Source organism: Nonomuraea guangzhouensis, assembly GCF_019396345.1.
Lineage (GTDB): Bacteria > Actinomycetota > Actinomycetes > Streptosporangiales > Streptosporangiaceae > Nonomuraea > Nonomuraea guangzhouensis.
Genome location: NZ_JAHKRM010000036.1, coordinates 1 through 56,275, shown reverse-complemented (window position 1 = coordinate 56,275; position 56,275 = coordinate 1). Strand labels below are relative to the sequence as shown.

At 68.3% G+C, this 56,275-nt stretch carries 59 protein-coding genes and 2 pseudogenes (1 of these 61 cut by a window edge); 43 read left to right on the top strand and 18 right to left on the bottom strand.

The annotated features are described in order from the left end of the window. From KME78_RS51085 to KME78_RS51065, 5 genes are all read left to right on the top strand, one after another. On the top strand, window positions 1-61 hold the final stretch of the coding sequence (locus KME78_RS51085; protein ID WP_219537272.1) for a helix-turn-helix domain-containing protein. Its footprint begins 1,019 nt before the window's first position; only the last 61 of its 1,080 coding nucleotides appear in the window; the start codon falls outside the window, past its left edge; the stop codon is at window positions 59-61. A gap of 19 nt (window positions 62-80) precedes the next feature. Beyond that, window positions 81-1,088: a BadF/BadG/BcrA/BcrD ATPase family protein gene (locus tag KME78_RS51080; RefSeq protein ID WP_219537271.1), complete on the top strand. Its 1,008-nt coding sequence runs from the start codon at window positions 81-83 to the stop codon at window positions 1,086-1,088. Then, window positions 1,085-2,383, top strand: a complete 1,299-nt coding sequence (locus KME78_RS51075) for a hypothetical protein (RefSeq protein WP_219537270.1) — start codon at window positions 1,085-1,087, stop codon at window positions 2,381-2,383. The genes KME78_RS51080 and KME78_RS51075 overlap by 4 nt, the downstream gene beginning before the upstream one ends. Window positions 2,384-2,402: 19 nt before the next feature. Beyond that, complete coding sequence (locus tag KME78_RS51070; RefSeq protein WP_219537269.1) at window positions 2,403-3,185, top strand: sugar isomerase domain-containing protein; 783 nt, start codon at window positions 2,403-2,405, stop codon at window positions 3,183-3,185. A 586-nt stretch (window positions 3,186-3,771) separates the two neighbouring features. After that, window positions 3,772-4,470, top strand: coding sequence for a 3'-5' exonuclease (locus KME78_RS51065; RefSeq protein WP_219537268.1), 699 nt, complete (start codon window positions 3,772-3,774; stop codon window positions 4,468-4,470). 45 nt (window positions 4,471-4,515) lie between these two features. Here the strand turns inward: KME78_RS51065 and KME78_RS51060 are convergent, their stop codons facing one another. Beyond that, entirely contained in the window at window positions 4,516-5,028 is a 513-nt protein-coding gene (locus KME78_RS51060) for a DUF6624 domain-containing protein (protein WP_308127441.1), read from the bottom strand. Window positions 5,029-5,086: 58 nt separating this feature from the next. Beyond that, window positions 5,087-5,698, bottom strand: coding sequence for a hypothetical protein (locus tag KME78_RS51055; RefSeq protein WP_219537266.1), 612 nt, complete (start codon window positions 5,696-5,698; stop codon window positions 5,087-5,089). 456 nt (window positions 5,699-6,154) lie between these two features. Between KME78_RS51055 and KME78_RS51050 the strand changes: the two genes are divergently transcribed. Then, the gene (locus KME78_RS51050) at window positions 6,155-7,024 is read left to right on the top strand and encodes a bile acid:sodium symporter (RefSeq protein WP_219537265.1); all 870 of its coding nucleotides are present in this window, start codon (window positions 6,155-6,157) and stop codon (window positions 7,022-7,024) included. Window positions 7,025-7,048: 24 nt separating this feature from the next. Here the strand turns inward: KME78_RS51050 and KME78_RS51045 are convergent, their stop codons facing one another. After that, on the bottom strand, window positions 7,049-7,597 hold the full coding sequence (locus tag KME78_RS51045; protein WP_219537264.1) for a Pycsar system effector family protein: 549 nt from the start codon (window positions 7,595-7,597) through the stop codon (window positions 7,049-7,051). Between the two features lie 586 nt (window positions 7,598-8,183). On the opposite strand from KME78_RS51045, the gene KME78_RS51040 reads away from it, so the two are divergent. The 7 genes from KME78_RS51040 to KME78_RS51010 all read left to right on the top strand — a co-directional run bounded on the left by KME78_RS51040 (window position 8,184) and on the right by KME78_RS51010 (window position 13,715). Further along, on the top strand, window positions 8,184-8,510 hold the full coding sequence (locus KME78_RS51040) for a PadR family transcriptional regulator (RefSeq protein WP_219537263.1): 327 nt from the start codon (window positions 8,184-8,186) through the stop codon (window positions 8,508-8,510). Beyond that, window positions 8,507-8,863, top strand: a complete 357-nt coding sequence (locus tag KME78_RS51035; protein WP_219537262.1) for a DUF1048 domain-containing protein — start codon at window positions 8,507-8,509, stop codon at window positions 8,861-8,863. The genes KME78_RS51040 and KME78_RS51035 overlap by 4 nt, the downstream gene beginning before the upstream one ends. Window position 8,864: 1 nt before the next feature. Beyond that, a complete protein-coding gene (locus tag KME78_RS51030) occupies window positions 8,865-9,191 on the top strand; it encodes a DUF1048 domain-containing protein (RefSeq protein ID WP_219537261.1) in 327 nt (108 codons plus the stop codon). 302 nt (window positions 9,192-9,493) lie between these two features. Then, window positions 9,494-9,673, top strand: coding sequence for a hypothetical protein (locus KME78_RS51025; protein WP_219537260.1), 180 nt, complete (start codon window positions 9,494-9,496; stop codon window positions 9,671-9,673). 198 nt (window positions 9,674-9,871) lie between these two features. Next, window positions 9,872-10,669 carry an alpha/beta fold hydrolase gene (locus KME78_RS51020; RefSeq protein ID WP_246654104.1) on the top strand — a complete coding sequence of 266 codons (798 nt, stop codon included), beginning with the start codon at window positions 9,872-9,874 and terminating at the stop codon, window positions 10,667-10,669. 421 nt (window positions 10,670-11,090) lie between these two features. Next, a complete protein-coding gene (locus KME78_RS51015; protein ID WP_219537259.1) occupies window positions 11,091-12,986 on the top strand; it encodes a CocE/NonD family hydrolase in 1,896 nt (631 codons plus the stop codon). 222 nt (window positions 12,987-13,208) lie between these two features. Next, window positions 13,209-13,715 (top strand): hypothetical protein, encoded by a 507-nt coding sequence (locus KME78_RS51010; RefSeq protein ID WP_219537258.1) that lies wholly within the window; start codon window positions 13,209-13,211, stop codon window positions 13,713-13,715. A 171-nt stretch (window positions 13,716-13,886) separates the two neighbouring features. Here KME78_RS51010 and KME78_RS51005 read toward each other — a convergent pair whose 3' ends face one another. Then, window positions 13,887-14,798: an alpha/beta fold hydrolase gene (locus KME78_RS51005; protein ID WP_219537257.1), complete on the bottom strand. Its 912-nt coding sequence runs from the start codon at window positions 14,796-14,798 to the stop codon at window positions 13,887-13,889. Window positions 14,799-14,920: 122 nt separating this feature from the next. Here KME78_RS51005 and KME78_RS51000 point away from each other — a divergent pair, with 122 nt between their 5' ends. Beyond that, window positions 14,921-15,472, top strand: coding sequence for a helix-turn-helix domain-containing protein (locus KME78_RS51000; protein WP_308127440.1), 552 nt, complete (start codon window positions 14,921-14,923; stop codon window positions 15,470-15,472). Window positions 15,473-15,639: 167 nt separating this feature from the next. On the opposite strand, the gene KME78_RS50995 is transcribed toward KME78_RS51000, so the two are convergent. Beyond that, window positions 15,640-16,080, bottom strand: coding sequence for a hypothetical protein (locus tag KME78_RS50995; protein WP_219537256.1), 441 nt, complete (start codon window positions 16,078-16,080; stop codon window positions 15,640-15,642). 462 nt (window positions 16,081-16,542) lie between these two features. Between KME78_RS50995 and KME78_RS50990 the strand changes: the two are divergent. The 6 genes and pseudogenes from KME78_RS50990 to KME78_RS50965 all read left to right on the top strand — a co-directional run. Further along, window positions 16,543-17,733, top strand: a pseudogene (locus KME78_RS50990) (protein kinase domain-containing protein); the annotation flags it as partial. A gap of 463 nt (window positions 17,734-18,196) precedes the next feature. Then, a complete protein-coding gene (locus tag KME78_RS50985; protein WP_219537254.1) occupies window positions 18,197-18,463 on the top strand; it encodes a hypothetical protein in 267 nt (88 codons plus the stop codon). A 129-nt stretch (window positions 18,464-18,592) separates the two neighbouring features. Further along, on the top strand, window positions 18,593-19,294 hold the full coding sequence (locus tag KME78_RS50980; RefSeq protein ID WP_308127439.1) for a DUF4118 domain-containing protein: 702 nt from the start codon (window positions 18,593-18,595) through the stop codon (window positions 19,292-19,294). A gap of 122 nt (window positions 19,295-19,416) precedes the next feature. Then, on the top strand, window positions 19,417-19,755 hold the full coding sequence (locus KME78_RS50975; RefSeq protein ID WP_219537252.1) for a hypothetical protein: 339 nt from the start codon (window positions 19,417-19,419) through the stop codon (window positions 19,753-19,755). Further along, window positions 19,752-20,648 (top strand): hypothetical protein, encoded by an 897-nt coding sequence (locus tag KME78_RS50970; protein WP_219537251.1) that lies wholly within the window; start codon window positions 19,752-19,754, stop codon window positions 20,646-20,648. The genes KME78_RS50975 and KME78_RS50970 overlap by 4 nt, the downstream gene beginning before the upstream one ends. 2 nt (window positions 20,649-20,650) lie before the next feature. Further along, on the top strand, window positions 20,651-21,076 hold the full coding sequence (locus KME78_RS50965; RefSeq protein ID WP_219537250.1) for a YbaB/EbfC family nucleoid-associated protein: 426 nt from the start codon (window positions 20,651-20,653) through the stop codon (window positions 21,074-21,076). A 27-nt stretch (window positions 21,077-21,103) separates the two neighbouring features. Here KME78_RS50965 and KME78_RS50960 read toward each other — a convergent pair whose 3' ends face one another. The 4 genes from KME78_RS50960 to KME78_RS50945 form a co-directional block, all read right to left on the bottom strand. After that, complete coding sequence (locus KME78_RS50960) at window positions 21,104-22,897, bottom strand: APC family permease (protein WP_219537249.1); 1,794 nt, start codon at window positions 22,895-22,897, stop codon at window positions 21,104-21,106. A 133-nt stretch (window positions 22,898-23,030) separates the two neighbouring features. Next, the gene (locus KME78_RS50955; RefSeq protein ID WP_219537248.1) at window positions 23,031-23,699 is read right to left on the bottom strand and encodes a response regulator; all 669 of its coding nucleotides are present in this window, start codon (window positions 23,697-23,699) and stop codon (window positions 23,031-23,033) included. Next, complete coding sequence (locus KME78_RS50950; RefSeq protein WP_372455116.1) at window positions 23,696-24,040, bottom strand: sensor histidine kinase; 345 nt, start codon at window positions 24,038-24,040, stop codon at window positions 23,696-23,698. The genes KME78_RS50955 and KME78_RS50950 overlap by 4 nt, the downstream gene beginning before the upstream one ends. A gap of 167 nt (window positions 24,041-24,207) precedes the next feature. Further along, window positions 24,208-26,118, bottom strand: coding sequence for an APC family permease (locus tag KME78_RS50945; RefSeq protein ID WP_246654098.1), 1,911 nt, complete (start codon window positions 26,116-26,118; stop codon window positions 24,208-24,210). Window positions 26,119-26,584: 466 nt separating this feature from the next. Between KME78_RS50945 and KME78_RS50940 the strand changes: the two genes are divergently transcribed. Further along, window positions 26,585-27,631 (top strand): magnesium transporter CorA family protein, encoded by a 1,047-nt coding sequence (locus KME78_RS50940; RefSeq protein ID WP_219537247.1) that lies wholly within the window; start codon window positions 26,585-26,587, stop codon window positions 27,629-27,631. 158 nt (window positions 27,632-27,789) lie between these two features. Here KME78_RS50940 and KME78_RS50935 read toward each other — a convergent pair whose 3' ends face one another. Beyond that, window positions 27,790-28,011: a hypothetical protein gene (locus KME78_RS50935; protein ID WP_219537246.1), complete on the bottom strand. Its 222-nt coding sequence runs from the start codon at window positions 28,009-28,011 to the stop codon at window positions 27,790-27,792. Between the two features lie 577 nt (window positions 28,012-28,588). Between KME78_RS50935 and KME78_RS50930 the strand changes: the two genes are divergently transcribed. Both KME78_RS50930 and KME78_RS65440 read left to right on the top strand, forming a co-directional pair. Further along, window positions 28,589-28,933, top strand: coding sequence for a P-loop NTPase family protein (locus KME78_RS50930; RefSeq protein ID WP_308127438.1), 345 nt, complete (start codon window positions 28,589-28,591; stop codon window positions 28,931-28,933). Window positions 28,934-29,178: 245 nt separating this feature from the next. After that, entirely contained in the window at window positions 29,179-29,322 is a 144-nt protein-coding gene (locus KME78_RS65440; protein ID WP_246654087.1) for a hypothetical protein, read from the top strand. Between the two features lie 11 nt (window positions 29,323-29,333). Here the strand turns inward: KME78_RS65440 and KME78_RS68275 are convergent. Together KME78_RS68275 and KME78_RS50920 are read right to left on the bottom strand one after the other, a co-directional pair. Beyond that, window positions 29,334-29,453 (bottom strand): annotated as a pseudogene (locus KME78_RS68275) (hypothetical protein); the annotation flags it as partial. A 169-nt stretch (window positions 29,454-29,622) separates the two neighbouring features. After that, the gene (locus KME78_RS50920; protein ID WP_219537245.1) at window positions 29,623-30,099 is read right to left on the bottom strand and encodes a GbsR/MarR family transcriptional regulator; all 477 of its coding nucleotides are present in this window, start codon (window positions 30,097-30,099) and stop codon (window positions 29,623-29,625) included. A gap of 152 nt (window positions 30,100-30,251) precedes the next feature. Here KME78_RS50920 and KME78_RS50915 point away from each other — a divergent pair, with 152 nt between their 5' ends. From KME78_RS50915 to KME78_RS50895, 5 genes are all read left to right on the top strand, one after another. Then, complete coding sequence (locus KME78_RS50915) at window positions 30,252-31,862, top strand: CocE/NonD family hydrolase (protein WP_219537244.1); 1,611 nt, start codon at window positions 30,252-30,254, stop codon at window positions 31,860-31,862. Continuing rightward, entirely contained in the window at window positions 31,859-32,857 is a 999-nt protein-coding gene (locus KME78_RS50910; protein WP_219537243.1) for an NAD-dependent epimerase/dehydratase family protein, read from the top strand. Before KME78_RS50915 ends, KME78_RS50910 begins: the two co-directional genes overlap by 4 nt. A gap of 33 nt (window positions 32,858-32,890) precedes the next feature. Further along, on the top strand, window positions 32,891-34,042 hold the full coding sequence (locus KME78_RS50905) for an FAD-dependent oxidoreductase (protein WP_219537242.1): 1,152 nt from the start codon (window positions 32,891-32,893) through the stop codon (window positions 34,040-34,042). Window positions 34,043-34,152: 110 nt separating this feature from the next. Next, window positions 34,153-34,374 (top strand): DUF6653 family protein, encoded by a 222-nt coding sequence (locus KME78_RS50900; protein WP_219537241.1) that lies wholly within the window; start codon window positions 34,153-34,155, stop codon window positions 34,372-34,374. Window positions 34,375-34,446: 72 nt separating this feature from the next. After that, on the top strand, window positions 34,447-34,740 hold the full coding sequence (locus KME78_RS50895) for a hypothetical protein (RefSeq protein ID WP_219537340.1): 294 nt from the start codon (window positions 34,447-34,449) through the stop codon (window positions 34,738-34,740). Between the two features lie 82 nt (window positions 34,741-34,822). On the opposite strand, the gene KME78_RS50890 is transcribed toward KME78_RS50895, so the two are convergent. From KME78_RS50890 to KME78_RS50880, 3 genes are read right to left on the bottom strand one after another with little or no spacing between them, the layout of a single operon-like run. Then, window positions 34,823-36,460 (bottom strand): ISAzo13 family transposase, encoded by a 1,638-nt coding sequence (locus tag KME78_RS50890; protein ID WP_219537240.1) that lies wholly within the window; start codon window positions 36,458-36,460, stop codon window positions 34,823-34,825. Between the two features lie 29 nt (window positions 36,461-36,489). Then, a complete protein-coding gene (locus tag KME78_RS50885; protein ID WP_219537239.1) occupies window positions 36,490-37,734 on the bottom strand; it encodes an ArsB/NhaD family transporter in 1,245 nt (414 codons plus the stop codon). Further along, window positions 37,731-38,174: a CBS domain-containing protein gene (locus KME78_RS50880; protein WP_219537238.1), complete on the bottom strand. Its 444-nt coding sequence runs from the start codon at window positions 38,172-38,174 to the stop codon at window positions 37,731-37,733. The genes KME78_RS50885 and KME78_RS50880 overlap by 4 nt, the downstream gene beginning before the upstream one ends. Window positions 38,175-38,309: 135 nt before the next feature. On the opposite strand from KME78_RS50880, the gene KME78_RS50875 reads away from it, so the two are divergent. From KME78_RS50875 to KME78_RS50805, 15 genes are all read left to right on the top strand, one after another. Next, window positions 38,310-38,453 (top strand): hypothetical protein, encoded by a 144-nt coding sequence (locus KME78_RS50875; protein ID WP_219537237.1) that lies wholly within the window; start codon window positions 38,310-38,312, stop codon window positions 38,451-38,453. Between the two features lie 318 nt (window positions 38,454-38,771). Then, window positions 38,772-39,608: an alpha/beta fold hydrolase gene (locus KME78_RS50870; protein WP_246654081.1), complete on the top strand. Its 837-nt coding sequence runs from the start codon at window positions 38,772-38,774 to the stop codon at window positions 39,606-39,608. A 100-nt stretch (window positions 39,609-39,708) separates the two neighbouring features. After that, window positions 39,709-39,861 (top strand): hypothetical protein, encoded by a 153-nt coding sequence (locus KME78_RS50865; RefSeq protein ID WP_219537235.1) that lies wholly within the window; start codon window positions 39,709-39,711, stop codon window positions 39,859-39,861. Between the two features lie 445 nt (window positions 39,862-40,306). Beyond that, window positions 40,307-40,522, top strand: coding sequence for a hypothetical protein (locus tag KME78_RS50860; protein WP_219537234.1), 216 nt, complete (start codon window positions 40,307-40,309; stop codon window positions 40,520-40,522). Between the two features lie 701 nt (window positions 40,523-41,223). Further along, window positions 41,224-43,131, top strand: coding sequence for a PP2C family protein-serine/threonine phosphatase (locus KME78_RS50855; protein ID WP_308127437.1), 1,908 nt, complete (start codon window positions 41,224-41,226; stop codon window positions 43,129-43,131). Between the two features lie 262 nt (window positions 43,132-43,393). Then, on the top strand, window positions 43,394-44,899 hold the full coding sequence (locus KME78_RS66765) for a rhamnulokinase (protein ID WP_219537232.1): 1,506 nt from the start codon (window positions 43,394-43,396) through the stop codon (window positions 44,897-44,899). Beyond that, a complete protein-coding gene (locus KME78_RS50845; RefSeq protein WP_219537231.1) occupies window positions 44,892-45,677 on the top strand; it encodes a DeoR/GlpR family DNA-binding transcription regulator in 786 nt (261 codons plus the stop codon). The genes KME78_RS66765 and KME78_RS50845 overlap by 8 nt, the downstream gene beginning before the upstream one ends. Before the next feature lie 238 nt (window positions 45,678-45,915). After that, window positions 45,916-46,980 carry an ABC transporter substrate-binding protein gene (locus tag KME78_RS50840; protein ID WP_219537230.1) on the top strand — a complete coding sequence of 355 codons (1,065 nt, stop codon included), beginning with the start codon at window positions 45,916-45,918 and terminating at the stop codon, window positions 46,978-46,980. A gap of 50 nt (window positions 46,981-47,030) precedes the next feature. After that, window positions 47,031-48,575, top strand: a complete 1,545-nt coding sequence (locus tag KME78_RS50835; protein WP_219537229.1) for a sugar ABC transporter ATP-binding protein — start codon at window positions 47,031-47,033, stop codon at window positions 48,573-48,575. Further along, window positions 48,568-49,557 carry an ABC transporter permease gene (locus KME78_RS50830; RefSeq protein ID WP_246654070.1) on the top strand — a complete coding sequence of 330 codons (990 nt, stop codon included), beginning with the start codon at window positions 48,568-48,570 and terminating at the stop codon, window positions 49,555-49,557. Before KME78_RS50835 ends, KME78_RS50830 begins: the two co-directional genes overlap by 8 nt. Next, on the top strand, window positions 49,554-50,564 hold the full coding sequence (locus KME78_RS50825; protein WP_308127436.1) for an ABC transporter permease: 1,011 nt from the start codon (window positions 49,554-49,556) through the stop codon (window positions 50,562-50,564). Before KME78_RS50830 ends, KME78_RS50825 begins: the two co-directional genes overlap by 4 nt. After that, on the top strand, window positions 50,561-51,655 hold the full coding sequence (locus tag KME78_RS65420) for a Gfo/Idh/MocA family protein (RefSeq protein WP_219537228.1): 1,095 nt from the start codon (window positions 50,561-50,563) through the stop codon (window positions 51,653-51,655). The genes KME78_RS50825 and KME78_RS65420 overlap by 4 nt, the downstream gene beginning before the upstream one ends. Further along, window positions 51,652-52,665 carry an ABC transporter permease gene (locus KME78_RS50815; protein ID WP_219537227.1) on the top strand — a complete coding sequence of 338 codons (1,014 nt, stop codon included), beginning with the start codon at window positions 51,652-51,654 and terminating at the stop codon, window positions 52,663-52,665. The genes KME78_RS65420 and KME78_RS50815 overlap by 4 nt, the downstream gene beginning before the upstream one ends. Further along, a complete protein-coding gene (locus tag KME78_RS50810; RefSeq protein ID WP_219537226.1) occupies window positions 52,662-53,411 on the top strand; it encodes an ATP-binding cassette domain-containing protein in 750 nt (249 codons plus the stop codon). Before KME78_RS50815 ends, KME78_RS50810 begins: the two co-directional genes overlap by 4 nt. 49 nt (window positions 53,412-53,460) lie before the next feature. Then, window positions 53,461-54,417 carry a sugar ABC transporter substrate-binding protein gene (locus tag KME78_RS50805; RefSeq protein ID WP_219537225.1) on the top strand — a complete coding sequence of 319 codons (957 nt, stop codon included), beginning with the start codon at window positions 53,461-53,463 and terminating at the stop codon, window positions 54,415-54,417. A 574-nt stretch (window positions 54,418-54,991) separates the two neighbouring features. Here KME78_RS50805 and KME78_RS50800 read toward each other — a convergent pair. Genes KME78_RS50800 through KME78_RS50790 form a run of 3 tightly spaced genes read right to left on the bottom strand, consistent with a single transcriptional unit; the run spans window position 54,992 to window position 56,129 of the window. Beyond that, window positions 54,992-55,699 (bottom strand): sulfotransferase family protein, encoded by a 708-nt coding sequence (locus KME78_RS50800; protein ID WP_219537224.1) that lies wholly within the window; start codon window positions 55,697-55,699, stop codon window positions 54,992-54,994. Between the two features lies 1 nt (window position 55,700). Beyond that, entirely contained in the window at window positions 55,701-55,877 is a 177-nt protein-coding gene (locus KME78_RS50795; RefSeq protein ID WP_219537223.1) for a hypothetical protein, read from the bottom strand. Window positions 55,878-55,901: 24 nt separating this feature from the next. Continuing rightward, complete coding sequence (locus tag KME78_RS50790; RefSeq protein WP_219537222.1) at window positions 55,902-56,129, bottom strand: DUF6223 family protein; 228 nt, start codon at window positions 56,127-56,129, stop codon at window positions 55,902-55,904. Window positions 56,130-56,275 lie beyond the last annotated feature (146 nt).

Here is a 56,275-nt window from a genome sequence, read left to right as displayed (position 1 = left end):
GCGGCATGTCGGGTGTTCCCCGACCGAATACCGAAGGGCCGGGCTCCGGCCCGGCTCGTGATGCTCTTGTTGGAGGGCGTATGGACCTGGCGATCGACGGCGGCCAGACGGGCCTGCGCCTCGGCTTCGCGACCGGCGGCCGGATCCGGGAGGTGTACGAGCGGCCCGGCCTGTCCTATGCCGAGGGCTCGCCGGTGGAGGCGGTGCTGTCACGGATCGGCGACGGCTGGGGCGACCTCGACACCGTCTGCCTCGGCCTCACCACCCTCCTCGACGCCCCGGAAGAACTGGCCACCCGGCTGCTCGGGACGGCCCGCCGGGTGATGATCACCACGGATGTCGTCACCTCGCACGCGGGCGCGTTCTCGGGCGGGCCGGGCGTCGTGCTGGCGGCGGGCACGGGCGCGATCGCCCTGGGCGTGAGCACCGCCGGCGGTTCCGGTGCCCGCCCGGCCGTCGTCCGGCAGGTGGACGGGTGGGGTTTCCTGTACGGCGACGCGGGCGGCGGCTACTGGATCGGGCGGCGCGGGCTGGAGGCGGCCGCCCGGGGCTTCGACGGCCGATCCCCGAGCGGCCCGCTCACCCAGCGGGCCCGCGACGTGTTCGGGGACCTGGCCGGGTTGCCTGCCCGGCTCTACCTGGCACCGGATGGCGTGGCGCAGGTGGCGGGGTTCGCGGTACACGTACTCGAACTGGCGCGTGGCGACATGGTCCGCGACCTGGCCTGTGACGAACTGGCGTGTGACGAACTGGCGTGTGACCTGACCCATGGCGACACGGCCCATGGCGACACAGCCCGCGATGACACGGCGCGCGCCATCGTCGACGAGGCGGCCCGCGAGCTGGCGGCCACGGCGGCGGCGGCCGCCCGTGCCTTCGCCGGCGATGCGGCGGTTCCCGTGGCGTGGACCGGCCGGTTGCTACGCGACCCGGCGCTGCGGGCCGGATTCGAGGCGGAACTGACCGGCCTCCTACCCCGGGCCCGCCTCCAGCCACCCGCCGGCGACAGCCTCGCGGGCGCCGCCCTGCTGGCCGCCACCGAAGAACCGGGACCCTACGGAACGATGATCAGAACGGTGCGGCGATGAGAGTAGGCCACGGCAGTGCGAACCTCCCCGTTCCCGACGGCACCCCCATGGGCGGCTACCTCGACCGCCCCGGCCCGTCAGCGGGTTTGCTGGACCCGCTGTCGGTGAACGCGATCACCTGGTTCGACGGCGAACGCCGCTTCGCGCTGGCAATCGCCGACGTCATCTGCGTGAACGAGGACCTGGCCCACCGAGTCAGATCGGACGCCCGCTCGCTCGGCTGCGAGCTGTGGCTGGCGGCCAGCCACACCCACTCGGGACCGGAGACCGGCTGTGTACCTGGCGGAGGACCGACACCCGCCCCATGGCTCGACCGCCTCACCGAGGCGGTGGCCGCGGCCATACAGCAGGCGATCGAGTGCGAGCGCCCGTGCGACGGGGAGGCACACCACGGCGAGCTGCACGGCGTCGGCGCGGACCGCAGCCGACCGTCCGCACCGGCAGTGGTCCCGCTCACCGTGATCGCCGTCCGCCACAGCGCTGATGAGGAGGGGCAGCTCACCGACCGCAATGCCGCGAACGAGGATGGACAGCTCGCCGGTGTGCTGGTGGTGCTGCCCGTTCATCCCACGGTGCTGCCCGCCGCCAGCCGTCTGGTCAGCGCCGACCTGGTCGGTGCCGTACGACGGGCGCTGAGCGCGAGGCTCGGTCCGGACGTGTGGACATTGGTCGCCACCGGCGCGGCGGGCGACATCAGCACCCGCCACACCCGCCGCGGCCAGGACGCGGCCGAACTGGACCGCCTCGCCGCGATAGTCGCCGACCGCTGCCTGGAACTGCTGCGAGAGCCCCCGACCCGCGCCTGGTCAGCGGACTCCGAAATCACGTGGGCGGCACGGCGACTGGAGCTCGCCCCGGTACGGCTCGACGAGAGCCGCGACTCCGTGCCCGTGGATCGGGCCATGGATCCGGCCGCGCTGGCCGCTGATCTACGCGCGGCCGAAGCCAGTGGCGATCCGGTCGCTGTCCGGCTTGCCCGCAGCAGGCTGGAGGGGGTTCAGGCGCGGCCGGACCGCAGCGGGCGGGAAGGCCCGATCGGTGTGCGGGTGCACGCCGCCCGGCTCGGGGAGTTGTCCGTGGTGGGGCTGCCCGGCGAGCCGTTCCTCGCCGTGGCGGAGAGCATCGTCCCAGGGGGACCGGTCATGGTGCTGGGATACGTCAACGGGTATCCCGGCTATCTGCCGACCGCTGAGGCGTACGAACGGGCTGAGTACGAAGTGCTGGTGAGCCAGGTGGCTCCGGGCAGCGCCGAGGCGCTGGCCGGGGTCGCGCGCCAACTGCTGGAGGACATGTGATCGAACTGCGGGAGGACATGTGATCGGCCAGAGCGGGTACGCGGACGTCGCCAGGGCGGCCGTCGAGCGGGTGCTCGACGGGGAGCGGGAGGCGATCGGGCGGGCCGGGCGCCTGGTCTACGACGGGTTGCGGGCTGGCGGGGTGGTGCAGGCGTTCGGCACGGGGCACTCCAGGGCGGTCGCGCTGGAGCTGGTCGGGCGGGCCGGTGGGCTGGTGCCCGCGAACCAACTGGGCATCCGCGACCTCGCCTACTACGGCGACGCCTCGCCGCAGGACATCCTCGACCCGAAGATCGAACGGGAACCGGGACTGGCCCTGCGCATCTGGGAGCTGGCCGACATCGGGCCCAACGACGTCTTCGTGATCATCTCGAACTCCGGCGGCAACGCGACGATCGTCGAGATGGCCCGTCTGGCGAGCGAACGCGGGCACCCGCTGATCGCGATCACCTCAAGGGCACACACAGCCGAGGCGGCCACGCGTGAGCGGCTCGATGCCGGTGCCGGACGCGTCCCCCGTGGGCGGGAGCGGCTGGCCGGGCTGGCCGATGTGGTCATCGACAATGGCGCACCGTACGGGGACGCGGCCCTTCCGTTGCCCGGTGGCGGCGCCATCTGTCCCGTGTCGAACTTGACCGGCGTCCTGATCGCCCAGCTCCTGGTCGCCGACGTGGTGGGCCGGTTCCTGGCCGCCGGGCAGGCGCCGCCCGTCTACAAGTCCGCCAACACCCCCGGGGGCGACGCACACAACGACACCCTGCTGTCCGCGTACGGCGGCCGAGTGCGCCTGGGAGATGCCTGACCTCGCCGCCTGAGCCCGCACGAACCGGCCTCGGCCACCAACCGCGCTCCTATCGCCGACTACCGCACGCACCGGGCGCTGCCCGCTACGGGCACGCCCGCGCTCACCCGGCTGGGCCGCAACTACCGGCTGCCTGATCTGTCGGCCGCGCTCGCCCACCCCACCCTGCCCGCGTCCAACGCTGCGCTCGCCCGCCACACCCTGCCCGCTCCAACGCTGCGCTCGCCACAACCTGCCCGCGTTCAACGCCGCGCTCGCCCACCGTCGCACCCAAGCCGCGCTCCTGGCAGGCCTCCGTGGCGAAACGCCCGGCCTGCTCCGTATCGTCCCGGCCGACGGCGACGAACCCAACGGCCACAGCACCATCTGGCAGAGCACGTTGCCCGAACCCCAGGCATTCGCCACCCACCTGCACCAAGCTGGGATGCCACAACAGCGTCGGCACCTTCGGGCCACGCCCGGCCTGCCAGGAGATGAGGCCGGTCCGCGTGTCCACCGCCGAGCATGCCGGCCGTACCGCTGCCGCACCGACACCGAAACAGGACCTGCGCGCCCGCGCCGAGATCATCCATCGAGAGGCGACCACATGGAACCCACCGGGCAGCCACCCCACGCAGCCTCACCCGCCGGCGAACTCCTCGACGACCCCGATGTGTCCAGACACACCTATGTCGTAATCGACTTCGAGGCACTGACCCCGGCCGGCCGGCCCGCCGTCCCGGTCGAAGTGGCCGCGCTGGCGCTCACCGTCAAGAACGGCGACCTGGCGGAGCTCTGGCGATTCGAGGCCCTGATGGCACCGCCGCCCGACGTGCCCGTCACCGCCTTCGACACCCGCCAGACCGGACTGACCCTTCACCTACTGGCCGGCGCCGACCAGCCCGACGAGGTCATGGCCCGGCTGGACACGCTCTTGGACGCGCCACCGTATCGGCTCGTCGCTCAGCACGCGCCCACCGAAGCAGGGCTGATCGCCCGCCAGCGACCCCACTGCCCCGTCCTGGCCGCGACCCCGCTGCTGGACACCGTACGGCTGGCACGCGCCCTCTATCCGGAGCTGAGCTCGCACAACCTCGACACGCTGCTGCGGTACCTGCACATCCCGCGGCCGATCAACCGGCATCGCGCGATGCCCGACGTGGAAGCGACCGCGCAGCTGTTTCGCCGTCTCCTGGCCGACGGCCGGCAAGCCGGATGGCGAACTCTGCACCGTCTGGAGGCCACCGCCGGTCTCCCGCCCAAGAAGCCGCCCACGCCGACAGGTGACCAGGAGGAGCTGTTCTGACGTCCACAGCCCGCCATTCTCAGGCCGGCGAACAGGTCCAGGTTCTCACCCGTACTGCTGCCTCATGGAGCTGTCGTAATCGGCGTGCGGTCCCAGCCCAGCCCCGGCGCGGCGCTCGTCAAGCCGCTCACGATCTTCGATCGGCCGCGGCTGGAAAACGCCGTCAGGGGCGTGGTACTGCGTGCCGTACACCTGCGGCCGTTCCTCGTTGACCCGAACACGATCGACCAGGTACGCGAGGTCACCCGGCGCCGCTTGGCCCCGGTCCACGGCGTCCCGCAGGAGCGCCAAACACCGCCGCTGGAAGTCCGGGTCGTGATCGGCATGCTGCGCCAGGAGCCAGGCTGCGTGCGCGCCTTCCTCTCCGACCAGGTCATGACCCGGCCAGCCGTACTCGTCGACCACCTGCTTGAGGTACGTCGTGTTGTCGTCGTCCACGCTCCGCCATTTCTCCATCAGGTCATCCGGCACGGGTCCGTCCTTGGGCAGGCTCAGGCGTACCTCCTGGTCACTTTGCATGCGTCGCAGCAGTTCATCGTGAAGGCCGGCATCGAACACGATGTGTGTTTCCCTTCCGGCTGATCGCCTCCGCGGGCGGTGGTTCGACGGCCACGGATCATCGTGTGCTGCCGAAGCGGCGCAGGACGTAGTTGCCGCTCCCCCAGAGGCTGTGCGGCTGGTGGTCGCTCGGGCAGACGTTGTTCGTGTACAGGCTGTTATTGACGGCGTCCCAGAGCCCGTTGCATTTGCCGCAGAAGCGCCAGCCGGAGAAACCGCCGGGCCGGTCTCTGTTGGTGAGGTCCTCCAGGACGTAGTGCGCCGACGATGTTCCCGGCTGGCCCGCCACCGGACGCGTGAAGGGGAGATGTCCGGGGTTGCCGCCGTAAGCGGAGGGGCACGCGCCCGGATCGCCACCGTTGCCCTCGAACCAGAGCGCCTGACAGAGCCCGCACCACCGCCAGCCGGGTTGCCCGGCTCCGCCGTCTTCGACGGTCTTCACCATCCAGTCGAGCCCGAGGTAGTGGTGTCCGCCGTCGAGGATGTCGCCCGCCGGGCAGCCGCCCCGGGTGCCGTTCCCGGTGAACCAGAGGATCCTGCACCGCGTACAGGTTCCCCACAGGTGTTGCAGGGCTTGGGCGGGTTGCGCGGTGATGGCGAGCCCGCCGAGCGCGGCGAGCGATGCCCCTGTGACCAGCCGCAGTGCTGTGCGACGCCGGATGTTCGCCACTCGGATTCCCCCTTTGCTTCTTCGCTTGGTGACAGTCAGGCTCTCCTCGCTCACGGAAAGTTGCCATCGTTTGCCATCCAGATGCGGACACGGCGCGAGTGAGTGCTGATCAGTCTCCCCACCCCTCGGTCTCACGGGGTTTTGTTACGTTCATTCCCTCTCTTTGCTGTTGTTTTGATCCGCAAGAAAGGTTCCCGATAAATGCCGCTGATTTCTTTGATATGGGGCCAGCGAAAGAGTGGGTGAATACTTGCCCTGTCGCCGGCAATTTGAATGTTCGCAACCATGGGAAATGGGAATGGTTTTGCCGGGGAGCGGCCGGCCCGGCTGTCCGCCGATGTTCGCCTTTGCCGCATGCCTTCGCTCCTCGCCCTGCGCCGGCTCGGCGACCTCAGAGGCTGACGCGCGGCGCCAGGCACCGCCTGGACACGGGTCGCCGCCGGTGGTGGAGGTTTCATGAACGCATTGCAGCTGCTGTTCAACGCGATCACCGTGATCTTCATCGCGGCCACCATGTTCGCCGCCGGTCTCGGCACCACGCTGCCGGCGCTGCGTGCCGTCTTCACCGACCTGCCGCTGCTCCTGCTGACGGTGCTGGCCAATCTGGTGGTCGTCCCGCTGCTCGGCTGGGGCATCGCCGCGCTGTTCGGCCTGCCCGCCGCGGGTTTCATCGCCCTGGTCCTGGTCGCCTCCTCACCGGGTGGGCCGTTCGGGGCGAAGCTGAGCATGGTGCAGAAGGGGGATGTGGCCGCCGGTACGGCGATGCAGGTGCTGCTGGCCGCCGTGGCCAGCCTCACCTTCGGCCCGATGAGCAGCGGCATCCTCATCACGGCCGAGGTCGGCGCCGGAATCTCCCTCGACGTCGCCGCCCTGGTACAGACCATGGCCATCCTGCAGCTCGCGCCGTTCGCCATCGGGCTGATGGTGCGCCACTACGCACGGCATTCGGCACTCTCATGGCATCCGGCCGCCGCCACGGTGTCGAACGTGACGTTCATGATGGTGCTGACGGGCATGCTGCTGGGCAGCTGGCGCGACGTCGTCACACTGCTCGGCTCGCGTACGCTGCTCGCGGGGTTCGTCCTGTCCGTCGTCGCGTTCGCCGTCGGCACGCTGCTGGCCACCGGATCGCGCACGCGCCGTACCACCATGGGAGGCATAGCGGCGGTACGCAACGTGGGACCCCCGCTGGCCGCCATCGGCATCGCGTTCGGCGCTGAGCAGGCCGTTCTGGGGGCGCTCGCCGCGGTGCTGGTCAGCGGCCTGGCGGCGGCCCTGCCGATCGCCGCGGTGCTCGGCCACAACCGCCACGACAGCACCGCCTGAGCCATCGGTTCTGTCTGGACGGTGTCAGATCAGGCGTTCCAGGAAGACCATCACCGACATGACCGTGATTCCGGCGACGATCAGGTCGACGACCCAGCGTAGGCTGCGGTGTTTGGCGCGCGCGATCCGGGCGACCCGGAGAGCGTCGGTGGCCAGGTACAGCTCGTAGTCCTCTGTCTCGGCGTTCATCCGGGCGATCAGTGCTTGAGGTGTGGGCTCATCGGCGTAGGTGAGGATTCTCATGCCGCCGTGTTCGGGGGACAGCGGGCGGATGGTGATAAGGATCAGCAGGACCGCCGCGGACAGCAGGATCAGCGCCAGGATGACGCCGAAGCGAGCGAGTCCCGGGAAGCGGGCCGGACCGGTGAGGATGAGGGTTACTGTCGCGCCGTAGGCGACGCCCGCCCAGGACAGCAGCAGGCCGGCTCTCTTCTCGATGGCGCTGATCAGCTCGGCGCGGGCCGCGGTGGCGGCGGCGTCGAGCCGGTCCCTGAGGAGCGGAGACATGGACTGACGCCGTGCGCCGTCGTCGTCTCCGGAGTGGCCGCTGGGTGTGTCCGGTTCGTGGTTCATGGTGGCGGGTCCTTTCCGCCGGGGCCGTGGCCGATGGAACCGACCGGCGGCCGGGTGGGTATACGAGACGGCCGACGCTTCAGACGTGGGCCGGTGTGCGTTCGATTACCTTCGACTAAAGGCGTGTACCCAGAATGGACCGTCGATGCAGGTTTCTGTGCGGGGAGCCTGCGATGCCCAGATGGCGCGGACGCTCACCGGGATAGTCATCCTCCTGGTCTGTTGTCCTGGCACCACGCCCCGCTCCGACACTGCCACGGTGGGCCTGCCGACCAGCCTTCCCCTTCACTGCGGCACACGCCGTCACCGCAGGTCAGCGGCTAGTTGATCTGGTCTGCAAGAAGAGGCCAACAACCCCGGCCAACGATGGTGCCCACAGCGCTCTGCATCCCCAATCAAGGTAACCGCCGGCCAGAGGCAGGTTCGTCGTTGGATTGCCACGATTGCTGGAAGTGACCCTCTCAGCGAGGCACCTACACCACGCGGTGGTTCTGCCGTACTGCCAGTGCCGTTGGCCCACTACTCGGTGCTACTGTATAGTGGTACTCGGTACTACGAAGTACCGGGAGACCGAAGAGGACCCACGATGGACGACCTGACGGAGATGTTGAAGGGCACGCTTGAGGGCTGCGTGCTTGAAATCATCGGCAGCGAGGAGATCTACGGGTACGCCATCACGCGTCGGCTGAACGAACTCGGCTTCGCCGACGTCGTCGAGGGGACGGTTTACACCATCCTGATGCGACTGGAGAAGAACGGGCTCGTCCAGGTGACGAAACGACCGTCCGGGCAGGGCCCGCCGCGCAAGTTCTATGCGCTCAACGAGGCGGGGCGCGAAGAACTCGCGAGGTTCTGGGCGAAATGGCAGTACATCACATCACGGATCGACAAGCTCAAGGAGGGCGGGAGATGAACTTCTGGGAGAGCATCACAGGCAGCGACCTCACCAGGGAATGGAAGGCGTTCGAAGCTCGGGCCGAGGCATTGCCGGCCGACTACCGGGCGGCGTGGGAAGAGATCAAGGGTCATCTTTCTCCCAACGCGGACTTCACAGGTCGAAACCTGGTGCCGATTCTCGACGGTGCTCTGGGGCTGCTCGAAGAAACAGCGGCCGATGGGCGCAGTGTTGACGAGGTGCTGGGTGAGGACATCGCGGGCTTCTGTGCGGCGCTGGCCGGCGGACAAGGGGCTCGCAGCTATCGCGACCGGTGGCGCGAGCAGTTGAACAGGAACGTCGCAAGGAAATTGGGCCGGCTAGGAGGCTGACGTGGGCATCCAGGACATCATCGAGGGCAAGAAGCAGTGGCGGGCGCACATGGCGCGCATCAAGGCGCTCCCGCCGGACTACCAGATCGTCTACAAGGAGATTCAGAGGTACTTCTTCAAGGTCGGGCCGGTCGGGCTGGCTGACGAGCCCCTGCTCTCAGAGATCGTCGATTTCTTCGAGGAGGGCGTCGCGGCCGACAAGGGAGTCCTGGAACTCATCGGCAACGACGTCGCTGCCTTCGCCGACGACCTGATCAAGGACTCACGCACCTACGCGGACATCTATCAGGAGTCCATCAGCGGCGAACCTGGCACGGCCGGGAAGTAGCACCCGCCGACGGGCCTGATACCGCTTGATCAGCGCCGGCGCATGCATGGTGTGGGTCGACCCGAACTCCAGCGCCTCGATGATCTCAATCAAGCCCGTGCGGTTGGTGAAGAAGGCCTGAACATGTGCTGCTCGTGCTGCCGGTACGAAGATCCTTTGGCCTTGTACGCGTGCGGCAGCATCACCGGAGTCTTGTGGCCGCCGGGCACCGCGAGATAGACGGCGTCCTCGACCGTCTCGGTTGCTGCCGCCTGCCCAGCCGCTGACCGATTCGCGGATACCCCGAATCGGGGAGGCCACCGGTGACGTGCCGGGTGGACTCGCCCAGCGGCGACATCGCCGTCGATCGTGCGCACGGCGCGCTCACCACGAAGGCCGCCTCGGACACCGTCCCCAGAGAGGCGCTCCACACCTGCGCCGCAAGCCGCGAGGTCGGTATCCGCGAGAGCACCGCCGGCCGGCTCGACGTGAACGTCATGTGAAAAGCAACGGCTGGCAACGCTCGCAACGAGCTGGGCAGCGCCGACGGTCCCGACAAAAAAAGGCCGAGCAGATCGTCAAGGCGCGCACACCTCCACCGGTGACATGGCGGTGGAGGTCTCCACCGGCGATTCCGGCGGCTCGGCGGTTTCGACGACTCCAACGAACCCACAAGAAAGCGAAGACAGAAACGAGGAATCATGACCACTGCGAAGTGGACCGGCATGCTGCCGGTCGACGATAGCGCCCTGGCCGTCACCGACACCGGCGGTCCCGGCATCACCGTGCTCTACCTCAACGGCCACGTCGCCACGCAGGGGTACTGGAGGCACGTCATCGCCGAGTTAGGGACGGGGTGGCGGCACATCACCTACGACATGCGGGCCCGCGGCAAATCGAAGCGTTCGGCGGACTACTCGTTCGAGACGAACGTCCGCGATGTCGATGCCGTTCTGGCGGCCAGGGGCGTGGAGCGGGCGCTGGTGGTGGGCTGGTCCTATGGAGCGTTCGTCGCGGCGCACTGGGCCAGCCGCAATCCCGCCCGTACCGTAGGCGCGATCCTGGTTGAGGGCGCGCAACCGTACGACTGGCTCGACGAGGCCATGGAGCAGCACATCCGGAAGCTGTTTCGGCGGATGAGTCCACTCCTGCCGCTGCTGCGCCCGACGGGCCTGACCCCGCGGATGAGCGCCGAACAGATCGCGAACAGCAACATCGAGGTCGGCGTGCTCGCCCGCGAGCGCGAGCTGGGCCCCGTGCTGGACAACATCACCGTCCCGGCGCGGTATGTGGTCGCGTCGGGGTCGTCCTTCGGATCCAAGGGTGATGGGCAGGAACGCATTCGCGCCAGCCTCAATCAGGTGGTCGAGCGCAACCCGAACATCAAGATCAGCGCGAAGGTCCCCAGCAACCACGGCTCGATCCTGAAAAAGGACTTCCGCGCCATCGCCGACGCGGTCCGCGAGGTCGCCACCCTCGACCGGGGTGGTCCTCGCTGAGCAACCGAGCTTGAGGTCGACGGGCTGAGCAGGTGGCAGGAACACCAGCCCGCGCCCCCACATCACGAGCTTCGAGGACAGTCGAACCCCGCCAGGCGGCCAACCCTGCCCGCTCCCCCTGGCCGACGCCCGCTCCCGGGCATCGCGCCGTGATCAAACCCGCACCTGCCCGCCGCACTCGCGCCCGCACCAAAGCCGGTCGCGCCACCACCATTCGCCCGCGCCACGACGAGCTTGCCGCCGCCCCGGTCGGCGCACTCGCCACCATCACCGCCAGCAGCCGCCGATCCCGCCGATCTGGCGAGCAGGTCCGCACTGACAAGCAAAAACACAGCTCGGTGCCACCGTCGCCTTGGAATGGCACCGTATCGGCATCCAAGGGTGCCGTTGACGGTAACAACCCACCCACGAAGGAATGCACATGTCGAACTCGCGACGGCGAGAGTTCCTCGCCGCAGTCACACTCACGACCGCGCTGGTGGTCGCCGGCGCTCCCGCCGCATCCGCGACGGCGAAGCCGAAGATCAAAGTCTCCGGCGGGCTCACGCAGCCCGTCTTCTCCTACGAGAACGCCATCCGTGAGCACGTCCAGGTGCAGTCGTCGATCGACAGCGACGGCGATGGCAAGAAGGATCTGGTCCGGGTGGACATCATCCGGCCGAAGGAGTCCGGTTCTGGGCTCAAGGTCCCGGTGATCATGCAGGAAAGCCCGTATTACGACAACCCCGGCGTCGGCTTCGAAGTTGAACACAAGAAGTACGACGCGAATGGGAACGTGACGAAGTTCCCGATGTATTACGACAACTACTTCGTACCCCGCGGGTACGCGTTCGTGTCCGTCGACATGATCGGCACCAGATTGTCCGACGGCTGCCCGGCCTCCTACGGCACCTCTGACGTGCTGGGCGGCAAGGCGGTCGTCGACTGGCTGAACGGCCGGGCGACCGCCTACGACGACAAGGGCGACCCGGTCAAGGCATCCTGGACCACCGGACACACCGCGATGATCGGCCACTCGTATGAGGGAGGACTCGCCGCCGGCGTCGCCGGCACCGGCGTGGAAGGGCTGAAGACGATCGTGCCACTCGCCGCCTACACCAGCGGATACGAGAACGGGCACGTCAACGGCGTCCTGACCTGGTTCAAGGGCGGGGCGAGGTGGCAGTCCGAGCATGTCGACAAGGATCCGGCGGAGAAGTGTGAGGCGGTGCGCCAGCGGATGGACGCCGAATCCGACGATGAGACCGGCAACTACAACGCCTACTGGGACGAACGCAACTACCGGACCGGGCCGATCTCGAAGGCGCGCAACATCCGCGCCAGCGTCTTCTCGGTGATGGGCATGCAGGACCGCAACGTGGTGGGCAGCCAGTTCTCTCAGTGGTGGGCCAAGCTGCCCCGCACGGTGCAGCGCAAGGCGTGGGTGACGCAGTACGGGCACCTCGACCCGTTCTGGGCCCGCCGCGATGTGTGGCTCAACACTCTCAACAAGTGGTTCGATCACGAACTGATGGACGTGGCCAACGACATCATGCGCCAGCCCCGCGTCGACGTGCAGCTCGGCCCGAACCGCTGGATCACCCAGACCGACTGGCCGGCGCGCGCGGCGCGAACGACGACCTTCAGGCCGCAGCAGGACGGCTCCCTGGGCCGCACGCCCTCGAGTGGCACCAGCAGCTACCTCGACACCGCCGAGACCGAGATCGCGATGGCCGCCGACCCCGCCACCAGCAACCCCCACCGGTTGGCCTTCCTGACCTCACCGCTGAAGAGCACGACGCGGCTGTCCGGAACACCGTCGGTGAGCCTGAAGATCAAGCTGGACAAGCCGGCCGCCAACCTGGGCGTCCTGCTCGTCGACTACGGCACCGACACCCGCATCAACTACCGCGAGACCACCGCGACGGCCTCGCAGGGCCTCAAGCTCCTCGGCGGCGAAGACTGCGTCGGCCCCAGCACGGCCGATGACGACGGCTGCTACCTCAGGGGTGGCGACAACACGGCGATCTCCGGCTTCAACGTGGTCACCCGTGGAATCCTGGACGCGCAGAACCGCAAGTCGCTCAGCCGTCAGGCCCCGCTGACCCCGGGCAAGTCGTACCAGATCACCTGGTCGATGCTGCCGCAGGATTACGAGTTCAAGGCCGGGCACCGGCTGGGCCTGGTGCTGACCGGAACGAACGACGACTTCAACCTCGACGAGACCGGCAACGGCACCGGGACCGACGTCGAACCCGGCACCGGGGCGAGGGTCACCGTCGACCTGGCCGGCACGTCGATTTCGCTGCCACTGGTCAACGGCACGTCCATCAAGTAACAGCAAGATCGACATTCGTGTACGGTCGCGGCCGGCGTGGTCGCGACCGTACATGTGACGTCCCGAGCACGGCACCGTTCCCCATGCCCTCGCCGACGCCGATCGCCCCACCCTCGACCTGACCAGCCGTGCCCTGAAGCTCAGCCAACATGCCTCACCTCATCACCAAGCCGGGGCAATGGCCGGTGGAGGCAGGCTCGCACCATCTGCACAATGGTCGCCATGGACGAGAACGTAGCGGACGAAGCGTGGTGGAGGCGGCAAGCCGCCGCACAAGGGGAATGGTGGAAGAAACGGGCTGCAGGACAACAGGAGGAGACCCTCCGGCAGAACAACCTGATGTACGGCGGCTTGATCGCTATCGGAGTCGTCTTGGTGCAGCCGTTCCTGACCCCGGGAGGCGCTGCCCTTGATCTGTCCGCCCAGATCTGCGTGATCGCTTTCTCCTTGGCCATCCCGCTCTTGTCCGCTCTCATCATGTTGAACCGGCACGAAACCTATCGTCGGCGCATGACGAGTTCCGTTGTCGTGCTGGTGGCGCAGCAGGCTGCGCTCGGACTCGGGTACGCCGGGGTGGTCGCCGGTTTCTGGCACATCATGACGATCGCCGGGATCGCGATCCTGGTTGCCACGATCTTGGGTCTGGCCGTTCATTCCGCGGGTTATGTGCGAGTGGAGGAAGAAGACGCCCAAGCCACACCAGGCGCGGAGCAACCACCCCAACTATAAATCTGCTGGCCTGAGGAAATCGCTGTGCTCCCGCCGCGTCTGCGGCGGCGAAGCCCGCAGCCCAAATCTTCGGTGGGCTTATCCAGCCCGTCTTCTCTCTGAGGAGGTGGTGGCGGGCTCTCACGAGCAGTGATCAGGTCGAGCGACGCTGCCGTGGAGCAGTTGTCCTGATCAGCTGCCGAGTAGGTCTTGGATCGCTTGGAGAACGGCGTCGGGACGCCGGAATATGACGGAGACGTGTCCGGCGTCGTCGATGACGCGGTTCTCGCCGTGCGCAACCGATTCGGCCAGCGCGGTGTAGAGCCGCGTTTTCGCTTCGGCCTCCTCCTGGAGGAGCGATGTGGGTATGCCCTGGGTGACCGCTTCTTTGAAGGGGTCGATCGCCGTGGCGGTGAGCACGATCAGCGGGACGTCGGGCATCGGTCCCGCGTTGCGTACCTCGTCATGGAGTTGGTTCCGGTTGGCCGCCTCTTGGCCGCCGATCTTCAGCCACTCCAGGCTGACGTGCCGTTCGATCAGCGGCTCGCGGATCTCTTCCGGCCAGTCGGCCATCTCCCGGGCGAACAGGGTGCGGTAGAACTGGATGATTTCGTCGGGCAACTCGTCAGGCACCGCCTCGCCGGGGTCCCATGCCTGATACAGCTCGTTCAGTTCCTTGGGCATGTAGGAGTCGTAGTCCTCGTGTTCGGGCTCCACCAGGACCAACCCCGCCACCTCGTCAGGGAAACGCTGCGCATAGTGGCGTGCGTAGAGGCCGCCGAGAGAATGACCGACCAGCAGGTAGGGAGCGGGCACGCCGACGACCCGCAGCAGCTCGCGCAGTTCGTCGGTGACCTGGGTGGAGGTGCGTGGCAGCTCGGCCCGGTCGCTCCACCCCGTTCCGGCCCGGTCGTAGAGCACGCTCGTGGTGAGTTCGGCGGCCCGTTGTTGAACGATGAAACCGTCCATGCCGGATGAGCCGGCCCCGGGTAGGAACACCACCGCCGGGCTCCCGCTGCCCGAGCGGTGGAGGAACAGTCTCCGATCCCTGACCTGGTAGTGCCGTCCAACTGGCGGCGTTGCCTCGGCCGCTTGATGTTGCATCGCTGACTCCCTCACTGTCGGCACCGACTTGGCGGAGACGAGAGTGCGCCTTTGGGGGCCGTCACCCATCGCCCCTGCATTTCCAATTTTAAGAACGGTACCAGATATGGGATCGTAGGAGCGTGGACACCCTTGATCTGCTCCTGCACCCGGTCCGGCTGCGCATCGTGCACGCCATGTCCGGCGGTCACATCCGCACCACATCCGACCTGTGCACCGGCCTGCCCGACGTCCCCAAGACCACGGTGTACCGGCACGTCGGCCTGTTGGCCGAGGCGGGAGTGCTGGAAGTCGTCGACGAGCAGCGCGTGCACGGCGCCGTCGAACGCCACTACCGGCTGCGCCGCGAGCACGCGAGCATCGACGCTGACATGGCCGCGTCGATGTCCCTGGACGAGCACCGTCACGGGTTCGCCGCAGCCATGGCCGCCCTGCACGCCGAGTTCAACGCCTACCTCGACCGGGACGGAGCCGACCCGACAGCCGACTTCGTGGGCTACCGGCAGGGCACCGTCTGGCTCACCCCGGACGAGCTCGCCGAGATGATCGACGAGCTACGCGACGTCCTCGCCTCCAGGGCGGGCAACAAACCCGCGGCCGGCCGCAGCCCCCACCTCCTGAGCATGATCTTGTTCCCGACGGAGGCCGCCGCAGCGCCTGATGCAGATGCATGAGCGTAGGCACCCGGCCCGCGCCGAGCTCAGCGATCTCGGCCACCCGGCGCAGCGGCCATCACTCGGCCCGCCGATCCGGAAATCGCGAAGGCGCTTCCGCGGGCAGCCAGACGCCAAAGGGTGCGTAGAAATCATCGGGGCTGCTCGGAAGGCTCCTGGCGCCCTTTCTAACGCGCTTGATACCGGACGTCTCCTGCACGCGCATGCAACAACCGTCCCCGCAGCATGGGAGCCCGACGGGCATCTGTCCGCGCCCGCATCAGACGGCGACGTCGGCGACTCGAGCGCCGGACATGAAGTACATGCCCGTAGGCGCAGCCCGCGAGCGCCGCGGCAGCCAGCGCCGCCAGCCTGACGAGGTCGCCCGGCCCGAACGCCAGCTCCCCTTCGGCGTGCACCAGGAAGCCCGTCACGAAGCACCAGGCCATCGCTCCCGTCGCGAGCGCGGCGAAGTAGTGCCTTGCCCAGATCGCGAACAGGCCGACGGTCACCGCCACCAGAATGACGCGTGCCGTGGTCTGGGAGACGGTCATCGCGGCCAGCACACAACCGCCGACCGCGCATACGAATCCGGCCGGAATCAGCACTTCCAAAAGACGCCCGCGCATCGACCATCCTTTCCGGCGGGAACGATTTCATGTAACACGACCTGGCGCCCGGGAGCGCCGTTCCCTACGGCATTCCTACGCGTTCGCTACGGCCACTTACGCGTTATTTACGCGCGCTGAGCACGTCAAAGCCATTGCCTGGAGAGTCGGGAGATGAACACCCTCCTGCCCGGTCGATGGCCTATGGCCTGAGCGCGTACACGCTCTACGAGACATCGGGCGATGTCGCGCTCGCGGCGCCCCGCGACGGCGGTGTTCAAGGTCTTCCCGCTTACGCGCAGTGCTGGGGCGGGCGCCGGAACAGGCTCTGATCTACTCGCCGACCCACGTGGCACCTGCCGGAGCCCTCGGTACGCGCCGTAGGGAAAGCGTAGTTAAAGCGTAAATATCGCAACAATGCCCGCCATTTCCGGTTCTTTGGCGAACAGGATTCTCCTCATAGCAGCGGGAGGAGTGGGCGTCATGTCGTGCGCGCGCGCCGGATGCGTCGGCACCATTGAGGACGGTTACTGCGACGTCTGCGGCCTGGCCGCGCCCGGCGAAGTCTCTGTCTCGGGGCGTTCCGGGAGCGGCCGGACGACTTCCAGCCGCACCTGCGGCACCGGCTCGTCCAGGCGCGGGATGCTGGGCGCCGGGCTGGTCGAGGTGCCCGCAGTGCCATACCGGGATCCGGCGACCGCGGTCCTGGCCGATCCGCAGGTGGCCGAGCACAGGCGGTTCTGCGGCAACTGCGGCGAACCGGTCGGCCGGGGCAAGAACGGGGCGCCGGGCCGTACCGAAGGGTTCTGCAGCAAGTGCCGCGCACGCTTCTCCTTCACCCCCAAGCTGGTCGCGGGAGATCTGGTCGGCGGGCAGTACGAAGTGCTCGGCTGCCTGGCGCACGGCGGGCTCGGCTGGATCTACCTGGCTCGCGACAAGAACGTCAGCGACCGCTGGGTGGTGCTCAAGGGCCTGCTCGACACCGGTGACGCCGATGCGATGGCCGCCGCGCTGGCCGAGCGCCGTTTCCTCGCCGCCGTCGAGCACCCCAACGTCATCAAGATCTACAACTTCGTCCAGCACGCCACCGGCGGCTACATCGTCATGGAGTACGTCGGCGGTCAGTCGCTCAGACAGCTCAGAGAGGCCGGTCCGCTGCCGTTGCCGCAGGTCATCGCGTACGGGCTGGAGATCTTACGTGCGCTGGGGTACCTGCACGACCAGGGGCTGATCAACTGCGACCTGAAGCCGGACAACGTGCTGCAGAGCGAGGAACAACTCAAGCTCATCGACCTGGGCGGCGTTCGCAGGGCCGACGATGAGGACAGCGCGATCTACGGCACGATCGGCTACCAGGCACCGGAGATCGCCGCGATGGGGCCCAGCGTGGCCTCCGACCTCTACACCGTGGGCCGCACACTGGCGGTCCTGTCCTTCGACTTCCGCGGCAACGCCTCGGTCATGAAGCACGCGCTGCCGGATGTGCTGCCGCTGCCGGAGTCGTTCGGCCTGCTGCTGCGGCGGGCCACCGACCCGGACCCCGAGCTGCGGTTCTGGTCGGCCGCCGACATGGCCGAGCAACTCACCGCCGTGCTGCGCGAGGTGGTCGCCGCGCAGGACGACCGGCCGCGACCCGCCGCCTCCACCCTGTTCGGCCCGGAGATCCGCACGGCCAGGAGCCCGCGGGCGGCCGTCGAATTGGCTGGCGGTGGCCACGGTCATCGCCTTCGCGCTCACCGTCGTCGGAGCCGGGCTCCTGCTCACCGAGGCGGCGCACCTGCGGGGCGCCAAGAAGGACGCGTTCGACTCGGTGATGGCGCTGACCAGGGCGCGGGCCGTCAGCTACGACGCCAACGCCGACGAGAGCCGCTTCCTGGTCGATCCGTCGCGGGCGGACCGATATCAGCGAGCGTTTCTGGAAAAATCTCAGCAACTGGCCGGCCTCACCGGGGCGAGCCTGCAGACCTACGACAACAAGCTGGCCTCCGCGCTCGACGCGTACTCGGCCGATCGGCGCGACGTTCAGTTCACGGGATTCTTCGGCACCGCCTTCGGCAACATCACCTTCCCCGGCGAGCGGGAACTGGCTGAGCAGACCATCACCGCCTACCGCGATTACCAGCGCGACGACAGGAAGATGCGCGCCCTGCGTCGCAGCGGAGACCTGCGCGCGACGGTGGCCTTCAACACCAGCTACGTCCCGGGCAACTCCAATTACCACTTCGACCGGTACGACAAGGCCCTGGAGCGGTTCATCGCGCTGAACCACAGCCATTTCGAGGGGTCGATCCGCGACGGCGAGGCGGCCCTCGGCGGCTGGTCCTTCATCCCGGCCATCGGCGCGCTGCTGGCTACCGCCCTGACCCTGATGGGCATCAGGCCACGGCTCAACGAGTACCGGTAACGCGCCAACGTGCTCGGTCGATCGCCCGCGGCTGGGTAGAGATAGGGCGTTGACCTCGACAGATGTGACGTTAGGGCGGAAGGTGCGATGGCAATGCCTCGCTATCTGAACAGGGATCGCATCGCAGTCGTGGCCGCGCTGGTGGTCCCGCCGGCCGTCGCGGTGATCCTTCTGCCGTTTCGTGCTGGCCTGCCGAATGCGAGTGTGGCTCTTGTTCTGGTCGTGATCGTTGTCGCGGTCGCCGCCAACGGGAACCGTCCCGCCGGAGCGCTCGCGGCGATCTCGGCGGCGCTGTGGTTCGACTTCTTTTTCACCCAGCCCTACGAACGCTTCGCCATCACCAAGTCCGTAGACATCCAGACCGCGATCCTGCTGCTCGTCGTGGGGCTGGCGGTCTCACAACTGGCCGCTCGCGCTCGGCGGCTGGAAGTGATCACCATCACCGATGCCGGCTACCTGGCCCAGATCCATGACACCGCCGAGCTGGCCCAGTCGGCGAAGTCGCCTGACACGGTGGTCGATCACGTCACCGTCCAGCTCACCAAGCTGCTTCACCTTCGTGGGTGCCGCTTCGAGTACGGGACCCTGATCGGTCACCCGCCACGTCTTGAGCAGGACGGCACCGTGGTCTGGGGCCGCAGACACTGGGACGTCGATCGACTGGGCCTGCCCGATGAGGAGGTTGAGCTGCGGACGTTCGGCAATGGCCGCTTCTACGGTCGCTTCATGCTCGACCCCACACCTGGGACCATCCCGCCCCTGCAGGCACGCCTGGTCGCGGTGACCCTCGCCGATCAGGTGGGAGCCGCTCTTGATACCGCGTCGATGTAGGGCGAAGCGTCAAGACCGCGAGGGGGCGCGTCGAGTTCGCGTAGGCGTTCCGTCAGAACGTACGCGATCCGAGTCGCTCCAAGCCACGCTGGAAAGATCACAAGCACCAACGAAAGCGACCCATGCCGATAAATCCCAATCCATGGCTCCCTGCGGAGCCGGCCAGCCCGCGTGAGGTGGAGGTCGAGCGGGCTCGGCTGCGAGAGCTCAGGTCCAGGCTGCCCGAGGCCGCCAGGCCACTCGACAACGTATTGCCCAAGCTGGTCGCGCTCACTGTGGCGGAATCCGCCTTCACCTCGTTCACCTACTCGCTGGCGCTGGCGTACAACGAGGTCGAAGCGTTCACCATGACGGAAGTGCGGCACCGGGTGGAGGACACCGTCCGGATTCAGGACGGCGTGACCGCCTCCTTGACGACCTGGCAGGACGCGGAGCACGTGAGCTCCGTGAGATCGATATGAACCTCGCCGAACTGGCCCGGCGGAGCCTGGAACTGGGCACGGGCGCGGCATTGACGCTGTCGGTGCTGGGTGTCCCGGCGGGATGGCCGTTCGTCGGCAAGATGTACATCCACCAGTACCATCCGCAGGCGTTGTTCGACGGGGCGGGCACCTGGCTGGCGGTGCACGACGACGTGGTGGCCGCCCGGCTGAACGTCGAGGCCCTCGTCGGCGAGGTGGCCGTGACGGGCTGGCGTAGCGAGGACGGCCGGGCCTTCCAGCGCCGCATGGACGCCTACCTGGCCGACCTGCGCAGCATCGAGATCCGTGCCGTGGTCACGGCCATCGTCCTGTACACGGCCGGAGCGGCGCTGGCGGCGATGATCCTGTTCCAGTTCCTGGTCGCGGCGGCCATGGCCGCGGTGGCGCTGTGGGTGCTGATCGCGGCCGTCACCCCGCTCAGCCTCGCCATGGCCCGGCTGACCGCCACGCAGTCCCTGATCAAGCTCTTCGAGGGCTATCAGGCGGTGGAGGCGCCGCTGGACACGCTCCTGCACGGGTGCGCCACCGCGCTGAGCGCGACCGCGGTCGTGGACGTGGCCCACGAGGCCGCCCACAGCGACCACAGCGACCACAGCGGCCTGAACGACCTGGCCGCGGCCACCTTCGCCCAGGGCCCCATGCTGGTCTGGGGCACGGCCAACCGAGTCGAGCGCGACCTGACCGCCCACGGCCTCAGCGGCCGCTGCCCAGGCGGCACGAGCTCGCGGGCAGGCGCGCCCCTGCCGAACGGCCTGCCCCAGTTGGCAGGTGCCAAGGCGGTCAACGACATCACGACCGGCAGCCAGACGATAACCGGCCGGTACGTGCCGGAGCAGGCCAGCGACGGTTCCTACTCGTTCCCTTCGGAGTGACCATGGACTTCAAGCACGAGCTCGGCGTGGACCCCGAGCAGCTCGCGGACGACGCCGACCGCCTCTTCGACCGGATGCGCCGCCTGCACAGCGGCACTGAAGCCACCGCGCGGGCCGGGTCCGGGAACGGCTGGGTGAGCGTCGAGTACGGCAGCTCCTCAGGCGTTCAAGGGCTGCGCCTCGACCCCCGCGCCATGCGGATGGACTCGGCCCAGCTCGCCGAGACCATCCTCGACCTGATCCACCAGGCCAAAGAGCAGGCCGAAGCCGAGGAACGCGAGAGAGCCGAAGCCCTCCTGGACAGCGGCCTCCTCACCGACCGGGGACTCGTCACCGAGCAGCTCCGCCAGGCCACCGGCACCCTCCGGGAGAACCTGGAACGCGCCAGCGCGACCATCGACCGGGTACGCGCCCTGCTACGACCTTGATCGGCGGTGGTCACTCTCCGATGGGTGTCAAGAGACGCGGAAACGCATCCGGCACACCACCGCGTCGGTACGGCGGCGCAGCGCCCTGGCCAGCACGGCGCCACGCTGGTTCTGGAGCATTCGCTGCCAGGCGTGCTCGGGCTCGACCTCGGCGATGAGCACGAACACGTGCGGCTCGGGCACCTGGGCGAGGTAGTCGAGCAACGGCTGGTCCAGGCGCCGGTGAGCGTCGAAGAGCTGCACCAGCTCCACACCCGGATCCCAGCGGTCCCAGTCCTCGGCAAACGTCCGGGCCTGCCGCTCGTCCTCCGGATGGGTGATGTTGACGGCCACCACCCGATCGCCCAGTGACAGTGCCGCGGCGAGCGCGTCGCGGGTCAGCCGGGTGACGGCGTGCACCGGCACCACCACGAGCGAGCGACGCGGCCGGGGCGGAGCGGGGGTCTTGCCGAGTTCGAGCCGCGTGCCGATCCGCTGGTAGGAGCGGTTGACCCACTCCATGCCCGCCACCATCAGCGGTAGCGCCACCACGATCAGCCAGCCGCCCTCGGCGAACTTCGACACTGTCACCACGATGGCGGCGGCGAAGGTGAGCAGCGCGCCGAAGCCGTTGAGCAGAGCCCGCCACCGCCACCCGGCCGGCCGGTCGATCACCCAGTGCCGGACCATGCCCGCCTGCGACAGCGTGAACCCGACGAACACCCCGATCGCGAACAGCGGCACCAGCACGTTCATCGCGCCACCGGCCACGACCAGCAGCAGAGCGCTGGTGACGGTCAGGAAGGCGATGCCGTAGCGATGCACCTGCCGGTCGGCGCGCAGCGCGAAGAAGTGCGGCAGGTTGTTGTCGCCGGCCAGCAACTGGGCCAGCACCGGCAGCCCGCCGAAGGAGGTGTTGGCGGCCAGTGCCAGCAGCACCACCGTGGAGAACTGCACCAGATAGAACAGCGGCCCATCCCCCAGCGCGGCCTGCGTGACCTGCGCGAGCACGGTCACCCCGTCGGCGGGGGCGATGGCGAACTTCTCGATCAACGCGGCGATGCCCAGCAACATGACCGCCAGCAGCGCGCCCAAGGCGACCTCGGCGCGCTGCGCCCGCCGTACCCGGGGCTGCTTGAAGGACGGGACGGCGTTGGCGATCGCCTCCACGCCGGTCAGCGAGGCGCAGCCGTTGGCGAACGCCTTGAGCAGGAGCAGGACGCCGACCGTCTGCAGGCTGCTCATCTGGTGCGAGACGTCGACGGCGGGCGCGCTCCTGACCAGCCCGGCGACGATGACCAGCACGATCGCGCCGACGTATATGGCGGTCGGCGCGATGAACGCGCGGGCGCTGTGCGCGATCCCCTTGAGGTTGATCGCGGTCACCAGCGCCAGCACGGCCAGGCAGATCCACACCGTGTACGGCAGCAACTCGGGAAAAGCCGAGGTGAGCGCCGCGACCCCGGCGGCCACCGACACCGACACGTTGAGCACGTAGTCGACGATCAGCGAAGCGCCGGCGACCAGCCCGGACCGGCGGCCCAGGTAGGTCTTGGCCACCCCGTAGGAGCCGCCGCCTTGCGGGAAGGCGGCGATGACCTGCCGGTAGGAGAGCGTCAGCACCGCCAGCAGGGCCGCGATGGTCAGTGTGACGGGAATGGTGAAGCCGAGCCCCGCGCCACCCGCGAGGGCCAGCACCAGCACGATCGCCTCGGGCCCATAAGCCACCGAGGTCATCGCGTCCAGCGACAGCGCGGCCAGACCGCCGATCACGGACAGCCGATGCCGATCTCCGGTATCAGCGGGCTCCTTGACAGGAGGGGAAGTTTTCACAGCGGACATTGCAGAATGCTCCTGAACGGGGGATTTGATCCTCATGGTGGCCCCGCGAGCGACCGCGCATGCCTGTCTATATGCATCCCTGACACCGAGAGGGCAAATACCTACGCGAAAAGTACGGCAGCCAATTCCGTGGTCATGGTTTGAAGCGGTAGCCCATGCCGGGTTCGGTGATCAGGTGAACGGGGTTGGCCGGGTCGCGTTCGAGTTTGCGGCGGAGCTGGGCCATGTACTGGCGCAGGTAGTGGGTTTCCTTGACGAAGCGGGCGCCCCACACCTCGGTGAGAAGGTGCCGCTGGCTGATCAGCTTGCCGGGGTGGCGGAGCAGCATCTCCAGGATCTGCCACTCGATCGGGGTGAGGCGCACATTGCTGGAGATCGTCTTGCTGGTCAGGTCGATCACGTGGTCGCCGAGCTGGACGCGGGCCAGCTCGGCTTCCTGGGTGGCGGTGCGCCGGGTGACGGCTCGCACTCTGGCCAGCAGTTCGTCGATGCCGAACGGCTTGGTCACGTAGTCGTCCGCGCCGGCGTCCAGGGCCTCGATCTTGTCCTGGTTCCCGGCCCGGCCGGACAGCACGATGATCGGGATGGTGGTCCAGCCGCGCAGGCCGTGGATGACGTCGATCCCGTCCAGGTCGGGCAGCCCCAGATCGAGGATGACCAGGTCCGGGGAGCTGTCGACGGCCGCGCGCAAGGCCGCGGCGCCGTCGGCGGCGATGTCCACCTCATAGTGGCGGGCGGCCAGGTTGATGCGTAGCGCGCGGAGGATCTGCGGTTCGTCGTCGACGACGAGGATGCGGGTCATGCTGGCACCGACCTGCTGGAAACAGGCAGTGTGACGGTCATGGTGAGGCCTCCCCCTGGTGTCTCCTCGGGTACGAGGGTGCCGCCCATGGCCTCGGTCAGGCCGCGTGAGAGGGCCAGGCCGAGGCCGACGCCGGAGTGGTTGTCGCGGTCGCCGAGCCGCTGGAACGGCTGGAAGACGTGGTCGTGCGCCTCAGGTGGCAGGCCCGGGCCGCGATCGATGACGTGGATCCGCACGTGGTCGCCGTGCCGGCTCGCGGTGATCAGTACGGTCTTGTCCGGCGGGAGCCCGAAGACCACGAAGATCGCGATCGTCAGGGCGACGAAGATGACGTCTGCCATCCCCAACTCCTCAACTTTGGAACACCCGCCTACCGCCCGGGATGAGCGGTTCATGGCCCAGCAAACCCCCGAAATAGGCCTGCTTTGCCGTTCTTGACGTCATCCATACGGCCGTCGCGCGATTCTTGACGCGATCAGTACGCGGCACGCCGCCAAGAAGGCGTCCGTCAGCCGACGTGGACGTGTGGCCTGCGTTCGAGGTCGGGCTCGGCCTTGCGGAGGACCTCGCGGGTCAGCGGCGGTACGTCGCCGCCGCCGAAGACGAGATAGCGCAGCATCGCCACGACCGGATTGCCCTCGGTCCAGTGGAAATAGATGTGCGGGGCCCTACCGGTGCGATCGCGCAGGTGGAGCAGGAGCGCGGCCAGGGAGTTGGGCACGGCCGAGCTGTCGATGGTGAGGATCTTGTGGCCGTAGCGTTCCTCGCCCTTGACGTGCAGCTCGGTCTCGAACTCCGAGGCGTCGGGCACCGACACCTCGACGAACATGACCGGCTCGGCGCTCCGCAGCCGGTGGTTGGTCCACTGCTCACGCAGCTTGTCGTGGTACTCGTTCTGGTCGCGCTGGTGCGGCTCGTTCGCGATCAGGTGGATGTCACCGCTCGCCTCGTTGAGAAACTTCTCCGCCAACCCATCCAGGTGCACCTCCGTCACGCGCAGCTCCGTGGAGCGGGTCGCCCGCGAGATCAGCGACGTCACGATGATGGCGGCGATGAAGAACGAGGCGATCTTCACGCCATCCGGCCGCTCGATGACGTTGTCGACCAGCGTGTACGCCAGCACGGCGGTGATGAGGCCGAACCCGACCATGGCCGTGCGCTGGCCCTTCGCCCTGGCCGACAGCGTCACCGCGACCGCCGCCGACAGCATGAGCACCAGCACACCGGTGGCGTACGCACCACCCTGGGCGTCGACGTCGGCGTCGAAGATGATCGTGATGGCGAACCCGATGACCGAGAAGACCAGCACCAGCGGCCGGACCGCGCCCGTCCACTCCGGCGCCATCCCATAGCGGGGCAGATAACGCGGCACCAGATTGATCAGACCGGCCATCGCCGAAGCCCCGGCGAACCACAAGATCGCGATCGTGCTCACGTCGTAGGCGGTGCCGAACCAGTCACCGAGGTACTGGTGAGCGAGGTAGGCCAGCGCGCGCCCGGCCGCCTTGCCGCCCTCTTCGAACTCCCGGTGCGGGATGAGCACGGTGGTCACGAAACTGGAGAAGATCAGGAACACGCTCATGATGAGAGCGGCGACAGTCAGCATCCGTTGGGTGCTCTTGATCCGCTGCGGTATGTCCCCCTTGACCACCGGCATCACGGCGACACCGGTCTCGAACCCGGACAGGCCCAGCGCCAGCTTCGGCATCACCAGCAGCGACAGGCCCACCATGGCCAGGGGGCTGCTGAAGTCCGTGCTCAACGCGTGCTCCCAGTCCACAACCACTTGTGGCGCCCCCAGGACGTGCACGAGCGCGGTCGAGATCACGACCGCGTTGAGTGCCAGGTAGGCGAAGACGAGCAGGACGGCGAGGCCGATGGCCTCGCTGAACCCCATCAGGAACACCCCGCCGAGCAGCGCCAGCAGCACCAGGGTGACGATCACCCGTTGTCCGGCCAGGAAGTCGGGCACGAACGGGTTCTCCAGGATGTGCGCGGTGGCGTCGGCCGCCGACAGCGTCATCGTGATCACGAAGTCGGTCGCCGCGAACCCGAGCAGAGCCAGCACGAAGAACTTGCCCCACCACTGCGGCGCCAGCTTCTCCAGCATCGCGATCGAGCCCTGCCCATGCGGGCTCTCCTCGGCCACCCGCCGATAGACCGGCAACGCGCCCAGCAACGTCAGGGCCACCAGGGACAGCGTGGCCAGCGGCGACAGCAGCCCGGCAGCCAACGCGGCGATGCCCGGCTGGTAGCCCAGCGTGGAGAAGTAATCCACGCCCGTCAGGCACATCACGCGCCACCATGGATGCTTCACATGGGGACCATGCTCGATTTGCTTGCGGTCGGTCTGCAGGCCCTGGAGCAGCCAAGAACGCAGCGTCCCCTCCGTCTCGGCCGGCCGTTTCGCCAGCACCATCCCCGTCACCCCTCCGTCAAGACCGCATAAATACGCATTGCACCCTACTGACGGCCAGGGGCTTCCTGACCTGGTGAGGGCGTCAAGAAAACGTATGGATGCGTCTCAACGGGATGTCAGCGGAGGCGGGCGACTCCTACGACATGGTCGAAGCCGCGACCGGCCACCTGTTCGAGCGCTGATGCTGGTAGAAGCGCAGCTCACCGCCCGGCCGCACCACGGGCGGATTTCCCGGAACGTCTCGGCAACTCGGAGGAACAGCACGCTGCGCAGTTGGGTGCAGGTGGCTTCTATCTCCGAGGCCGACCGGCCGTGGATGGTGGAATTGCTCCATCCCCATTCCTACGGCCCGCCTCCCGATGTTCGCCATACCTGGCGTTGCGAGATCATTGGAGGGTGGGAGTACGAGTGGGCGGCTCTCGGTGGACCGGCTGCCCACGAGAAATCGCCCGAGGGGTGACCCCAAATGGATATTCGGCTGATCAACGATGAGGGCGTTGAAGATCGTCCCGTTGAAGAACTGAAGACGCTGCTCGACGACGAAGACCGTCTGGTCTGGGTCGACATCTCCAGCTGTGACAAGGAGGCCGCGCGTGTGCTGGCGGAGGTTTTCGGCTTCCATTCGATGGCGGTCCGCGACTGCGTCGAACGTAACCGTGTGCCCAAGGTGCACGCCTACCCAGACCACGTGTTCGTCGTCCTGCACGCCCCCGAACGAGGGAAGCGCGGCCACGTACACTACATCGAGCTCGACCAGTTCATCGGCCGGAACTACTTGGTGACCGTCCACGGACCGATCAACCCGGTGGTCGACCCGGCCGCGGCGCTGCGCGAGACCCGCGAGGTGCTCACCCGGATCGTGGCGGGCCGTCTGCACCCCGCCACACCGTTCGAACTGTCATATGCGATCGTCTCCGCCCTGACCCGCAATCAGGAAAACTACGTGGAGACGATGACCAGCGACGTGTGGCAACTGGAGCAGCGGGTCACGGGCGGAAATGTCGGCGATCCCGAGGAGTTTCTCAACGAACTGTTCCGTGCCCGCCACGGGCTGCTCGCCGTGCGCACCATGGGCGCGCTGAGCGGCGCGATCTACGGGAGGATGACCAATCTCACCCGTATCTCGGCCGAAGGGCAACGGCTGGTGGCCGACATGGCCGACCAGTTCGACCGAGTCCGCGCTGTGGCCGACGGAGAAAGGGAATATCTCCAAGGGGTGATCGAGTTCTACCAGACCACCCTCACCATCAAGGCCACGCTGGTCGGCCAGGCGCACACCGCGGAAGTCAATCGTCTGACCGAGGCCAGCTACGCCCAGAACGAAGAGATCAAGAAGATCTCCGCGTGGGCAGCCATCTTCTTCGCTCCCACGCTCGTCGGCACCGTGTACGGCATGAACTTCACCCACATGCCGGAACTGCAGTGGGCCTTCGGCTACCCGTCGGCTCTGGTCCTGATGGTGCTGGCGTCCGCTGTGCTCTTCATGGTGTTCAAGCGGTGGGGATGGCTGTGACGTACGGTAGAGCGCACCGCGACAGCGCCTCACTCGCCGTCCGCTGATTGCTCGCCCCCGGCAGACTGTGAGAGTCGGCTCGCAAGGGAGCGCCTGACGACCTCCTCCATGGCGGCGAGGAGAGCATCAACCTATTGATATCTGGCTGAAAGGCGCCATCAGCTATGAGCGCCGTCGATGCCGGCGCCGCTTTCGATTTCCGCCTGCTTCTGCTCCACTACGGTTTTGATCAGGGTGGCCAGCCCCAGAGCAACGCCGGCGATGATGGCCGTGATGATCACCCATTCGATGGCCGAGGCGCCGCGAGTGGGCGCGATACGCGCACGATGAACACGCACGGACAGATATGCCCGTAGATAGATGATCCAGGGATGGTTCACGAATCCCAACAATCTCGCGAATTAACAGGAGGGCTCATGAGATATCCAAACCGCGCATTCCTCACGAGTTACCATCACAAGTGTTCGACACGACAGATGGTAGTGCGCATGCATATTGTGATCGCCCTTGACTTGAAGCGTAGGTAGAACTGACTTGGAATCTGGGACTCCAGCCGAAGTGACGTATCAGCCCAGGAGTACGCCAGAGGTTTGATCGAGACAGCTACGGTGATCGTGATGAGTGCTGTTCTATCGGCAGACATTCCAGGTAGGCCGGATAGCCCTTCTTGGGCTGCGGTTAGCGCAGAAGGCCGACTCCACCGCTTCGTCTCAAGAGCCGCATCTTCAACCATGACCCGATAACGGCGACAATTTCCACCGCAAACTTCGGCTTGAATCCCGGTATCGTGCTTCCATTGCGGCGGCCCTCACCTCACGCCGGTACCAACACGAGAAAATGCTGATCGGATGCCGAACAGCCCGGTAGCGTGACCGAGTGCAAATCGGCTCACCTGACTCCAGGCTGATCGTCCTCCGAGGCAACTCAGGGTCGGGCAAGTCAAGCGTGGCGCGAGCCGTGCGCGACGCCCACGGTCGCCGCGGGCTGGCGCTGGTCAGCCAGGACGTGATCCGCCGCGACATCCTCATGCTGCAGAAGCTACGCCGCGACCACCTGGGCACCAGCTCCTTCTTCTACCTGGATATCTCGTACGAAGAGACGCTGCGTCGGCACGGCACCCGTCCCCAGCGCAACCAGTTCAGCGCTGAAGACATGCGGAAGTGGTACCTCGAACGCGACGTGCTGCCGGACGGCTGCGAGACGCTGATTGGGCAGGACAGTTCCCTGGAAGAGACCGTGAGAAGGATCATGCGCGAAGCTGGGCTGACGACGCACCATCCGACCAGCATCCCGAGTGCATGACTGCCGACGTCGTCACACCTTCGCCCACGACCGGGTAGTGCTTGCTGGCCCCGCGGCGCTCTCCTCAGAACCGTCTTGGCAGTCGGCACGCACGGGCGCTGCGCGTTCATGAGGCACGCGTAGTCACCCGACAGGCGCAGCACATGCTCACGCGCCTGCCCTGGCCTGTACGGACGGCGCATTCCTGTCAGGGGACGGAACGGCACGATCTTCCAGATTTCCGCGTCAGTAAGGGTGATGAGGGTTTGGCAGCCTTGGCGGAGGCCGAGGAATCCGGCTCGCAGACGCTCGGTGCGCGTCGGGCCCAGAAGCTGCTCCGCTTCGGCAGGGTGAGCCCAGCCGTGTTCGGCGATGTCGGGATCGTGGGTGGTGAGCCGGGCCCCGGTTGATCGAGGCCGGTTTCCTCACGCGGTTCGCGGCCGGTCGCATCCTCGGGAGTCTCGTGAGCGTCGACCTCGCCGCCGGGAGTTGAAAGCGGGAGCTTCGATGTGGGCGTACCTTCACCGGGGCAACGGGGCAGTCCGCAGCATCAGCCTGTCCACTTCATCGTGCAGGGCCTGGATCAGCAGGAACTCTAAGGTGCATGTCCTTCTCAAAACTGTCCAGGTTTTGGGGTCAGCACTGGCTACTGGCAGAGACTTGGCACGGAATCCGCCGTAAGCGCGGTTCTCGCTGATCCGTTGGCGAAGTCAGGCCTGACGGAAGGCACTGTTGTGGTGGTGCTGCCAGCGTTCGAGCAGGGTGGGAATCTCGCCCAGCATGAACTGGTAGAAGTCGCGCATCTGGGTCAGCCGCCGGTGGGCCGGGTCGTCGGCCGTGGTGGTGTCGATGCCGGCCTGCGCGGCCTGCAGCATGACCTGGATGACGGTGTTCTGGCTGGTGAACAAGACGGCCCAGGCGTCGTCACGCAGACGGTAATGCTCACGGCGGCTGCCGGGAGCGGGCAGGCGTTCGATCAGCCCGACCGACAGCAGCGACTTGATCGCGGCGGAGACCGAGCCCGCGCTGGCCTCGAGCCGTTCGGCGATCTCGCCCGCCGTGACGCTGTCCTGGTCGGTGAAGAGGAACACGGCCAGGGTGCGCGCGGCCATGCGCTGCAGTCCTCCTTCGGTCAAGGTCAGGGCCAGTTGTTCGGCCGCCCGCCACTGTTCCTGCCTGTCGTTCATGGAGCACAGAATAGCGATCGCCACTAGACTTCAGAAATTACTGAAGATTCGGTATATTGCGCATATCGGGCTCCGCCGCTTGGAGAGCCGATGGTGTGCCGGGAAGTCTGGTCGGCGATGTGACATCCAGCGTCGACGAGGAGACAACCCCGATGACCTTGCTCAGTCGCCTGTTCGGCGTGCGTCCCGCCATCCGGCACCCGGTGCGCGTGCGGCGAGACGTCGAGATCCCGGCCACTGACGGCTTGCGGCTGCTGGCCACCCACTACTACCCGGCCGATGTGGACCGCCCGCCGCTGGTGCTGCTCCGCAGCCCGTACGGCCGAGGCAACGCGCTGGATCAGTTGCCGAAACTCCTGGCTGAGCGCGGCTATCAGGTGCTGTATCAGAGCCTGCGCGGCACAGCCGGCTCCGGCGGTCGTTTCGACGGCTTCGTCATCGATGCGGCCGACGCCGACGGCACGCTGAGCTGGCTGCGCGCCCAGCCGTGGTTCGGCGGCATGCTGGCCACGTGGGGAGCCAGCTACCTGGGGTTCGTGCAGTGGGAGCTGGCCGCCCGGTATATCCCGGAGTGGAAGATCGCGGTGATCCAGGACGCGCCGTCGGCCTTCGCCGAGCACTTCATGTACCCGGGCGGCGCCTTCGCGCTGGGCAACGCACTGGGCTGGGTACAGCTCGTGGACACCATGTTCAGCGGCAACTACTCTCTCACCCCGCAGCTGCTGGCCACCTTCACCGCGGAACGCAAACTGCGCCGCGCCACCCTCACCCTCCCGCTGCAGGAAGCCGATCGGGCGCTCACCAGGCACCAGGTGAGCTGGTTTCAGGACTGGATCGCGCACGGCCCGCAGCAGGAGTATTGGAAGCGCATGGACCACCGCGCCAACGTCGAGCGGATGCCACCCCGGGTGCACCTGCAGGGCGGCTGGCACGACTTCTTCCTGCCAAGCATGCTGGACGATCACGCGCGCCTGCTGGCCGCCGGACGCGAGGTCCGGCTGCTGGTCGGGCCTTGGGGGCACGGGCGCGGCCTGTACACCCGCGACGGCATGCGGGACGCGCTGGCCGCCCTGGACGCCGCCCTGCTCGGCAAGGACGCCCCGTCAGGCGTGCGGGTGTTCGTCACCGGCGCGAACCGCTGGCTGGACCTGCCAGGCTGGCCGCCCGCCCACCGGCCCACGCCGTGGCATCTGCACCCCGGCGGGCGACTGAGCCGCGACGACCCCGCGCCTGAGGCAAGCCCCAGCCGCTACCGCTACGACCCCGGCGACCCGACCCCCACGGTGGGTGGGACGGCAGTGAGGTCCGCGGGCCCGAAAGACAACCGTGCCATCGAGGCCAGAGCGGACGTGCTCACCTTCACCACCGCGCCGTTGACCGAGGACGTCGAGGTGATCGGCCCGGTACGAGTCCGCTTGCACGCCCACTCGTCCCATCCGCACGTCGACTACTTCGCCCGCCTGTGCTACGTGACCCCGCACGGCCGCTCGCTCAACTTGTGCGACGGCATCGTCCGGCTGAACCAGCCCGGCGCCCTACGAGCCGTCGACATCGAGCTGTGGCCGCTGGCCCACCGCTTCCTCCGCGGTCACCGGATCCGGCTGCAGGTTTCCAGCGGCGCCCACCCGCGCTATGGCCGCAATCCGGGCACAGGTCAGCCCTTGGCCACAGCGCGCGAGCTACGCGCATCAGAGCACGCGATCTTCCACGACCTCGACCACCCGTCAGCCCTCTGGCTTCCCCTGGCTCCTGGAGCGTCATGAAACTGCTCGTGCTCGGCGGCACCCATCATGTGGGCCGCGCCATGGTGGAGACCGCCCTGGAACGCGGCGATGAAGTGACCACGCTTAACCGCGGCCTCAGCCGCCCACCGGCCCCCGGCGTCCGGGCGCTCATCGCCGACCGCACCGACGCCGCGGCGGCCACGGCGGCGCTCGCCGGTCGGGAATGGGACGCCGTCATCGACACGTGGGCCTGGGCGCCACGTGTCGTGCGCGACAGTGCCCGCCTGCTGGACGGCCGTACCGGACACTACGGCTACGTCTCCAGCCGCGGCGTGCACCGCTGGCCGTGGCCGGCGTGCGCGGACGAGAGTGCCCCGCTCGTCGACGGCGACCCCGGCAGCGACGACAGTGCCGACTACGCCGCCGCCAAGCGCGGTGGCGAACTGGCCGTCATTGACACCTATGGCGAGCAGGCGCTGCTGGCCAGGGCCGGGATGGTCCTCGGGCCGTACGAGGACGTCGGCCGCGTCCCGTGGTGGCTGCGCCGCCTGGAGAAAGGCGACCGGGTCCTCGCCCCGGGCCCGGCGGATGCGTTCGTGCAGTACATCGACGTCCGCGACATGGCCGCCTGGATGCTGCAGTGCGCCGAACGCGGCACCGGCGGCACCTATACGGTGACCGGCCGCCCCGGCGTGGTGACGATCGGGCAGTTTCTGGAGACGGCGCTGGAGGTGACCGGCTTCGACGCCGAACTGGTGTGGGCAGCTGAGGACCTGCTGGACCGGGAAGGGGTGTGGCTGGGCATGGAGTTCGGGCTGCGCTTCCCCCACGAACCAGCCCCTACCGGCATGCACGACGCCGACGTGCATGCCGTCTTCGCCGCCGGGATGACCACTCGCCCGCTGCGCGACACGCTCGCCGCCACCTGGGCCTGGCTGCAGGCCGAAGGCGACCCCGCCCCTCGTCCCGACGCCCCCTCCCCTGATACCTGGCTCGACCCCGCCGCCGAGCGGCGCGTCCTCGACCAGCTCTGACCCTCGCGACCAGCTTCAAGCAAGGAACCATCTATGCGCGCCATCATCATCGGAGCAGGCATCGCCGGTCTGGCCGCCGCCCTGAGGCTGTCCCAGATCGGCTGGGACAGCCTCATCATCGAACGCGCCCCGACACGGCGCAGTGGCGGCTACGGCGTCACCTTCGGCGGCATCGGCTATGACGCCGCCGAACGCATGGGCATCCTGCCCGCCCTGCTCCAGCGGGCCTTCATCACCGAAGAGCTCGTCTACCACAAACCCAACGGCGAGCGGCGCTTCTCCCTGAGTCGCGAGAGCATCGCCGCGACCATGGGTCCCCGCTCGATGAACATCCTGCGCGGCGATATCGAGAGCGTCCTGTACGAGCGGGTCCGCGACACCGCCGAGATCCGCTTCGGCACCACCATCACCGCCGTCGACCAGGACGACCGCGCCGTACGCGTCACTCTCAGCGACGGCGGCATCGAACACGCGGACCTGCTGGTCGGCGCTGACGGCCTGCACTCGACCACTCGCGCCCTGGTCTTCGGTCCCGAGGAGGACTACCTACTCGACCTTGAGCACATGGTCGCCGTCTACATGCTCGACCAGCGCCCGGACGCGATCGCGCCCGGCACCACTGGCACCCTGTCATCCCGCGGCCGCACCGTCGCGGTCATCAGCGTCGGCGACGACCGCAACGTCGCCTTCTTCGGCTACCGCACCAAAGCCGGCACGGGCATCCGCGCCGGCGGACCCGAAAAGGTGCTCCCGCAGGTCTACGGCGACCTCGGCTGGGTCATCCCCGAAACGCTCGCCGGTATGGCAAGGGCCGACTCCGTCTACTTCGACACCATCAGCCAGGTCGTGGCCCCCACCTGGAGCCGCGGCCGCGTCGTGCTGCTCGGCGACGCCGCCTGGTGCGTCACCCTGTTCGCCGGCTACGGCTCCGCGCTGGCTGTCAGCGGCGCCGACCGGCTCAGCACCGAACTGGAGCGCCACGGCGGCGACATCGGCTCCGCCCTGGCCGCCTGGGAGACAGCGCTACGGCCGGAAGTGGACAAGAAGCAGAAACTCGGCCGCCGGGTCAAAGGCGTCTACGCACCCGCCAACCCGCTGCTGCTGTGGCTGACCCAACTCCCGCTGCGCCTGGCCGGACTGCCGCCGGTGCGCCGGTACATGACCCGCCGCTTCATCAAAGGCTGATTGAACCCCCCGTGCCAGTCAGTCTCGCTCGGCGGTGTAGCGCACTCGCCACCTGTCGATGAGCGGGATCATCTCGCCCCTGCGATGGAGCTGGCTGTCTGGAGCCGCGAGTGGCTCGGCTGGTGGTGCCGCAAGCGCATCAGCGCGTGCTGCGCTGGCTGATCGCCGCCGGGCTGGCCGGATTCGGCTTCATCGCCTGGGGACTGGCCGCGCTCAGCATCTGGCCGCTCGTCTTCGGCACCACGCTGCTGGTGCTGGCGCAGCTGTGGCGGATCGACCGCTACGGGCTGCTGTTCGAGCAGCACCAGAGCGACGGCGCTCAGCAGAACTGACCGGCAGGACGGGACGGTCGGGCCGACGGTCTCGCCGGCCGGACCGTTCCCTGGTAACCGCAAAGAAGGCATATGCACACCCCCGGTACCTCGCACCCTCGTCGCTGGTGGATCCTCGGCGCGCTCTGTTTGAGCGTGCTGGTCTTGGTGATCGACAACACGGTCCTCAACCTGGCCCGCGAACGCGAGCAGCAGAACGCCCATCAGGCAGCCCTCTCCTCTGAATCGCCCTCTGAGGAGCCGATGAACCTCGGCGCCGAAAGATCGATCGCCTCGGCGCGCAGACACTCCGCCACCCACATGCGCAGCCCGGCCACCGTGGACCAGGCCAGTGCGCCGCCCTCGCCAGCAAAGGTGATCACGTGAGGTAGCGCAGCCACAGGTACGGCGTCACCAGCGCCACGGTGACGACCGTGACGATGAGGCCGTATTTAGGGTCCGCAGATTATTAACACGCAGGTTTGATCTTATTGGCGGCCTTGGTGTCTTCGGCGAGGACGCGTGCGTGCAGGATGCGTAAGAGACCTGGCGGGGTGGGAGCGGGGGCGATCTGGCTGCCGTCCTGGTCGAGTAGCTCGCCGATGCTGCGGATGGCGCGGTATGCGGTGGTCCGGCTGGTGGCGAACAGGACCGCCAGGGGTTCGAAGGCCAGGCCCAGCCGCTGGTGTAGCACAGTGAGCAGGACCTGGTCGGAGAATGTGACGGTGGATGGGCGGCCTGGTTTGATCCGCGGACGCTGCTGGTCCAGGGCGTGCAGGTCGGCGGTCAGGCGGTCCAGCGCCGGTCGGGGCATCCCGGTCAGAGCGGGATCGGACAGGATCTGCGGGTGCCATCGCTCGGGCGGTTGATCCTCCTCGGTGGAGTCCGGGTCACCGTCCAGGGCGGGGTGCAGGGTGTAGTTCCAGTCGCCGTGGAAGACGTGCCGGGTCAGGGGCAGTGCGGCCAGATCGGCGTCACTGACACGAGCGCCAAGCGGATAGGTGCCGGTGTCGAGCGCGGCCTGCACCCGCAGCCCGGAGCTCGTGGTGGTGGCGGCGATGCTGTTAATGACCACCTCGTGGCTGGTCAGCGGCCTTCCTCGCCAGTTCATCGTGATGTGGGCGAACAAGCGATGCTCCACCTTGTTCCATTTCGAGGTGCCCGGCGGTAGGTGGCAGACGGTGATGGCCAGACCGGTCTCGGCTGCCAGCCTCGCCAGCTCACCCTTCCAAGACCGCGTGCGATAGCTGTTGGCGCCGCCGGCATCAGCAGTGATCAGCAGCCGCGTGGCCTGCGGATAGGTGCCTCTGCCCTGGGCGTGCCACCAACGGCGGATCGAGGCGACCGCGAACGTGGCGGTGTCGTGATCGGTGCCGACATTCACCCACCCGGTGTTGGCCGCGATGTCGTAGATGCCGTACGGGATCGCCTTGCCCGCGGCCGACGCGGCAAAGTCGTAGACGTTGACCGGCACCGGCTCGCCGGCCGGCCGCCATTGCCGCCCGGCGTTCTTGAATTCTCCGATCAGCTCCTTCTTCTTGGTATCCACACTGATCACCGGCTGCCCGGTATCGCGATGCGCGCGGACCTGCTCATTCAGGTAGCGGAACTGCGCATCGCGATCCGGGTGCTGGGCACCCTCCAGCGTCTTGGCGTTGGCCTGCAGACTGAACCCCTCGCCGCGCAGAATATCCGCGACGGTGTCGGCCGACACCTTATGTCCCCGTTCAGTGAGCTCACCGGCCAGCTTGCGCGTGGACTTGGTCGTCCAGCGAAGCGGCGAGGCCGGATCCCCGCGCTCGTCCGGCTCAACCAGCCTCAACAGCGCCGCCCGTAACTCTGGATCGGTCTCGACCAGCCGTTTTCGACCTCCGCCCGGGCGGCGCGCCCGTCCCAGCGGCTCAGCCCCAGCATCCAGCTCATCGACGCCCCGCGACACCGTCGCCTCACGCACGCCTGCGGCCTTGGCCACCGCCCGAATACCGCCATGGCCCAACCCACGAGCCTCAGCACCGAGCAGCAACCGGCGTTGCCGCTCGTCCAGATGCGGCAAGATCGCCTCAAGCTTCGCCGTCAACATCTGCACGGTCTCTGCCGACACGCTCATACCAGACCATCGACCACAGATCCGGAACGCTACGGATTATTTCTCTGCAAGCCCTTAGTGAACTGCCAGAAGCTGATCGGGTGCCCGTTGCGGGCGGCGATGCCGATCACGACGACGTTGGCGGCGGCACCGACGGCGGTGGCGTTGCCGCCGAGGTCGGCGCCGAAGGCCAGCGCCCACCAGAGCACCTGCCCGGGGCCGTGCCCGCCGTTGGCCTGCACCAGGTCGGCGACGATGGGGCTCATCGTGGCGACGTAGGGGATGTTGTCCACGATCGCCGACAGGCCGGTCGAGGCCCACAGCAGCGCCATCGTGGTCAGCCCGAGCTGCCCTGAGGTGGCCTCGACGGCGAGCTGGGAGACCTGACCGATCACCCCGGTCCGCACCAACGCGCCGACCATGACGAACAGGCCCATGAAGAACACCAGGGTGGGCCATTCGACCTCGGCGATGGCCTGCTCGGTGGCCACCTTGGTGGCCGCCACCAAGAGGCCGGCGCCCAAGATGGCCACGACCGACGGCTCGTAGTGCAACACCGGATGCAGTACGAAGGCCGCCATCACCAGTGCCAGCACCGTCAGGCTCTGCCATAGCAACCTGCGGTCGGCGATCGCCTCCCGCTCGTCCAGCGCCATGACCTCGTCGGCCCGTTCGGGATCGTAGGCGAACGCCTTGCGGAACATGACCCAGCACAGACCGAGGAACACGGCCACCAAGACGATGATCATCGGCGCCATGTGAACGAGGAAGTCGTTGAAGCTCAGCCCGCCCCGGCTGGCGATGATGATGTTCGGTGGGTCGCCGACCAGGGTGGCCGCGCCGCCGATGTTGGAGGCCATCGCCTCGGCGATCAGGAACGGCACGACCGGCAGCGCCAGCCGTTCACACACCAGGAACGTGACCGGCGCGATCAGCAGCACCGTGGTGACGTTGTCCAGCAGCGCCGAGGCCAGCGCGGTGATGACGACCAGCAACACCATCAGCCGGTACGGCCGGCCGCGGGCGCGTTTGGCGGCCCAGATGGCCAGGTACTCGAACACGCCGGTCTGCTTCAGCACGCCGACGATCACCATCATGCCCAGCAGCAGGAAGATGACGTTCCAGTCGACGCCGCTGCGTTCGGAGAAGAACGCGGCACGAGCGTTGGTGGCGTGGATGGCCAGCATGATCCCGGCGCCGCCCAGCGCGGCGGCCACCCGGTGGATCTTCTCCGAGGCGATCAGCGCGTAGGCGCCTAGGAAGACCGCGACCGACAGCCAGGCCAGAGCCGTCACGAGGGCACCACCCGGTCCATCAGCGCCTGCAGGGTGACCGCACCCAGCAGGCGGCCCTGCTCCACCACCGCCACCAGCGGCGTACGCGTGCGTGCCATCAGCGCGGCCAGCTCCAGCACGGTGGCATCCGGGTCGGTGACCGGCAACTCGCGCGGCCTGGGCGGCACGGCCTGGCGCACCGTCCGACCGGCCAGCGACGACAGGAACGCATCAGCGTGTTTCTCATCCACCACCCGGGCCAGCGCCGGATCGTCCTGACAGTAGCGGGGCACGGCCAAGGCCAGGACCTGGGTGCCCGCCAGGATGCTGACGGGCAGCCCGTCATCATCGACCACGATCAGACCGGGCAGATCCTGTTCGGCCAGCAGCCGGGCGGCCTCGATCACCGGAGCGTCAGCGGTGACGGTGGGAAAGGCGGCGAGCAGATCGCGAGCGCGCATGGCGAGCCTTTCAAGATCGGCAATGAGACTGCCGACCAGACTTCCCGGCGCACCTGTAGAGAACTTATCAATAAGCGTCAAGATCAGGTTCGCCCACTGCGCTACCCGGATCGCGCTGAAATCACTTCACAAGAGGTGGCTAGCCTGTCCGAGTGCCTCAATTCAGCCGACGACAACCCCAAGTGGATCGAGCGCTACCTCGACCTGGTGGTGCGCGGCATCCGCTCAGCGAAAGTCACCGGCAAGATCGACCGGCGCTTGGAGCGACTCCTGAAGTGAATCACCAGCGAGTTGGGCCACGAACGTCAACCGCCTGCCACCGTAGTCGATCAACACCGCGGGATCCGGCGGTCGAGGGGTAGGGAATTGTGTTCCCACCGACGGATGAAGCCGTTGTACGGTGGACGCGGTGCGCCGGGAAGTCTGGTCGGCAAAGGTCTGACACGACGATCAGCCCCGGAGGCGCACATGACCGGTTTCCCGCGACAGCACCGTGCAGACGCTACTGCAACGGACACGGGCAGGTCTTCATCTCCACGTCGGTCCAGCCCCGCGGAAGAGCGGGATCTGATCCTGGCCTGTGTAGGCGCGAAACCGTTGGAATACCGGATACACGGCGACGGCCCCGGCACGATCCTGATCTTCCACGGCGGTCACGTGCGGGCGGAGCTGGCCTTGGGCGAGGACGTCTTCACCGACGCGGGATTCAGGGTGCTCATCCCCTCGCGTCCCGGCTACGGACGTACCCCATTGACCGCGGGCGCCACGGTGGCGGACTTCACCGATGCCATCGCGGCCCTGTGCCGGGATCTGGGAGTCGATCAGGTCGCCGCGGTGGTCGGCATCTCCGCCGGCGGACGTACCGCGCTGACCATGGCGGCCCGCCATCCAGACCTCGTACAGCGGGTGATTCTGGAAAGCTCAGTCGGTTTCCTGCCCTGGCCCGACCGGCGCACCCGCATCGGCGGACGGATCGTGTTCCATCCCAGGGTCGAAGCCGTCACCTGGGCACTCGTGCGCAGGGCCATCCGCTTCGCGCCGGGGCCAGCCTTGCGGCTGCTCACGCGCGACCTGTCCCTGCTTCCCGTCAACCAGGTGCTGGCGCAGCTGAGCACCGCCGACCACGCCACGCTGACCGACCTGTACGCCTCCATGCGCTCGGGCCGCGGCTTCGTCGCCGACATGCTCCCGGTGGCCGACTGCACCGCCCGCATCGGCCAGCCCACCCTGGTCATCGCCACCCGCAACGACCGCTCCGTGCCCTTCGCCCACGCCCAATCCCTGGCCGCGGCGATATCACGCGCCGAACTGGTGGAAAGCCGCGCCGACAGCCACATGATCTGGTTCAGCTCCGACTATCCCGCCATCGCCGCCCAGATACGCGCGTTCCTCCTCGCCGATCACAACACCGCTAGCGAGCACGTGAACGCGTAGCGTGACGCGGCAGTTGACCGGCGACAACAATCGCCGACCAGGCTTCCCCACACACCCGCAGGAACCATCCACGAACGTCAAGATCGGAGACGGTGGAGCGATGCCGGTCATCGAGGTCGACGGGGGCGTCAAGCGCTACCGCGACGTGACCGCGGTCGACGACGTCAGCCTGCAGGTACAACCGGGACAGGTCTACGCCCTGCTCCGCCTCAAGGCCGTGATGGCGAGGACCGCGTCGCGGAACGCGACGTAGTTGTACGGAACTGCCTGGGTCTCGAGGATAACGAGCGGATCGATCGTTATCCGGGGTGGCCAGGGGTTGCTCATCGTGCCACCGCCTTCATGGCATAGCCCAGGTGGACAGTGCCGCGCATCAGCGCGGATCGATGAAAGGACTTCTTGGCACGCTTGCCGTCCGAGAGCCCCGCCGCCGACTTCGGGTCGTGAGGTATCCACGCCAGCACCGGCAGGTCGAAGAGCGCTCTGCTGATCTCCTTGAGGGTGTACGGCCGTCACCGACGACGCGGAGCCCGACAGCGAGATCGGCACCGACCGGGCGTCCCAGTGTGTCGAGACGGGGGCGCGCCTGAGCGACATGTCGCAGTGTCGGACACCAGCATGACCGCCATGTCAGAGGCCGAGATCAGGTTGGCCGGGGTGTCGGATCCACCAAACACGGCCTGCCTTGGAGCGATGCGTTGGCGAACCTCGACCGGGCTCAGTTTCCAATGTTCGGCCATCTGATCCCATATGGTGACACGATCTTCAATCATCGGCAGATCGATACCCCGCTGGACGAACTACCACGACTCCCCGCAGGGCTGATCACCGACGCCTTCGCCGAAGCGCTCCGCGAGCTGTGCAGCTTCGCCCAAGAGGCACCACACCGCTATCTGTGGTTCGTCAGAGACTGACACGCCCCCACCGGAGCTGCGTGAACAGTCCGAATCCCACCAGCGCGGAGCGAAGTCTGGTTCCTCTGGGCTCGCGAAATGAAACGGGATATCGAACCGTTCCGCCAGTCTTCGCCCGATAGTGATGGCTTCCCGAGCCTCTGGCCACGGAGGGACCTCGCCGTTGAATAGACGAAGGCAGGAGGCCGAAAACAGCACCAACACGCCCACCCTGCTGGCCAGTCCCGACGCGCCCCAGCACCCCGACGCTACGATCTCCCGCAACCGGCGGGCGGTCAACGGGAGCGATCGACCCGTTCGCGCTCAAGATTGCTCATATAGCGGCACCGCTGCCTGATGAGCTGGGCAGCAGCCTCTTGCCCACAAACACACCGACCAAATCAAAACGCATTCTTTAGGCGCTCAATGAACGTCTGCACGTACTTTGAGCCGCATGGGCTGGATCGAACGCTTGTCAGACTTCTCGTTCGGCAACCGGGAACGCTGTGGCAGGACCGCAGGGTAGCCGCTCGATCCCGGGCGCGGCGGTGGACTCGTCTCGCCTGGACGATCTGCTGATTGAAGCCGTGTTCAGCGCCGGGGCCCATTTCGGCATCGTGTATGTCCTGGACCCAAGCCGTCAGCTCCTGCAGATGGAGACGACGATAGGGCTTCCTGCCGCTATCACCCGAACCTGGTCCAGAATCAGGACAAATGATTGCGTGCCCGTTGCGGTCTCGGTGCGTGAACGGCGGCTGACCTGGCTCAGCGACCGGGTGGACCTGGCCCGCGAGTTCCCGGCGGCGGCACTGTCATTGCCGTACCACTTCGCGATGGCCGCATCCCCGGTCTGCTCCGGTGGTGCCATCTGGGGCGGGTTCGTCCTGGGGTGGCCTACAGGAGGCGAGTCCGGGCTCACCCGGTGTCAGCTCGACGTCATCGACGACACCTGCGCCACAATGGGCGACCTGCTTCGCCGGGCGAGTGAGCGAGGCCGGCCGATCATCCCCAAGCCCTCGCCCCGGATCTTGGACCCCATCCAGGCTCACCAGCCGTGGCCGTACGCCGGACTGACAGCGCTGGCGTGTCTCAACTGCCTGCCCGAGGGCTACTGTCACCTGGACACGCACGAGCGCGTGACCCTTGTCACGGCGCCGGCCGCGGAGTTGCTGGCTGCGAAGGCGTCCGAGATGGTCGGCCAACGCCTGGGCGCGGCGCTGCCCTGGCTGGACGATCCCATCTATGAAGACCACTACCGGACCGCGATCGTCAGCCACCGGGCCACCCAGTTCGCGGCCCGCCGCCCCGACGGGCGGCGGCTGTTGTTCCAGTGCTATCCGAGCCTGCCCGGTATCACCCTGCGGATCACGCCCACCACCACGTCCGAGGCTCCCGTTGAGGATGACGACCGGCGTCCGCGGGTGATCGGGCTACACGGCATGCTGCACCTGGCGGTCTCCCTGGCACGGGCGATGACCGCGCAGGATGTGGTGGACCTGGTGGCCGACCACGTCATGCCGGTGTGCGACGCCCAGGCGATGGCCATCCTCACCTGGGACAGCGGCCGGATGCGCGTGGTCGCCTCACGCGGCTACAGCAGGCAGGGCCTGGAGGGGTTCAACGGCCGCCCGGTGGTTCATCCGGTCCGCTGGGCGCGCGGCTATGACGAGGGCAGAGCGGCGTTCTACGCCAGCTGGGAGGAGTTCCGCCAGACCTACCCCGACGCCATACGCATCGACAACATGGGCGCCTGGGCGCTGCTGCCGCTGGTCGCTCAGGGGCGGTCCATCGGCACATGCGTTATCGCCTACGACCGTCCCCATCAGTTCAGCGACAGCGAGCAGGCCATGTTGACCGCGCTCGGCGGGCTGATCATCCAGGCGTTCGAGCGTGCCTGGCTCTACGACAACAAGCACCAGTTCGCCGAGTGCCTGCAGGCAAGCCTGTTGCCGCACGCGTTGCCCCGGATCCCCGGCCTGGACGTGGCCGCCCGGTATGTGGCCGCCACCCCAGGCATGGACATCGGCGGAGACTTCTACGACCTGATCCGCCTCAGCGACAGTACGGCCGCGGCCGTCATCGGCGACGTGCAGGGCCACGACATGACCGCCGCCGCGCTCATGGGCCAGGTACGCACCGCCATCCGCGCCCACGCCACCGCCGGCGCCGACCCGGGCGAGGTGCTCGCGCACACCAACCGGCTGCTCACTGAGCTGGCCACCGACCGCTTCACCAGCTGCCTGTACGTCAGCTTCGACCCGCGTCGGCGCGCTGTCGGCCTGGCCAGCGCGGGGCACCCGCCGCCGGTGCTCGGCCTGCTCGGCGCCCCGGCCGAGGTCATCGACACCTCCCCCGGCCTGCTGCTCGGCATCGACCCCGACGCCGAATACGTCACCACGGACCTGAACATGCCACCCGGCGCGGTCCTGGTCCTCTACACCGACGGCCTCATCGAACAACCCGGCCGCGACCTCGGCGAGTCCATCGCCGAGCTGGCCGCCCGTTTCACTCCCGCCCCCGGCCAGGCCCTGAATGACCTGGCGGAGTCGCTCATCGGTCCGATCACGAACGAGCAGCGTACTGACGACACCGCTCTTCTCCTCCTGCGGAACACCCCGACACCCCGATGACCGTCGGCGGGGATATCCCTCCAGGGTGTGAAAACGCTCTCGTACCGCGCGGAGGGTCGAGTCAAAGGTGCGCTTCAGTTCAGCGTGGCGTCGTCGTACCCGTGGCCAGGCACATGGGGGCGGGGCCTGCGCGGCGGTCTGGCGGGCGGCCTCTTCCAGCGTCGGCGTGTCGCCCGGGCCGCCGGGACCCGTGGTCGCAGCCGCCTTCGAACCGTGACCTTGTGGCGCTTTCCGGGAGCCGTAACCGGAATAGGCTCGGCCTGTGCCCACTTACGTCGCCGTGGACCTCGGGGCCGAGAGCGGCCGGGTGCTCGCGGGCGAGTTCGACGGCGAGCGTCTCGTGGTGAGCGAGGCCCACCGCTTTCCCAACGTGCCGGTCCGCATTCTCGGCGGGCTCCACTGGGACGTTCAGCGCCTGCTGGCGGAGGCGCGTGCCGGAATCGGGCGCGTCGTCGGCGAGCACCGGGTCGTCAGCGTGGGCGTGGACGCATGGGGCAACGACTTCGGGCTGCTTGACCGCGACCAGCGGCTCGTGGCCAACCCCCGCCACCATCGCGACCCGTACACCGCCGACCTGACCGCCCTGGTCTCCTCTCAAGAGCACTACGAGGTGACGGGTGTGCAGCCGTTGCCCATCAACACCTCGTGCCAGCTGCTCGCGCACGCCGGGTCGCCGCTGCTGGACGCCGCCGATCGGCTGGTGATGTTACCGGACCTGTTCACCCTCTGGCTGAGCGGCGAGACGCTCAGCGAGCGGACGATCGCGAGCACCAGCCAGCTCCTGGACGCCCGGACCGGCCGCTGGGCCGACGACCTCATCGCCCGGCTCGGGCTGCCGTCGCGTCTGTTCCGTGGGGAAATCGTCGAGCCCGGCACGGTCGCCGGGCCGCTGCGGGACGAATCCGGCCGGCCAGGCAAGGCCGTCGTGGTCGCCGTGGCCGGTCATGACACCGCGTCGGCGGTTGCGGCGCTCCCCGTCGTCTCCGGTCCGAGCGGTTCCTCTGGCGTGGTCGCGTACGTCTCCTGCGGCACGTGGTCGCTCGTCGGTGTGGAGACGGCCGGGCCCATCACCACCCCGGAGTCCCGGCTCGCCGGGTTCACCAACGAGGGTGGCGTGCTCGGCACCGTGCGGTTCCTGCGCAATCTCAACGGCCTGTGGCTGCTCCAGGAGTGCCGCCGGGCCTGGGGGACCCGCGCTACGTATGCGGACCTGGTCGCCGAGGCCGCGACCGCGCCCGCCTTCGGCCCGCTGATCGACCCCGCTCACTTGGGTTTCCTCAAGCCGGAGGACATGCCGGGCCGGGTCGCGGCGTTCTGCCGCGCGACGGGCCAGCCGGTGCCCGGGGGCCGGGCCGCGACGGTGCGGTGCATCCTGGAGAGCCTGGCGTGCTCCTACCGCCTGGTTCTGGAGCAGGCCGAGAAGCTGACGGGCCGCCGGGTCGAGGTCGTGCATCTCGTCGGTGGCGGCGCCGCCAGCGACACACTCTGCCGGCTCACCGCGGACATCGGCGGGCGGCCCGTGCTCGCGGGGCCGGTCGAGGCGACCGGCATCGGCAATCTTCTCGTCCAGGTCATGGCCCACGAGGGCATCGGTTCCCTTGGAGAGCTGCGCGAGGTGGTCCGCCGGTCGTTCCCGCCCCGGGTGTACATGCCGGCCGACGAGCGTGAGCCGTACGATGCGGCGTACGCCCGATTTCAGCGATTGACCGCTGTTGACAACTTCTGGAGTAAAGTAGCATCCCAGAGGAGCCCTACCAGAGATGGGTGAGCCCGGTCCCATGCTGATCGCAGAGCGGCGACGCCGCATCCTGGAGCACGTGCACGAGCACGGATACGCCTCATTCCAGGAGCTGGCCGGCGCGCTCGGCACGTCGGAGTCCACTGTCCGGCGTGACCTGCGGTCGCTGGTGGGCGAGGGCCTGCTGCATGCCACCCGGGGCGGCGTGACGCAGCCCGTCCTGTCCGCGGCGTCGCGCCCGGCTCTCCCGGACGTGGTGGCGGCCGAGCGCGAGGCCATCGCCGACCACGCCGCCACGCTCGTGGAGCCCGGCACCGCCGTCCTGCTCGGTCCCGGGCGGACCACCGCGGCGCTGGCCCGCCGGCTCGCCAAGCTGCCGTCCCTCACCGTCGTCACCAACTCCACCCTGGTGGTCGAGGCGCTCATGGACGCGCCCCACGTCGAAGTCGTCGCGGTGGGCGGCACGCTGCGCCGATCCATCCACGCCTTCGTAGGGCCGATCACCGAGCAGCACCTGGCGGGCCTGCGCGGCGCGCAGACCTTCCTGTCAGGCGACGGCGTCACCCCCGAGAGGGGACTGACCACGCCCAACGTCTTCGCCGCCGCCACCGACCAGGCTTTCGCCGCGGCGGGCCGCGAGGTCGTCGTCCTCGCCGACCACTCCAAGATCGGTCATGACACGATGTGCCAGACCGTGGCCACCGCGCGCATGAAGGTCCTGGTCACGGACTCGAAGACCGATCCCGTCATGGTTGACCGGCTCGTCCAGGCACAGGTCGACGTGCACATCGCTGACATGAACCGATGAATCTTGACCTGAATTGACAGGTCTCACTGGCGCATAGCCCGCCGAATATAGCCACCTCCCCACCGCTGCGGCATATGGCCAGGTCGCGCGCGCGAGGTCACGCGACATCACATGACATTCGCCGACGCATATTGACACACCCGCGTCCGCCGTGACTATGATCCCTCCAAGTTCCTGTCAAAAGTAGGCAAATCTTGGCAGTGGATGGGTTCGTTCCCTCGGAAGGAGGGGTTACGTGATGCCCTGCAGAGCAATGGCCACAGCCGTCGTGGGCCTGCTGGCGCTCACGCTGAGCGCCTGCACCAAGTCGGTCGGCGACGGCCCCGCGGACGTCGGCGCGTCCGCGCAGCAGCAGGTGGAGGCGACCTCTGGAGGTGCGTCGCTGTGCGCTCCAGAGCGATACAACGGCGGTGTGCCCAAGCTCGATCTGAAGAACGTCACCGTGGGGTTCGCGCAGTCGGAGAAGGAGGCGAACCCGTTCCGGATCACCGAGACGCAGTCGATCAAGGACGAGGCCGCGCGGCGAGGCATCAAGCTGATCACGACGAACGCGCAGTCGGACCTCAACAAGGAGATCGCCGACATCCAGGGCATGATCGCCCAGGGCGCCAAGGTCCTGATCATCTCCCCGCTCAACTCCGAAGGGCTCGACCCCGCGCTCAAGGCGGCCCAGGATGCCAAAGTCCCGATCATGACGATCGACCGGCTGCTCACCACCAAAAAGGCCTGCGTCGACTACGTCGGCTGGATCGGCTCCGACTTCGTCAAGCAGGGTGCCCGAGCCGCCGATGCGATGATCACCGCGACGGGAGACAAGGGAGAGGTCGCGATCCTGCTCGGAGCCTCAGGGGTGAACGTCACCGTCGACCGGACCAAAGGGTTCAAGGATCAGCTCGCCGCGAAGGGCTCGGCGCTGAAGGTCGTGGCCGAGCAGACCGGCGACTTCACCCGTGAGAAGGGCCGCGCGGTCACCGAGCAGCTCATCTCCGCCAACCCCGGCATCAGCGCCATCTACGCGGAGAACGACGAGATGGCCCTCGGCGCCGTCGCCGCGCTCAAGGCGGCGGGCAAGAAGCCGGGAGACGTGAAGATCGTCACGATCGACGGCACTCGCGGCGCGGTCCAGGGCATCGTCGACGGCTGGATCGCCGCGGTCATCGAGTCGAACCCACGATTCGGGCCGCTGGCCTTCCAGGCGCTCGAGGACTTCTACGCCGGCAAGGGCGTACCGGCGAAGACGATCATCTCCGACAAGGAATACACCCCCGGAAATGCCAAGGTCGAGCTGCCCAACGCCTACTGAGCCCGGGGGCGGCCCGGACTGCCGCCCTCACGACGTCCGGGAGCGGGCACATGAATGAAGTGGTGTGCGAGGCGCATGCCATCTCCAAGCGGTTCGGCGGGACCCTCGCCCTCGACCGCGTCTCGTTGCGGCTCGACGCCGGTGAGGCCCACGCGCTGGTGGGGGAGAACGGGGCGGGGAAGTCCACGTTGATCAAGGTGCTCACCGGGGTGCACAGGCCTGACGGTGGCACGATCCGCCACCTCGGCCGTCCGGTGTCCTTCTCCGGGCCCGCCGGCGCTCAGGACGCCGGGATCAGCACCATCTACCAGGAGGTGGAGCTCGCCCCGCTGCTGAGTGTGGCCGACAACCTCTTCCTCGGCAGGGAGCCGATCACTCGCTTGGGGCTGCTCGACCGGTCGCGGCTGCGGAGGGAAGCCACCGAGGTCCTCGCCCGGTACGGCGTCGCCGTGGACGTCCGCCGGCCACTCGGCCAGTTCGGTCTCGGCATCCGGCAGATGGTGGCGATCGCCCGTGCGGTCAGTGCCCGCGCCCGGTTGGTGATCATGGATGAGCCGACCTCCTCACTGGCCCCACGTGAGGTGGACCGGCTCGCGCATGTCATCGAGGTGCTGCGTGAGCAGGGCATCGCGATCCTCTACGTCACGCACAAGCTGGATGAGGTCTTCCGCGTCTGCCAGCGGGTGAGCGTCCTGCGTGACGGCCGTCTGGTCCGCACCGGTCTCGTCCGGGAGACCTCCCGCATCGGACTGGTCGCCGCGATGCTCGGCCGGCCGGTGGCCGAGGTGCGCCGCCACGGCGTGACGAGCTTCGGAGAGGCCCACGAGGTGGGCCGCGCCGCGCCGGTTCTGCGGGCCGAGTCGCTGGTGCGCGAGCACGCTCTGCACGGCGTCTCCGTCGAGGTACGCCCGGGTGAGGTGGTGGGACTCGCGGGCTTGCTCGGCTCCGGCCGGTCGGAAACGGTGAGAGCGGTGTTCGGCGCCGACCCCCTCGACGCCGGATGGGTGGAGGTGGCGGGGCGCGCCCGCCGGCGCTGGAACCCTGCCATCGCGATCCGCTCGGGTGTCTGCATGGTGCCGGAGGACCGCAAGGCCGAAGGGATCGTGCCGGGGCTGTCGGTCCGTGACAACATCACGCTGGCGGCGCTGCCCCGCCTCACCCGGGGCGGGCTGGTGTCCCGCCGGGCGCGGGACCGCATCGTCGACGCATTCGTCCGCCGCCTCGGGATCAAGGTGTCCTCGCCCGACCAGAAGGTGGGCGAGCTGTCCGGAGGCAACCAGCAGAAGGTGCTGCTCGCCCGCATGCTCTGTCTCCATCCCGTGGTGCTGATCCTCGACGAGCCGACACGGGGCATCGACATCGGCGCCAAGGCGGAGATTCAGGCGCTCATCGACGAGCTTGCTCATGAGGGCCTCGGCGTGCTGCTGGTTGCGGAGTTGGAGGAGATCGCGGAGGGTGCCGACACCGTCGTGGTCCTGCGGGACGGGACCGCGGCCGGTGTGCTGCGCGGCGCGGAGATCGGCGAGCGGCCGATCATGGAGCTGATCGCCGCGGCCGACTCGGATGGATCTGCCGGCGGGCGGTTCGATGACTGAGCCGCTCAGCGGGACTCCCGCGCCCACCCCCACTCGCATGGCCGGCCGCACGGGCGCGGCGGGGCGGGTGACCTGGTTGTCCGATTACGGGGTTTACCTCGCCCTCGGCGTCCTGCTGTCGTTCAACCTGGTGTTCACGCCGAACTTCGCCACGGTCGCGAACCTACGGCTCCAGCTCGTCCAGGTTGCCCCTGTGGCCATCGTCGCCCTCGGCATGGCACTGGTGATCGGCACCGGAGGCATCGACCTGTCGGTCGGCTCCACGATGGCCATCGCGGCGGCGTTGCTGCCGCTCTACCTCGGCTACGGGCCCTGGCCCGCCATCGCCGTCGCAGTGCTCGCCGGTGCGGCCGTGGGACTCGTGAACGGCGGGCTGGTCGCCTACGGCATCCAGCCGATCGTCGCCACTCTCGGGCTGCTCGTAGCCGGACGGGGGGTGGCGCTCGTGCTCGCGGACGGCCGACTCGTCGAGATCTTCGACCCCACGCTGGCCGCCATCGGCGGCGGGCAGGTGCTGGGGGTCCCACTGGCCGTGCTCATGGCTCTGACGGTCGCCGCCGCCGCCGGGTTCGTCCTGCGCCGCGCCGCGTTCGGCCGCAGGCTGCTGGCCGTGGGAGGCAACCGGCCCGCGGCGCTCCTGGCCGGCCTGCCCGTACGGCGGACACTGGTCACCGTCTATGTGATCAGTGGGGTGCTCGCAGCCATGGCCGGAGTGCTGACGACCGGGCGGCAGAGCGCGAGCGACCCCTCGTTCACCGGGCTGCTGATCGAGCTGAGCGCCATCACCGCCGTGGTCGTGGGGGGCACGCCCCTTGCCGGAGGCCGCGTCCGGATCCTCGGCACGCTGATGGGGGCGCTGCTGATGCAGCTCATCATCGCCACGGTCATCCAGCACGACCTGCACGACTCGACCGCCCGGATGATCCAGGCGGCGATCATCGTGGCCGCTGTGTACGCGCAGCGGGACAGGAGCGGGACGTGACGACCGGACAGGCCGAGCGCGCCGCACCCCTCTCGCCGGCCGCCGGCACCGGGCGGACGTGGGTGGCGGCACTCGCCCGGCGGCACGGGGCCACCCTGGTGCTCGGCCTCGTGATCCTCCTCGGGTCGCTGACCTTCGGTTCGAGCTTCACCGGCCCGGGGAACCTCGGCGCCATCGCGCTGGACGCCTCCTACCTGCTGCTGGCCGCGACAGGCATGACGTTCGTGATCCTCTCCGGCGGGATCGACCTGTCCGTCGGGTCCGTTCTCGCATTGTCCGGTGTCCTGGCAGCGTACGGCTCCCGCTGGGGGACGGCGGGCGCGGTCCTGCTGCCCCTGGCGGTCTGCGGGCTGATCGGCCTGGTGAACGGGCTGCTGGTCGGGCGGGCCCGGCTCGCGCCGTTCGTCGTCACCCTGGCGACGCTGCTGTTCGCCCGAGGGCTGGCCTTCGCGGTCTCACAGGAGGGCAACCAGGTCTACATCATCCCCGCCGACCTGGCCCTTACCCGGATCGGGCAGGCCACTGTTCTCGGCGTCGGCGTCCCGGTGCTCATCGCCCTCGCGGTCTTCGCCGTGGCCGGCGTGGTGCTCAACCGCACCCGGTTCGGCCTGCGGGTCTTCGCCGCCGGGAACGGGGACGGGCACGCCGCCGAGCTCATGGGACTCCCCGTGGCCCGCATCCGGGTCCGCGTCTACGTACTGAGTTCCCTGCTGGCCGGCCTCGCCGGAGTCCTCATCGCCGCACAGACCGCCTCCGGGCTGCCCACCCTCGGCGAAGGCAGGGAACTGGAGGCCATCGCGGCCGTCGTGATCGGCGGCACGCTGCTCACCGGCGGCGCCGGATCGCTCGGGGGGACCCTCGCGGGCGTGCTGCTGCTCAAGGTGATCCAGAACCTGATCAACCAGGTGGGCACGCTCAGCTCCGCCTACCAGCAGGTGGTCAGCGGCACCTTCCTCGTCCTGGTCGTACTCGTCCAGGCCGCCCTGGCAAGGAGGAGACGACAGTGAACGTCAAGCGGACCAGGGTCGCCGTGGTCGGCACCGGCGACTGGTGGGGCTTCCACCACGCACGCGTGTTCTCCGGCCGCGAGGACGCCGAGCTGCGCGCCATCGTGGGGCGGACCGAGAAGCGCACCGTTGAGCGCGCCCGACGGTTCGGCGTGCGCCCCTATCTCGACGTGGAGGAGATGATCGCCCGGGAGCGGCCCGACCTGATCTCCGTGTGCCTGCCGAACGAAGGCCATTTCGCCACCACCCGCCTGCTGGTCGAGGCAGGGATTCCGCTGCTGGTCGAGAAGCCGCTGGTCTTCTCGCTCGACGAGGCGGACGTCCTGATCGCCGAGGCCGAGTCCCGCCGGCTCTTCTTCGCCATCAACTTCAACCACCGCTACGCCCGTCCCGTGCGACTGGCGGCGGCGGCGATCGAGCGCGGCGAGCTGGGCCGGCTCATCTTCGCGACCTGGCGATTCGGCGGAGAGGCGGGCACCAGCCAGCACCCCCACGCCAACCTCATCGAGACCCAGTGCCACGGTTTCGACATGGTCGAGCACCTGTGCGGCCCCATCGCGTCCGTGACGGCCCAGATGACCGGCGGGCCGCCGTACACGACGATGGCGATCGCTGTACGGTTCGCGAGCGGGGCGGTGGGGACGCTTCTCGGCACGTACGACTCGTCGTACACCTATCCGGGGACCCACCTGCTGGAGATCAACGGCACCGGCGGCCGGATCCTCGTCGAGGACACCGTCCGCCGCTACACCTACACGCCGGCCGGGGACGAGACGAGCCGGGTGTGGCAGGCGGGCTACTTCAACGACGCCGACCGGGGCTTCCACGCCACCTTCGACCGGCACGTCGACGAGGTTCTCGCCGCCCTGCGCGCCGGCGACCCGCCGCCCGTCCACGCGCGCGCCGGTCGTCGCGCGCTCGCGCTCGCCCACGCCGTGATCCGCTCGTACGAGTCAGGGACGCGGGTGGAGACCGCCCCCAGCGAATCCCTGTCGGCCGGGAGCCTGGACGTATCCCCGGACACCCCATCCGGCCGGGTGCGGACCCCTTTGCCGGCCACTCACGACGACCCGTCCGGAGCGGTGACGTGACCGCCGAGGCCGGGGCCCTGCGCCGCCTGGGCAGCGATCCACTGCGGCTCACGCTGCTGGCCATCCGGCTCGGCCCGGCGCTGATCCTGCTGTTCCTCGTCGTGATCATGAGCATGTTGTCACCCGCGTTCCTCACCGTGCTCAACCTGGGCAACGTGCTGGCGCAGAGCGCGGTGATCGCGGTGCTCGCCATCGGGCAACTCCTGGTGATCCTCACCAGGGGGATCGACCTGTCCGTGGGATCGACGCTGGCGCTCGCCTCCGTGACCGGGGCCCTTGTCTACTCCGCCGCACCGTCCGGACCGGTTGTCGTCCTCGCCATGCTGGCCACCGGCATGGCGGTCGGCGCGATCAACGGCATGGGTTACGTCCTGGGCCGGCTGCCCCACCCCTTCATCATCACGCTCGCCACCCTGAGCGCGGGGCGGGGCCTCGCCCTGTGGCTGTCGGGCGGGCAACCGCAGCAGGGCATGCCCGAGATCGTCCAGGCGATGGGCGGCGGCTCGGCAGGCTGGCTGCCGTATTCGGCCTTCCTGGTCGCCGCAGTGGCGCTGGCCGTCGTCCTGCTCACCAAGCGGATGGTGTGGGGGCGCTGGATCTACGCCGTCGGCGGGAACCCGGAGGCAGCCCGGCGGGCGGCGATCCCCGTCGACCGGGTGGTGATCTCGGTGTACGTCCTGAGCGGCCTGGCCGCCGGGATCGCCGCGATCGTCACCTCCGGCCGACTCAACGCCGGCTCCCCGACCTTCGGCGACCTGGCCGAGCTCGACTCGATCGCCGCCGTGGTCATAGGGGGTGCGAGCTTCCTCGGCGGCCGGGGCGGCGTAGGCAACGCTCTCGTGGGGGCACTCATGATCGGAATCATCCGGAACGGCATGAACCTGCTCGACGTCGACGCTTTTCTGCAGCCGATCGTCATCGGCGTCGTCATCGTCATGGCCGTCGAGTCCGACGTCGTCCGCGGGCGGCTGGAAAACCGCTTCCGCATCGCGCGGGCGGCGCGGTCATGACGCCCGTCCTGGCCGTTCGCGGCGCCACCAAGCGCTTCGGCGCCGTTCTCGCCCTCGACGGCGTGGATCTGGAGGTGTTCCCCGGCGAGGTGCTCGCCCTCCTCGGCGACAACGGGGCGGGAAAGTCCACGCTGATCAAGTGCATCAGCGGCGTGCACCGGCTGGACGCGGGATCCATCGAGATGGACGGGGTCGCGGTGACGATGGGCTCGCCCGCCGCCGCCCGAGCCCTCGGGGTCGAGACCGTCTACCAGGACCTCGCGCTGTTCGACAATCTGGATCCCGCCGCGAACTTCTACGCCGGGCGGGAGTCCTCCGGGCCACGCTGGCTTCCCCATGGCTTGCGGCTGCTGCGCCGACGCGACATGTCCCGGGCCACGGCCGAGTTGCTGGAACGCCTCCAGGTGGGGATCGCCGACCTCCATGCCACGGTCGGTCTGATGTCCGGAGGCCAGCGGCAAGCCATCGCCGTGGCCAGGGCCGCGGCGTTCGCGTCGAAGGTCGTGATCCTCGACGAGCCGACGGCAGCGCTCGGGCTGCGCGAGTCGCGGCGGGTGCTCGACCTCATCCTGCGCCTACGCGAGGAGGGCCACGCCGTCATTGTCATCTCCCATGCCATGGATCACGTGATCGAGATCGCCGACCGAGCCGCGGTGCTGCGGCGCGGTCGCAAAGTCGGCGAGATGAGGCCTACGCCGGACAACCAGCAGGCGCTCGTCTCGCTCATCGTCGGAGGCGAGTCGTGACCTCCCTCCGGCGTTCCGCACCACCGCTCTCCAGAAAGAGATGAGAACGATGGCACCACACCTTCGGTCAGCCTCGCTGGTCCTCGCGCTGGCGCTCTGTCTCGGCGCCTGCTCCCCCGGCTCCGGTACGTCCACGACCGGGGCGTCTCCCGGCACCACCGAACCGATCAAGGTTGGATTTATCACGAAGTTCCCGGTCGACTTCTACGACACCATGGTCGACGCGGTGAAGACCTGGCACCGCGACCACCCAGACGTCGAGGTCCTCTTCGGCCAGGGCAAGAGCGGCACGGACGACGAAGGCGAGACGGCCCAGATCGAGTCGATGCTCGCCAAGGGGGTCAAGGCCATCGCGATCACGCCGACCAGCCCCAACCTCCAGAACGTTCTGCAGAAGGCCGTGGCTGCCGGGGTCAAGGTCGTCCTGGTGGACAACGACATCCCCGGCTGGGCAGGTAAGTCGTCGGTGGTGGCGACCGACAATCTCGCGGGCGGCAAGCTGGCGGGCGCCTGGCTCGCCAAGCACGTCAAGCCCGGCTCCACGATCGCCGTACTGCAGGGGCGGCTTGGCAACCCCTCGCTCGACGACCGCGTCACCGGCATGCTGGCCACGCTCGGTGACGGCGTCGCCGTGGTCGCCAAACCCGCCACCGACTGCGACCAGACCAAGGGGCTCAACGCCGCCCAGGACATCCTGGCCGCTCATCCCGGCATCGCCGCCATCTATGGGGCCTGCGGGCCGCCGATCCTCGGCGCCCTCCAGGCTGTCAAGTCCGCCGGCAAGAAGCCGGGCGAGCTCGTACTGGTGGGCTTCGACGCCTCACCGGGCGAGCTGAAGGCCATCGTCGCAGGCGAGGTCGCGGCGTCGGTCGCCCAGTTCCCCGCCAAGATGGGCTCGGTCGGTATCGAGACCGCGGTCGCCGCGGCTCGGGGCCAGAATGTCCCGGCGATCATCGACACCGGCACCGAGATGGTGACGAACGAGAACGTGGCGGGCTTCCAGTGACGCGGCTGGAGGCCGACGACATCGCGATCACTGCCCGCTGAACTGCTGCCCGCACCAGGTGGAACCCGCGCCATTTCCGAGTAGGACCAGCCCCGGTGCCTGCACCGGGCAGAAAGGCACCGCAGCGTTGGCGGGCAGCGCCTGCCGCACCCGGGAGCGGCAGGCCGCGCAGCGAGTACGGTGAACGTCACCCCAGAGGGGTCGTGGGTTCCTTGAAGTTCGCCGGTGAGGAGTTCCAGGCCGACGTCCCGGCGGCCGTGAGGGAGTCGAGCTGGGTATCCAGCGGCTGCCGCACCGTTGAGGCGCGGGCGTAATCGAATCGCCCTTCATGATGATCTGTCCGGCCGGATCGGCTTGACGGAGCCCCGCCCCCGGTGGAGGCGCCGGGAATCGGGGCTTTCGTCGTCAGGAACGCCTCCAGGGCTGGCCGATGTCGCGGTACTCCTCCACGGGGATGGGCGTGACGCCCTCGCGCATGCGGCTGGTGTGCAGGCTGTCGTGCAGGTGACATCGTCGTGGGCGACCTCCGTGCCCCTCCGCAGGACGGTCCTGTGGAAAGGCGCGGTGATGCCGTTCAGTCGTGGGTGCCGGAAATGAAAGCCGAGTCGATGCTGCCATCGGTCAGCAGCTGTTGCAGCGCGCGCCGCATGGTCTCGGAGTCGTTGAGGTGCGGGAACGGCTCGCCGGCGGGGGCGTTGACACCCAGGAACCGGCAGAGCGGCTCCCAGCCCTCGCGGACGTCGAACACCAGGAGACGATCCGCGGGCAGGCTCTTCTGGACTACGGCCACGTAACGGTGATAAGCCGCTGTCGCGATCTCTTCGTCGGGCATGCCCCGCTGGAAGTCCCAGGTGTCGCCGAAGATGGACTCTCCGATGCGATCGAGAACCGGGAGGAGCCTCTCCATGGTCCTGAGCAGCGCCGCCGCCGCTTCAGGCAGATCTGGCGGCACGTCCCGGCGGGTGGCGATCAGAGTCTGCATGCTGACATACCAGCGATGCGGATCGCGGACGGTCAGGATGACCTTCGCGTCCGGGTAGAGCTCCGCCTGCTCGCGCCAGAAGAAACTGGCCGGCCAGTCCTGGGTGGATCGGTAGCCGTCGAGCACGCTGTCCCAGTCCAGCGGCAGGCCGGAGGCGGCGGGTAGCCACCGGTCGACGTGGTCGGGATTGCTCCCGATTTCGGCCATGTGGTAGCAGGGACCGAATCCCAGCCTTTCCAACGCGGCCTTCATCGATCTGGTTCCGGTACGCGGCAATCCCGCGCCGATCACGTGTAACACGTCAGCCTCCTGCTGCTGCGGCCGCGGCGTTCACCTTTCGGCAGACGTTGACCACGGCCTTGGCGTAGATGTCGGTTTGGTAGGACAGCCGCGCTTGATGATGTGTGGAGCTGCCTGCCTGTACGAACAAGATCACGAGAAGTGGCGGCCGTTCGATGATCGAGGCGTGTACGGTCATCAGGGCCTCGATCTCGCGCTTGTATCAGCCGCTCAGCTCGGTGCGGCGGGAGCGGGCCAGGGCCAGCCCGCCGATGACCACGCCGGTCAGCCCGAGCAGCGCGGCCACCAGGGACCACAGACGCCCGGTGGTCAGGGTGTAGGCGCTGACAGGGTCCGGCTGGGTCAAGACGTGCGCGGCCGCCGGTGTGGCAAGCGCGGCGATTGCCGGCGGGACGCTTACCGCTGCGGTAAGCAGGTGACGTACGGACATGTGGTGCTCCTTCCTTCCTGCGACTGGATGTCGTCTGAGCATGTCCGCTGGACCCGCCGCGGGTCGTCCCGCGTACGAGGGCAATGTGTGCTGCCGCCGATACGGCAGCCTGCTGCCGCATCGGCGGGAGGGGGGGGGGGGGGAAC

What these genes read in the sequence shown, in the direction of transcription:
- KME78_RS50995 (WP_219537256.1), bottom strand. Translation starts at nt 16,080, where the DNA reads ATGCGCGGGCGTCTTTTGGAAGTGCTGATTCCGGCCGGATTCGTATGC.
- KME78_RS50920 (WP_219537245.1), bottom strand. Translation starts at nt 30,099, where the DNA reads ATGAACGACAGGCAGGAACAGTGGCGGGCGGCCGAACAACTGGCCCTG.
- KME78_RS51015 (WP_219537259.1), top strand. Translation starts at nt 11,091, where the DNA reads ATGTCGAACTCGCGACGGCGAGAGTTCCTCGCCGCAGTCACACTCACG.
- KME78_RS51020 (WP_246654104.1), top strand. Translation starts at nt 9,872, where the DNA reads ATGACCACTGCGAAGTGGACCGGCATGCTGCCGGTCGACGATAGCGCC.
- KME78_RS50795 (WP_219537223.1), bottom strand. Translation starts at nt 55,877, where the DNA reads ATGACCGTACACGCCTCGATCATCGAACGGCCGCCACTTCTCGTGATC.
- KME78_RS50880 (WP_219537238.1), bottom strand. Translation starts at nt 38,174, where the DNA reads ATGCGCGCTCGCGATCTGCTCGCCGCCTTTCCCACCGTCACCGCTGAC.
- KME78_RS50805 (WP_219537225.1), top strand. Translation starts at nt 53,461, where the DNA reads ATGGCACCACACCTTCGGTCAGCCTCGCTGGTCCTCGCGCTGGCGCTC.
- KME78_RS50810 (WP_219537226.1), top strand. Translation starts at nt 52,662, where the DNA reads ATGACGCCCGTCCTGGCCGTTCGCGGCGCCACCAAGCGCTTCGGCGCC.
- KME78_RS50845 (WP_219537231.1), top strand. Translation starts at nt 44,892, where the DNA reads ATGGGTGAGCCCGGTCCCATGCTGATCGCAGAGCGGCGACGCCGCATC.
- KME78_RS50915 (WP_219537244.1), top strand. Translation starts at nt 30,252, where the DNA reads ATGACCTTGCTCAGTCGCCTGTTCGGCGTGCGTCCCGCCATCCGGCAC.
- KME78_RS50865 (WP_219537235.1), top strand. Translation starts at nt 39,709, where the DNA reads ATGCCGGTCATCGAGGTCGACGGGGGCGTCAAGCGCTACCGCGACGTG.
- KME78_RS51005 (WP_219537257.1), bottom strand. Translation starts at nt 14,798, where the DNA reads ATGCAACATCAAGCGGCCGAGGCAACGCCGCCAGTTGGACGGCACTAC.
- KME78_RS50840 (WP_219537230.1), top strand. Translation starts at nt 45,916, where the DNA reads ATGCCCTGCAGAGCAATGGCCACAGCCGTCGTGGGCCTGCTGGCGCTC.
- KME78_RS50830 (WP_246654070.1), top strand. Translation starts at nt 48,568, where the DNA reads ATGACTGAGCCGCTCAGCGGGACTCCCGCGCCCACCCCCACTCGCATG.
- KME78_RS51080 (WP_219537271.1), top strand. Translation starts at nt 81, where the DNA reads ATGGACCTGGCGATCGACGGCGGCCAGACGGGCCTGCGCCTCGGCTTC.
- KME78_RS50940 (WP_219537247.1), top strand. Translation starts at nt 26,585, where the DNA reads ATGGATATTCGGCTGATCAACGATGAGGGCGTTGAAGATCGTCCCGTT.
- KME78_RS51075 (WP_219537270.1), top strand. Translation starts at nt 1,085, where the DNA reads ATGAGAGTAGGCCACGGCAGTGCGAACCTCCCCGTTCCCGACGGCACC.
- KME78_RS50985 (WP_219537254.1), top strand. Translation starts at nt 18,197, where the DNA reads ATGCGCGCCCTGCGTCGCAGCGGAGACCTGCGCGCGACGGTGGCCTTC.
- KME78_RS51040 (WP_219537263.1), top strand. Translation starts at nt 8,184, where the DNA reads ATGGACGACCTGACGGAGATGTTGAAGGGCACGCTTGAGGGCTGCGTG.
- KME78_RS50965 (WP_219537250.1), top strand. Translation starts at nt 20,651, where the DNA reads ATGGACTTCAAGCACGAGCTCGGCGTGGACCCCGAGCAGCTCGCGGAC.
- KME78_RS50890 (WP_219537240.1), bottom strand. Translation starts at nt 36,460, where the DNA reads ATGAGCGTGTCGGCAGAGACCGTGCAGATGTTGACGGCGAAGCTTGAG.
- KME78_RS50950 (WP_372455116.1), bottom strand. Translation starts at nt 24,040, where the DNA reads ATGGCAGACGTCATCTTCGTCGCCCTGACGATCGCGATCTTCGTGGTC.
- KME78_RS51010 (WP_219537258.1), top strand. Translation starts at nt 13,209, where the DNA reads ATGGACGAGAACGTAGCGGACGAAGCGTGGTGGAGGCGGCAAGCCGCC.
- KME78_RS50975 (WP_219537252.1), top strand. Translation starts at nt 19,417, where the DNA reads ATGCCGATAAATCCCAATCCATGGCTCCCTGCGGAGCCGGCCAGCCCG.
- KME78_RS50790 (WP_219537222.1), bottom strand. Translation starts at nt 56,129, where the DNA reads ATGTCCGTACGTCACCTGCTTACCGCAGCGGTAAGCGTCCCGCCGGCA.
- KME78_RS50970 (WP_219537251.1), top strand. Translation starts at nt 19,752, where the DNA reads ATGAACCTCGCCGAACTGGCCCGGCGGAGCCTGGAACTGGGCACGGGC.
- KME78_RS51050 (WP_219537265.1), top strand. Translation starts at nt 6,155, where the DNA reads ATGAACGCATTGCAGCTGCTGTTCAACGCGATCACCGTGATCTTCATC.
- KME78_RS50895 (WP_219537340.1), top strand. Translation starts at nt 34,447, where the DNA reads ATGCACACCCCCGGTACCTCGCACCCTCGTCGCTGGTGGATCCTCGGC.
- KME78_RS50910 (WP_219537243.1), top strand. Translation starts at nt 31,859, where the DNA reads ATGAAACTGCTCGTGCTCGGCGGCACCCATCATGTGGGCCGCGCCATG.
- KME78_RS51035 (WP_219537262.1), top strand. Translation starts at nt 8,507, where the DNA reads ATGAACTTCTGGGAGAGCATCACAGGCAGCGACCTCACCAGGGAATGG.
- KME78_RS50960 (WP_219537249.1), bottom strand. Translation starts at nt 22,897, where the DNA reads ATGTCCGCTGTGAAAACTTCCCCTCCTGTCAAGGAGCCCGCTGATACC.
- KME78_RS51045 (WP_219537264.1), bottom strand. Translation starts at nt 7,597, where the DNA reads ATGAACCACGAACCGGACACACCCAGCGGCCACTCCGGAGACGACGAC.
- KME78_RS50945 (WP_246654098.1), bottom strand. Translation starts at nt 26,118, where the DNA reads ATGGTGCTGGCGAAACGGCCGGCCGAGACGGAGGGGACGCTGCGTTCT.
- KME78_RS51065 (WP_219537268.1), top strand. Translation starts at nt 3,772, where the DNA reads ATGGAACCCACCGGGCAGCCACCCCACGCAGCCTCACCCGCCGGCGAA.
- KME78_RS50905 (WP_219537242.1), top strand. Translation starts at nt 32,891, where the DNA reads ATGCGCGCCATCATCATCGGAGCAGGCATCGCCGGTCTGGCCGCCGCC.
- KME78_RS50955 (WP_219537248.1), bottom strand. Translation starts at nt 23,699, where the DNA reads ATGACCCGCATCCTCGTCGTCGACGACGAACCGCAGATCCTCCGCGCG.
- KME78_RS50835 (WP_219537229.1), top strand. Translation starts at nt 47,031, where the DNA reads ATGAATGAAGTGGTGTGCGAGGCGCATGCCATCTCCAAGCGGTTCGGC.